The sequence below is a fragment of the Vibrio sp. R78045 genome (assembly GCF_042466085.1).
Taxonomy (GTDB): domain Bacteria; phylum Pseudomonadota; class Gammaproteobacteria; order Enterobacterales; family Vibrionaceae; genus Vibrio; species Vibrio cyclitrophicus.
In genome coordinates this window covers 1-56,725 of sequence record NZ_JAXHBS010000011.1, presented here as the reverse complement: position 1 = coordinate 56,725, position 56,725 = coordinate 1, and the positions used below count along the sequence as shown (strand labels likewise).

The 56,725-nt window shown below is 47.3% G+C and carries 61 protein-coding genes (1 of these 61 cut by a window edge); 54 read left to right on the top strand and 7 right to left on the bottom strand.

The window, feature by feature from the left end; translation table 11 throughout:
- The 4 genes in view from SJY39_RS09320 to SJY39_RS09305 are tightly spaced (each overlapping or abutting the next) and all read left to right on the top strand, a layout consistent with a single transcriptional unit that may run on beyond the window.
- Positions 1–376, top strand: partial view of an MBL fold metallo-hydrolase gene (locus SJY39_RS09320; RefSeq protein WP_102333833.1) — the final stretch only. The gene continues 806 nt to the left of window position 1, outside the view; 376 of the gene's 1,182 nt are visible here — the last part of the coding sequence; its start codon lies beyond the left edge, outside the window; the stop codon is at positions 374–376.
- Positions 369–2,162 (top strand): ThiF family adenylyltransferase, encoded by a 1,794-nt coding sequence (locus SJY39_RS09315; RefSeq protein ID WP_102333832.1) that lies wholly within the window; start codon positions 369–371, stop codon positions 2,160–2,162. The genes SJY39_RS09320 and SJY39_RS09315 overlap by 8 nt, the downstream gene beginning before the upstream one ends.
- Positions 2,152–2,613, top strand: coding sequence for a Mov34/MPN/PAD-1 family protein (locus tag SJY39_RS09310; RefSeq protein ID WP_157938699.1), 462 nt, complete (start codon positions 2,152–2,154; stop codon positions 2,611–2,613). The genes SJY39_RS09315 and SJY39_RS09310 overlap by 11 nt, the downstream gene beginning before the upstream one ends.
- Positions 2,603–3,133 carry a hypothetical protein gene (locus SJY39_RS09305; RefSeq protein ID WP_102333830.1) on the top strand — a complete coding sequence of 177 codons (531 nt, stop codon included), beginning with the start codon at positions 2,603–2,605 and terminating at the stop codon, positions 3,131–3,133. The genes SJY39_RS09310 and SJY39_RS09305 overlap by 11 nt, the downstream gene beginning before the upstream one ends.
- Before the next feature lie 267 nt (positions 3,134–3,400).
- On the opposite strand, the gene SJY39_RS09300 is transcribed toward SJY39_RS09305, so the two are convergent.
- Positions 3,401–5,668, bottom strand: a complete 2,268-nt coding sequence (locus SJY39_RS09300) for a DUF2971 domain-containing protein (RefSeq protein ID WP_102333829.1) — start codon at positions 5,666–5,668, stop codon at positions 3,401–3,403.
- Between the two features lie 545 nt (positions 5,669–6,213).
- Between SJY39_RS09300 and SJY39_RS09295 the strand changes: the two genes are divergently transcribed.
- Positions 6,214–6,393: a hypothetical protein gene (locus tag SJY39_RS09295; RefSeq protein WP_390241857.1), complete on the top strand. Its 180-nt coding sequence runs from the start codon at positions 6,214–6,216 to the stop codon at positions 6,391–6,393.
- A gap of 186 nt (positions 6,394–6,579) precedes the next feature.
- Here SJY39_RS09295 and SJY39_RS09290 read toward each other — a convergent pair whose 3' ends face one another.
- Together SJY39_RS09290 and SJY39_RS09285 are read right to left on the bottom strand one after the other, a co-directional pair.
- Positions 6,580–7,620, bottom strand: a complete 1,041-nt coding sequence (locus tag SJY39_RS09290) for an IS110 family transposase (protein WP_102333785.1) — start codon at positions 7,618–7,620, stop codon at positions 6,580–6,582.
- 297 nt (positions 7,621–7,917) lie between these two features.
- On the bottom strand, positions 7,918–8,955 hold the full coding sequence (locus SJY39_RS09285) for an IS110 family transposase (protein ID WP_102257639.1): 1,038 nt from the start codon (positions 8,953–8,955) through the stop codon (positions 7,918–7,920).
- A 290-nt stretch (positions 8,956–9,245) separates the two neighbouring features.
- Between SJY39_RS09285 and ltrA the strand changes: the two genes are divergently transcribed.
- From ltrA to SJY39_RS09175, 22 genes are all read left to right on the top strand, one after another.
- Positions 9,246–10,718: a group II intron reverse transcriptase/maturase gene (gene ltrA / locus SJY39_RS09280; RefSeq protein ID WP_102333119.1), complete on the top strand. Its 1,473-nt coding sequence runs from the start codon at positions 9,246–9,248 to the stop codon at positions 10,716–10,718.
- A 491-nt stretch (positions 10,719–11,209) separates the two neighbouring features.
- On the top strand, positions 11,210–11,653 hold the full coding sequence (locus SJY39_RS09275; RefSeq protein WP_017110273.1) for a DUF3577 domain-containing protein: 444 nt from the start codon (positions 11,210–11,212) through the stop codon (positions 11,651–11,653).
- Positions 11,654–11,776: 123 nt separating this feature from the next.
- Positions 11,777–12,301, top strand: a complete 525-nt coding sequence (locus tag SJY39_RS09270; RefSeq protein ID WP_235612580.1) for a hypothetical protein — start codon at positions 11,777–11,779, stop codon at positions 12,299–12,301.
- Between the two features lie 74 nt (positions 12,302–12,375).
- Positions 12,376–12,609, top strand: a complete 234-nt coding sequence (locus SJY39_RS09265) for a hypothetical protein (protein WP_102333120.1) — start codon at positions 12,376–12,378, stop codon at positions 12,607–12,609.
- 80 nt (positions 12,610–12,689) lie between these two features.
- Positions 12,690–13,031 (top strand): hypothetical protein, encoded by a 342-nt coding sequence (locus SJY39_RS09260; RefSeq protein ID WP_102333121.1) that lies wholly within the window; start codon positions 12,690–12,692, stop codon positions 13,029–13,031.
- A 98-nt stretch (positions 13,032–13,129) separates the two neighbouring features.
- Positions 13,130–13,366: a hypothetical protein gene (locus SJY39_RS09255; protein WP_102333122.1), complete on the top strand. Its 237-nt coding sequence runs from the start codon at positions 13,130–13,132 to the stop codon at positions 13,364–13,366.
- A gap of 114 nt (positions 13,367–13,480) precedes the next feature.
- The gene (locus SJY39_RS09250; RefSeq protein WP_102333123.1) at positions 13,481–14,833 is read left to right on the top strand and encodes a DNA sulfur modification protein DndB; all 1,353 of its coding nucleotides are present in this window, start codon (positions 13,481–13,483) and stop codon (positions 14,831–14,833) included.
- A complete protein-coding gene (locus SJY39_RS09245) occupies positions 14,830–15,135 on the top strand; it encodes a hypothetical protein (RefSeq protein WP_235612579.1) in 306 nt (101 codons plus the stop codon). The genes SJY39_RS09250 and SJY39_RS09245 overlap by 4 nt, the downstream gene beginning before the upstream one ends.
- 227 nt (positions 15,136–15,362) lie before the next feature.
- Positions 15,363–16,652, top strand: a complete 1,290-nt coding sequence (locus SJY39_RS09240; protein ID WP_102333124.1) for a hypothetical protein — start codon at positions 15,363–15,365, stop codon at positions 16,650–16,652.
- Complete coding sequence (locus SJY39_RS09235) at positions 16,649–18,169, top strand: type II secretion system protein GspD (RefSeq protein ID WP_102333125.1); 1,521 nt, start codon at positions 16,649–16,651, stop codon at positions 18,167–18,169. Before SJY39_RS09240 ends, SJY39_RS09235 begins: the two co-directional genes overlap by 4 nt.
- Positions 18,166–19,350 carry a hypothetical protein gene (locus SJY39_RS09230; RefSeq protein ID WP_102333126.1) on the top strand — a complete coding sequence of 395 codons (1,185 nt, stop codon included), beginning with the start codon at positions 18,166–18,168 and terminating at the stop codon, positions 19,348–19,350. The genes SJY39_RS09235 and SJY39_RS09230 overlap by 4 nt, the downstream gene beginning before the upstream one ends.
- A 1-nt stretch (position 19,351) precedes the next feature.
- Entirely contained in the window at positions 19,352–20,050 is a 699-nt protein-coding gene (locus SJY39_RS09225; RefSeq protein ID WP_102333127.1) for a hypothetical protein, read from the top strand.
- Positions 20,050–21,735, top strand: a complete 1,686-nt coding sequence (locus SJY39_RS09220) for a GspE/PulE family protein (protein ID WP_102333128.1) — start codon at positions 20,050–20,052, stop codon at positions 21,733–21,735. Before SJY39_RS09225 ends, SJY39_RS09220 begins: the two co-directional genes overlap by 1 nt.
- Positions 21,719–22,711, top strand: coding sequence for a type II secretion system F family protein (locus SJY39_RS09215; protein ID WP_170967450.1), 993 nt, complete (start codon positions 21,719–21,721; stop codon positions 22,709–22,711). The genes SJY39_RS09220 and SJY39_RS09215 overlap by 17 nt, the downstream gene beginning before the upstream one ends.
- Positions 22,712–22,722: 11 nt before the next feature.
- A complete protein-coding gene (locus SJY39_RS09210) occupies positions 22,723–23,217 on the top strand; it encodes a hypothetical protein (RefSeq protein WP_102479402.1) in 495 nt (164 codons plus the stop codon).
- 9 nt (positions 23,218–23,226) lie between these two features.
- Positions 23,227–23,727 (top strand): hypothetical protein, encoded by a 501-nt coding sequence (locus SJY39_RS09205; RefSeq protein WP_102332187.1) that lies wholly within the window; start codon positions 23,227–23,229, stop codon positions 23,725–23,727.
- A 31-nt stretch (positions 23,728–23,758) separates the two neighbouring features.
- The gene (locus tag SJY39_RS09200; RefSeq protein ID WP_102332186.1) at positions 23,759–24,004 is read left to right on the top strand and encodes a hypothetical protein; all 246 of its coding nucleotides are present in this window, start codon (positions 23,759–23,761) and stop codon (positions 24,002–24,004) included.
- Complete coding sequence (locus SJY39_RS09195) at positions 23,997–24,959, top strand: type II secretion system protein (RefSeq protein ID WP_102332185.1); 963 nt, start codon at positions 23,997–23,999, stop codon at positions 24,957–24,959. The genes SJY39_RS09200 and SJY39_RS09195 overlap by 8 nt, the downstream gene beginning before the upstream one ends.
- 20 nt (positions 24,960–24,979) lie before the next feature.
- Positions 24,980–25,417: a hypothetical protein gene (locus SJY39_RS09190; RefSeq protein WP_102332184.1), complete on the top strand. Its 438-nt coding sequence runs from the start codon at positions 24,980–24,982 to the stop codon at positions 25,415–25,417.
- A 173-nt stretch (positions 25,418–25,590) separates the two neighbouring features.
- Entirely contained in the window at positions 25,591–26,568 is a 978-nt protein-coding gene (locus tag SJY39_RS09185; protein WP_102332183.1) for a trypsin-like serine protease, read from the top strand.
- Positions 26,569–27,649: 1,081 nt separating this feature from the next.
- Positions 27,650–27,841, top strand: coding sequence for a hypothetical protein (locus SJY39_RS09180; protein WP_235618382.1), 192 nt, complete (start codon positions 27,650–27,652; stop codon positions 27,839–27,841).
- Complete coding sequence (locus SJY39_RS09175) at positions 27,838–28,203, top strand: hypothetical protein (RefSeq protein ID WP_235618381.1); 366 nt, start codon at positions 27,838–27,840, stop codon at positions 28,201–28,203. The genes SJY39_RS09180 and SJY39_RS09175 overlap by 4 nt, the downstream gene beginning before the upstream one ends.
- 403 nt (positions 28,204–28,606) lie before the next feature.
- Here SJY39_RS09175 and SJY39_RS09170 read toward each other — a convergent pair whose 3' ends face one another.
- Positions 28,607–29,188 carry a DUF2913 family protein gene (locus SJY39_RS09170; protein ID WP_102332182.1) on the bottom strand — a complete coding sequence of 194 codons (582 nt, stop codon included), beginning with the start codon at positions 29,186–29,188 and terminating at the stop codon, positions 28,607–28,609.
- Between the two features lie 155 nt (positions 29,189–29,343).
- On the opposite strand from SJY39_RS09170, the gene SJY39_RS09165 reads away from it, so the two are divergent.
- From SJY39_RS09165 to SJY39_RS09065, 21 genes are all read left to right on the top strand, one after another.
- Positions 29,344–30,009: a hypothetical protein gene (locus tag SJY39_RS09165; RefSeq protein WP_102332181.1), complete on the top strand. Its 666-nt coding sequence runs from the start codon at positions 29,344–29,346 to the stop codon at positions 30,007–30,009.
- A gap of 2 nt (positions 30,010–30,011) precedes the next feature.
- Positions 30,012–30,707: a TIGR03759 family integrating conjugative element protein gene (locus SJY39_RS09160; protein WP_102332180.1), complete on the top strand. Its 696-nt coding sequence runs from the start codon at positions 30,012–30,014 to the stop codon at positions 30,705–30,707.
- The gene (locus SJY39_RS09155; RefSeq protein WP_102332179.1) at positions 30,683–31,201 is read left to right on the top strand and encodes a hypothetical protein; all 519 of its coding nucleotides are present in this window, start codon (positions 30,683–30,685) and stop codon (positions 31,199–31,201) included. Before SJY39_RS09160 ends, SJY39_RS09155 begins: the two co-directional genes overlap by 25 nt.
- Positions 31,198–31,590 (top strand): integrating conjugative element protein, encoded by a 393-nt coding sequence (locus SJY39_RS09150; RefSeq protein WP_102332178.1) that lies wholly within the window; start codon positions 31,198–31,200, stop codon positions 31,588–31,590. The genes SJY39_RS09155 and SJY39_RS09150 overlap by 4 nt, the downstream gene beginning before the upstream one ends.
- Before the next feature lie 31 nt (positions 31,591–31,621).
- On the top strand, positions 31,622–31,810 hold the full coding sequence (locus SJY39_RS09145) for a hypothetical protein (RefSeq protein WP_102332177.1): 189 nt from the start codon (positions 31,622–31,624) through the stop codon (positions 31,808–31,810).
- Complete coding sequence (locus SJY39_RS09140; RefSeq protein ID WP_102332176.1) at positions 31,800–31,994, top strand: hypothetical protein; 195 nt, start codon at positions 31,800–31,802, stop codon at positions 31,992–31,994. Before SJY39_RS09145 ends, SJY39_RS09140 begins: the two co-directional genes overlap by 11 nt.
- A complete protein-coding gene (gene traD / locus SJY39_RS09135) occupies positions 31,991–34,135 on the top strand; it encodes a type IV conjugative transfer system coupling protein TraD (protein WP_136975177.1) in 2,145 nt (714 codons plus the stop codon). Before SJY39_RS09140 ends, traD begins: the two co-directional genes overlap by 4 nt.
- A gap of 1 nt (position 34,136) precedes the next feature.
- The gene (locus SJY39_RS09130; RefSeq protein ID WP_102332174.1) at positions 34,137–34,631 is read left to right on the top strand and encodes a hypothetical protein; all 495 of its coding nucleotides are present in this window, start codon (positions 34,137–34,139) and stop codon (positions 34,629–34,631) included.
- 18 nt (positions 34,632–34,649) lie between these two features.
- Positions 34,650–35,297, top strand: coding sequence for a DUF4400 domain-containing protein (locus SJY39_RS09125; protein WP_102332173.1), 648 nt, complete (start codon positions 34,650–34,652; stop codon positions 35,295–35,297).
- A gap of 133 nt (positions 35,298–35,430) precedes the next feature.
- Positions 35,431–35,733, top strand: a complete 303-nt coding sequence (locus SJY39_RS09120) for an RAQPRD family integrative conjugative element protein (protein WP_102300518.1) — start codon at positions 35,431–35,433, stop codon at positions 35,731–35,733.
- Positions 35,726–35,968, top strand: coding sequence for a TIGR03758 family integrating conjugative element protein (locus SJY39_RS09115; protein ID WP_017108825.1), 243 nt, complete (start codon positions 35,726–35,728; stop codon positions 35,966–35,968). Before SJY39_RS09120 ends, SJY39_RS09115 begins: the two co-directional genes overlap by 8 nt.
- Complete coding sequence (locus SJY39_RS09110) at positions 35,965–36,309, top strand: TIGR03745 family integrating conjugative element membrane protein (protein ID WP_102332172.1); 345 nt, start codon at positions 35,965–35,967, stop codon at positions 36,307–36,309. The genes SJY39_RS09115 and SJY39_RS09110 overlap by 4 nt, the downstream gene beginning before the upstream one ends.
- Complete coding sequence (locus SJY39_RS09105) at positions 36,309–36,641, top strand: DUF3487 family protein (protein ID WP_102332171.1); 333 nt, start codon at positions 36,309–36,311, stop codon at positions 36,639–36,641. Before SJY39_RS09110 ends, SJY39_RS09105 begins: the two co-directional genes overlap by 1 nt.
- 12 nt (positions 36,642–36,653) lie before the next feature.
- Positions 36,654–37,310 (top strand): PFL_4703 family integrating conjugative element protein, encoded by a 657-nt coding sequence (locus SJY39_RS09100; RefSeq protein WP_102332170.1) that lies wholly within the window; start codon positions 36,654–36,656, stop codon positions 37,308–37,310.
- Complete coding sequence (locus tag SJY39_RS09095) at positions 37,307–38,167, top strand: TIGR03749 family integrating conjugative element protein (RefSeq protein ID WP_102332169.1); 861 nt, start codon at positions 37,307–37,309, stop codon at positions 38,165–38,167. Before SJY39_RS09100 ends, SJY39_RS09095 begins: the two co-directional genes overlap by 4 nt.
- Positions 38,168–38,169: 2 nt before the next feature.
- Positions 38,170–39,636 carry a TIGR03752 family integrating conjugative element protein gene (locus SJY39_RS09090; protein WP_136975176.1) on the top strand — a complete coding sequence of 489 codons (1,467 nt, stop codon included), beginning with the start codon at positions 38,170–38,172 and terminating at the stop codon, positions 39,634–39,636.
- Entirely contained in the window at positions 39,623–40,051 is a 429-nt protein-coding gene (locus SJY39_RS09085) for a TIGR03751 family conjugal transfer lipoprotein (protein WP_136975175.1), read from the top strand. Before SJY39_RS09090 ends, SJY39_RS09085 begins: the two co-directional genes overlap by 14 nt.
- On the top strand, positions 40,051–42,777 hold the full coding sequence (locus SJY39_RS09080) for a conjugative transfer ATPase (RefSeq protein ID WP_372042955.1): 2,727 nt from the start codon (positions 40,051–40,053) through the stop codon (positions 42,775–42,777). Before SJY39_RS09085 ends, SJY39_RS09080 begins: the two co-directional genes overlap by 1 nt.
- 1 nt (position 42,778) lies before the next feature.
- Positions 42,779–43,750, top strand: a complete 972-nt coding sequence (locus tag SJY39_RS09075; protein WP_102332555.1) for a TIGR03756 family integrating conjugative element protein — start codon at positions 42,779–42,781, stop codon at positions 43,748–43,750.
- Positions 43,750–45,048: an integrating conjugative element protein gene (locus SJY39_RS09070; protein ID WP_102332556.1), complete on the top strand. Its 1,299-nt coding sequence runs from the start codon at positions 43,750–43,752 to the stop codon at positions 45,046–45,048. The genes SJY39_RS09075 and SJY39_RS09070 overlap by 1 nt, the downstream gene beginning before the upstream one ends.
- A complete protein-coding gene (locus tag SJY39_RS09065; protein WP_102332557.1) occupies positions 45,049–45,333 on the top strand; it encodes a hypothetical protein in 285 nt (94 codons plus the stop codon). It begins immediately after the preceding gene.
- Here the strand turns inward: SJY39_RS09065 and SJY39_RS09060 are convergent.
- Positions 45,246–45,473, bottom strand: coding sequence for a hypothetical protein (locus SJY39_RS09060; RefSeq protein WP_372116158.1), 228 nt, complete (start codon positions 45,471–45,473; stop codon positions 45,246–45,248). The genes SJY39_RS09065 and SJY39_RS09060 overlap by 88 nt on opposite strands.
- Here SJY39_RS09060 and SJY39_RS09055 point away from each other — a divergent pair.
- Positions 45,363–46,922, top strand: a complete 1,560-nt coding sequence (locus SJY39_RS09055) for a conjugal transfer protein TraG N-terminal domain-containing protein (RefSeq protein ID WP_390241858.1) — start codon at positions 45,363–45,365, stop codon at positions 46,920–46,922. The two genes, SJY39_RS09060 and SJY39_RS09055, sit on opposite strands and share 111 nt — an antisense overlap.
- Positions 46,923–46,944: 22 nt before the next feature.
- Here SJY39_RS09055 and SJY39_RS09050 read toward each other — a convergent pair whose 3' ends face one another.
- Positions 46,945–47,181: a hypothetical protein gene (locus SJY39_RS09050; RefSeq protein WP_102332559.1), complete on the bottom strand. Its 237-nt coding sequence runs from the start codon at positions 47,179–47,181 to the stop codon at positions 46,945–46,947.
- Positions 47,182–47,375: 194 nt separating this feature from the next.
- On the opposite strand from SJY39_RS09050, the gene SJY39_RS09045 reads away from it, so the two are divergent.
- Positions 47,376–47,963: a hypothetical protein gene (locus tag SJY39_RS09045; RefSeq protein ID WP_102332560.1), complete on the top strand. Its 588-nt coding sequence runs from the start codon at positions 47,376–47,378 to the stop codon at positions 47,961–47,963.
- A gap of 292 nt (positions 47,964–48,255) precedes the next feature.
- Here SJY39_RS09045 and SJY39_RS09040 read toward each other — a convergent pair whose 3' ends face one another.
- Entirely contained in the window at positions 48,256–48,735 is a 480-nt protein-coding gene (locus tag SJY39_RS09040; protein ID WP_102332561.1) for a hypothetical protein, read from the bottom strand.
- Between the two features lie 394 nt (positions 48,736–49,129).
- On the opposite strand from SJY39_RS09040, the gene SJY39_RS09035 reads away from it, so the two are divergent.
- From SJY39_RS09035 to SJY39_RS09020, 4 genes are all read left to right on the top strand, one after another.
- A complete protein-coding gene (locus tag SJY39_RS09035; RefSeq protein WP_102332562.1) occupies positions 49,130–53,689 on the top strand; it encodes an AAA family ATPase in 4,560 nt (1,519 codons plus the stop codon).
- Positions 53,690–53,765: 76 nt separating this feature from the next.
- The gene (locus SJY39_RS09030; protein ID WP_102332563.1) at positions 53,766–54,284 is read left to right on the top strand and encodes a hypothetical protein; all 519 of its coding nucleotides are present in this window, start codon (positions 53,766–53,768) and stop codon (positions 54,282–54,284) included.
- A 122-nt stretch (positions 54,285–54,406) separates the two neighbouring features.
- Entirely contained in the window at positions 54,407–55,315 is a 909-nt protein-coding gene (locus tag SJY39_RS09025; protein WP_102332564.1) for a hypothetical protein, read from the top strand.
- Between the two features lie 92 nt (positions 55,316–55,407).
- Positions 55,408–56,454 (top strand): hypothetical protein, encoded by a 1,047-nt coding sequence (locus SJY39_RS09020; protein WP_102332565.1) that lies wholly within the window; start codon positions 55,408–55,410, stop codon positions 56,452–56,454.
- Positions 56,455–56,725 lie beyond the last annotated feature (271 nt).

Genomic DNA, 56,725 nt, shown 5'->3' with positions numbered 1-56,725 from the left:
GGCTCCACATCACTGCTCATGGCACAGTCTGTCAGAAGACAGTGAATCAAAAGACACTGACCCTCAGCCAAGTAAAAAAGCTATCAATGCACTTGGTAATGCTTTATCAGATTCATTTATTGTTTCAAGTAGCCGTCAATTTGGAGAGAAAACCCCTCCTTCCCCTCTCGCAAGAGAAGAATATGAAAACATTTTGGATAATGTCGAAGGTCAATTCTTATGCGTCGCCGATGAGGAAGACGACTCTGGCAAACCTACATCGCTCCTCATCACATTTGAGAATGGCAAAGCTATTAAATCGGTCCCTCCTGTAGTTTTTTCGACCATGAGTAACCCAAAGACGGTGAAAAAGGAAGGCAAAAATACTTATGCGTAAACCGATCGGTGCTGCGCTGTTGTCGCTTGGGTCTGTACTGTTCAAGCGCTACAACGCACGGTTGCTGACCTCAAAGAAGGCAAAGGAGTGGAAACTTCCTTTGCCTCAAGAACACAGGGCATGGGTAATAAAAACGGATATAACTCTTGACGGTGAGCAACTCTCACTTGTTGTGCTAGCAAAAGAGACGTTCCCTTATGTGCCTCCGAAAATCTATGTTCGACCTCATACTTCCATTCTGAAGCACCCTCATATCGAAGATGGTGGGCGATTATGTGTTTGGAGTAGTCAGGTAGCCTTTAATCCACATGACCATTCGTACATTCATACCCTAGTTAACGATGCTCATAAAATGGTTTCAAAAACAATCAAAGGTCAATTAGACGATGACTTTGAAAATGGATTCCTAAGTTACTGGACAAATGCAAACCCGCATACCATAAAAGTATCTAGTTTGAATAACTTACAGAGGACCCCATCTAGACAAATATATGTAGCTTATACCAAACAGAAAGGAGTTGTTTTTGCCGACAGTTCCCTAGAACTTAACTCATGGCTGGAAAGGGCTGGCGTCAAACCAAAGTACCGTAATATAACAACTAGCATTCTAATTAGTCTTGATAAACCTTGGAAACCATGCGAATACCCTAAAACATTGGGTGAAATCGAAGATATTCTAATAAAACAGGGATGGGCGTCTGATCCTTTAAATAAGTGTATAGCGGACTTATTATCAGTACCGAAACCTTTTCCGATATTTTTAGTGAGAGTTGAAACCACTAACGGTATAGCCTGCGTGGGGATGAGTCTTGAGACTAACGCTCTAGGTACAGGAAACCGAGGTAAAACATACAGGAAACCCATTTTAGGTAATGGTTATAGGCCTGGCAAGGTTTCTAATAAGGTTCTCTTAGGACGTAGTCGAAATATAAAACTGAATGGTGTCAATGTTGATCGTAAGGATATTAGTTGGATGCTGGGTAGAGATAGGAACAAAGCCTTAAAGGATTTAGGTGAAATCAAGATAGCAGTCCTTGGACTAGGTTCTGTTGGTTCAGGATTACTCCCTCTATTGGTTAGGTCCGGGTTTAAAAAATTTGTACTGGTAGATGGGGATATTCTGGAACCAGCAAACATCGGTCGTCATTGGTTAGGAGAGCAACATGTTGGCCAAAATAAAGCAAAAGCTTGTGAAGATGAACTTAATCGCATGTTTCCTTGGGTTGAAGTAGATTTATGCAGCCAGAGTGAATGGTTTAAAGATGAAGCAACTATTGAGGAAATAAAGGATTGTGATGTGATAGTGAGTGCTACTGGTGAGTGGGCTTCTGATTGTGCTATGAGAGATTTAACTGAAAAAGAAGATATAATCAGCCCTGTAGTTTTTTGCTTCACGGAAGCTCATGCTACCGCAACTCATTGCTTTGTAAACATGGATGGTAGCTTTGATTATTTTGATTTATTCGATAGTACCGGGATATTAAAGAGACCAGTAACGACTTACCAAGAGAGTACTGTTGAAGCGCTACCGTCTTGTGGAGGGTTTTATCAACCTTACGGGGCAATTGAATTGAGTTATGGACATGGAATGATCTGTGAAACGATCTGTAATATTGTCCACAGTGGAGAAGTAGATAGTAATTTGAAGCATACTGTTTGGGTTGGTCGAAAGTCTTTAGTAGAAAGTACCGGAGGTACTTGGAACAGCGATTGGGTTATGGCACATGGAGATCCAGAGCAAGGATCAAAAATTATCCGAGTCGAGGAGTTGGCAAATGGAGTTTAGTTCTCACCAACTAAGGGGGTTAAAAGTCGTCCTAACAGAACAAGCTGCTAAAGCACTGTGCGGCTATTTCCAAAAGAGGAGTGATAGTGAATCTGGTGGAATGCTTTTTGGTACCTTTAAGGACGGCTTAGTTGAGATTAAATCTATATCTGAGCCTAACTTTTTTGATCGGAGAGCTAAAACTCGATTTATCCTACACAAAGGCAAAGCAAACAAGACAATTGAAAGATTTCATAAAAAAGGGCTGCATTACCTTGGAGATTGGCATACTCATTCTGAAGAGTCACCAAGCCCATCAAGAGAAGATATCAATACAATAAGGAGCACGTTTAAAGAGTCTTCTCATCAATTAAGATTCTTTATAATAATGATCCTTAGCAACAAATCTCTAGACAATAGTTACTTATCACTTACAAACGGACATAGGGAATTTTTGTTTAATGCCACCTAGTAATGAGAACGAAGCACAACTGAGTGTCGATGTCGAACAAGGAGTGAAGGAAGAAGGGTATTCCGTAGTCTGGGTAAGTCTATATTTGTTGGGGCTTCTTAGTGTTCCTTTTTCTTACTTTATTGCCTGCTCATACGCGGCATTACCAACTTGGCTCAGCAAGCATCAGTTGTTAGTTGAGTGTGTGCTTTTTGGCCTAATCGGTGGGTGTTTATATTGCTTGAGGGCCGTCTATCTGAATAGATGTGTTCGGAAAAGTTGGGATACAATTTGGTTGAGTTGGTATGTATTACGTCCCTTAGTCTCCTTAATTATGGGAGGAATGACATACTTCATGATCAACGTAGGCTTAATAGCTATTGGTGGAAAAGCCATTAGCTCACCCGAACACCTATTTTATATTCTCGCTTTTTTTTCAGGTTTGAACGTAGATGGATTTTTAAAGAAATTCGAAGGACAAATTTCGAAGACTACTGGCGTAAGGGAAAGTAAACAGAGCTCTTCAAGTAGCAATGGGTAACTTAATAACCACCTACTTTTAGCAGGTGGTTGTTAGTTTATGTACATTAAGTGAGTATTAATTCAAGTTAATGGTATTGCGTGGATCTTTAGTAGGTTTTTTAATCTAACCAATAATTGTCCAGAGTCTTCATAGACCTGAATTTTGACTCGTGGCACTTTCTAACTCGAAAGTACCCCATTTTGTGCTACGGCTCGAACTGTTATTTCAGATAATTTTCCAGTTTTAATATATGCCAGAAGCAAGACCAGACCTCGCAGCTCACCATTAGATTTTTGAAATGTCGATATCTCTATACTCTAATGCGAAACAGTTATCTCGTGAGATAAATGCTTCTCTCAAAATTACTATTGGCACATGGCTTTCTCTGTTGGAATTTATAGTATTAGTTATATTTGCGATAAGTTTTCTCTTATCGTCAGGGAAATCGCACCCTAGCGTAATACTACAAATCCGAGCGTTAATTTTTGTACGGTCAGTATTCGGGTACTCGAAGCTCTCAAAGTGGATTTTTTCTTTAACATTAGTGAATATTCTAACTTCATTTTCGTAAGACCAGTCGTTATTTTTAGTTAGAAGGTACTGATTAAAAACATATGAATCTTTTTCTAAGTTCCTTTTTGATTCATCTATATAGCTCACTTTTTCTACGCCAACTCCGCAAGGGAGTTCCCCACCAAACCAATACTCGACCATTATGCCTTGGTGCTCTTGGGCATAGTGAGACCACATCAACATAGAATTGTTGTTGTTCGAGAGCGAGCAAATGCGATAGTTGGTATCTATGAGGTTATTCGAATCAAGGTTACTTAATGTTGGTAGTTCGATGGGGTCATTTAACTGTTTTTTTGACGCTAAATAGAAGTACTGGTTTGAAAGTGCATCAATACTATTGACATTAAAAGGGGAATACTTAAAAAGTCGGCCTGATTTTGCTGTAAAGGTGTGCCATTTGAACTGGTTGATCAAGTCAGCGTTGTACCAGTGTCGCAAATCATTATATTCTTCTTCTGCTATTTCAACGTCGGGTAGTCTTTCTGCACAGCTAATGTAATTACCAATGATAATGTGATTGTAGTCTTTTGATGAGTGCATTAGCCCTATCGCAAGCTTGTAGTATTCAAATGCATGACTAAATTCTTTTCTGCGCTCATGACACACGCCAATACAATTGTACGATGACATGGTTGGCTGGTTACAAGCATGAAACTTCGTGACATGTTCTATGACGAAATCAAATTCATTGCACTCTATGCCTAAGTTATATAAACGCAGGAAATCGTCACTACTCATATCTCCGTTAGATAGTTTGACTTTCATCTCTGCTAGCTGTGTATCGTAGTATGCCTCGTTCCACTTAGTTTTTAATGACTTTAACTCACAACTCAAATGCTCATAGGTTTGGTGTTTGATTAGGTTGGGGGAGTCAAATGCCTTAATCACTTCTTGATATATTCCCCAACTATCAATCGTATCGTTGAAATGTGTCTTTTCTAGGAACAGTCGCTCTAGCTCATCGATTTTGTGTTTGCATCTAAAAGCTTGATATAGAATTTTAGATTCATCACGCAACGTATCTGCTTTGTCATTAATAAACGCCAAAACTTGCTTGTTCACTGGTTGCTTTAGGTGTGACAACGCTAGCAAGTAATATAGGCGTCCATTTATATCGTGTCGGTAATGCAAATCGTCTGTTGAGGCTTCTTCATGGTAAGTAACGACGTCTTTATATTCTCCAGCCTGAAAAGCTTTTTGTATTAGTACTTGCCTCAGAGGGTTAGCTTTGCCTTTCTCTGATTCCTTAACATAAGCTTGATAAATTGCTTTGTTGTCATCACCCAAGAACTTATCGACCTGCCAGCAACTAAGCTTGTTTATCGCAAACTCTTTACTGATTAAGCTGCGATTGAAATACGCTTCAATGATTTCAACGTTTACTGTCTCCATTGATTCTATGAGGGCTAAGCAATCCTCAACTTCATCAAGATAGAAGAGCGCAAAAACAAGCATATTTCTCCTGCAAGTAACTTTGCTGTCTTGAATTAAAGATTTAATAAACTGCCAGTCTTGAAGAGTAAAGTCTGAGATGTGATTGCTGCGGTAGAACAGGTTATCAATTGTGCGACCTAGTTTCTCAAATTCATTGCTTTCATAATCGAGTTTTAAAGATGTGATGCATGAATTCGTATCATCATCCGTTATAAAAAGTCCCCAATGAGCGTGAGCGTTATGTGGATTTAGTTTTATGGCATGTCGATAGAAGCATGCTGGAATATGTTGTTCATTGAATGAGCTGTAAATCTTATTGGCGGTATCCCCAAGGTAGCAGTAGGCGGACGATTCGTCACCGTGTCGTGAAGTTACTTCGGCAATAACATCATCTAAGCATTCTTGCTTTAGATATTGGATAAAGTAATAAAAACCTAGATACCATTCATTCTCATCGGACAGCCAGCAGCCATTTAGAAAAGTTAGCTTCGAAAATTCTTGATCTTTAATCCAACTGATTATCTTTTTATCATCAATGTTGCTCATGTTATCCATTCTTTAAACCGCTTATTTTATCAAGATTATGAAGAACTAATGGGCTCAGGTCTTGCATTTTTTAAAATTTACAAAGTCACTAACACTTCTGGCCAAATCCGTGTTGGGAGGTACAATACTAATAGATTGCCAACTAATGAAGAATTCGTTATTGCTCAACAATCGGTAGAGCTTCTGTAATCTGAACTGAAGTCTAAGCAAGAAAAAGACAATCAAAAGCGAGCCTAAGTGGCTCGCTTTTTTGTTTTATATGGGTTGGTTAAACCATCACGAACGATACTTTCTTCATCTAGTAGACCTTCGAGTCAACGAGGCTAGAGCTAACTCATTTTTGTCCGTGCGACCTGAGGTCGTATGAAGCGTTGTTCACCGCTTTATGAGTGAACCGTCTGTATCACCAGATGAACCTACGAGCCTGAATAAAGCAGCGGCTCGGACAATGTAACGAAACTTGGCCGTTGGGCTGAGTGGGAAAAGAATCGTGAGAGGAAGTTCCTCCTGAAAACCACAATTCGGGTAAGTGCTAGGTAGTCAGTATGATGAACGTATGTGAATCCATCCAAGGTGCGTTATATGATGAAGCAGCGGAAGTGGTTAATACGCTGTGGCCAAAAGGCAATGAGAGTTGGAAAGAGGTTGGACAGTACTTTTTCGTGGTCGCCGTACTCTCCGCACTTATATGGACTCCTCGTTTTAATCAATGCCTTTTAAAATAGAACGATAGTTGCGCACTTATATACGGGCTCTTATTGGAGAGCTACTCCTGCCCTTTGATGTGTTCGCTCCAATGGTCCGAGTCTATAGCGCAGTATCTAAGTACTTTTGTGCGGATCTGAATTCCATTGGTTGTATTATCGCTTTATTTTATGCAAGTCATTGAATTAAAATTTGATTGACACTACTTATGCTTGAATCGCCAATGGGTGATACTCACTATCACTTTTTATGAGTGCAACGGCGGTTCTAACCGTCTTATTTGCCAGAGCAATAGCAGCTATTTTCTTACCACGTCGCTCTATCATAGATTTTAACCACCGTTCTTTTTCTGTTGTTGGTGCTCGAAGTGTAACTTTGTACACTATAGACATTGCTCCTTGATACAAGAGGCTTCTCAAACGCTTATCTGCGCAACTTTTAGAAATATGCCCTATACGCTCTTTACCGCCAGTAGAGTGTTGTTTAGGCGTTAATCCTATACAAGCAGACGCATCTCGACTTCGAACAAATTCTTTACCATTACCTAAACGTACCATTAGACCTAATGCTACGATTGGCCCAACTCCTTCTAGTTTACTAAGCTTTTTACAGATTTTATTTTGACTGACATGCTCTGTAATTAAACCGTCGTAGTATTCTATTTGTTCTGTATACATAGCTAATAAATCAGATTGAGATGCGAGTACTTGGCGTAAACAATCTGGTAACCCATTTTCTGCATCTTCTAATATTTCTGGGATCCGTTTTGCTAAAGGAGTTATTCCTTTGGGCAAAACGATGCCAAATTCCATTAAGAACCCACGCATTTGATTACTAAGTGCTGTTCGTTGGGCTATCTGTAATGCCCGAGCACGATCCAAACACTGTAGTCCTTGCTCTTCTTCAGACATCTGACTGCAACTAGATATATGAGGAAGTAGAGCGGCAACTCCTATCGCATAAGCATCATTCTTATCCGTTTTCTGTTTGAGTTGTAGACCTTTAACTGCACGAGGTGGGATGACTTTAACTTCATAATTATTTTTCTTCGCTAAGCGAGCCCAGTAATGAGCACCACCACAAGCCTCCATGACCACTAAAGAAAACTTCTTCTTTCCAGTTAGCAGTCTGATCAAACTAGTACGGCTGATAGCTTTGTTCATGAGAACTTCACCATTGATTCTCATATAGCAAACTTGAAATGAGTTTTTCGCTAGGTCGATGGCAAGTATTAGATTCTCTTCCATATCTGAGCTCCACTATTTTTACAGGTGTATTTATAACGTAGTCCCCGAGGGGAGAGGAGTCCATACATCTATAGTGGGCATCTTATGTGGACTCCCCATTGTCAACAGTAATCGTCAGTAAATCAGAAATAAATGCGCACTTATGTACGAGCTCAACAAGAGTAGCTAACTCAGGCTCTACGATATTTACGCGAGTTAGTAGCAAATCTAAGCTACGAGTTCAAGACTCTCAGATGCCCGCTGCTTTGACTAACTGATTTTCATCCAATTTATGCATTTTACTGTTAAGACAATTTACTAAGATACTAACGGTTCAGCTTTATATTCCGTACCTTGAGTTAAAATAGCAAATGCTGTTCTGACATTTTTATTTGCCAACGCTACCGCAGCACACTTCTTACCTCTACGTTCAATTAAATTTTTTAGCCACTCTTCTTTTTTTGTTTTCGGTGGGCGATTGGCAACCTTGCTTACGATCGACATCGCACCAGTAATCAATTGGCTTCGAAACAGAGTATTTTTAAAACCTCTTCCTATCGAACCGATTTTAGCTCTCCCCCCACTTGAATGTTGTATTGGTGTGAGCCCTATGCAGGCTGCGGCTGCTTTCCCTTTACTAAAAGCTCCAATGTCAGCACACCCGAGCGCGATATATAAGTTAACAGCATTAAGGATACCGATGCCTTCAATTTTAAGTAACTTCTTACATTCAGGATGATAATTCAAAGATTCTTCAAGGCAGTTGTCGTAAATATCAATCGCTTCAACCAGCGATAAATATTGATCCCAGGCAGTAGATATTGCCTGACGAAACGAAGGTGAAAAACCATTATCTGCGTCTTCTAGGGTTTCATCAATTGTTGCTCTTAACCCCCCATTTCTGTTGGAGACTTGAATATTTAATTCAGATAACAAAGCAATCAATTGGTTTTTAGAAGCGGTTTTTTGTCTTATGCTTAGTTCTCGTAAGCGGACAATCGATTGTAGTTGCTGCTGTTCGGCTGTTTTACCTTGAATAAAGTTCACATCAGGTAACAGTGATGCTTGTACTATCGCCAAAGCATCATTTTTGTCAGTTTTCTGATTTTGTCTGACCACAGCAACTAATCTCGATGAGATTAAACGAGCATCATGCCCATGAGAAGAAGCGAGTTGCTTCCAATAATTCGAAGTACCACAAGCTTCAAACACGATTGTGGCAGGCCTTGAATTTACTAACCAACAAGTAAACGCCTTCGGTGTCATCTCTGTATTTGAGTGCACTTTTCTGTTTGTATAAATACAAACTTGGATCACTTTTTTAGCTAAATCAACGCCAACAATCGTCTTGTTCATTTGAATCTCCAAATTATTTTGAACCCTACTATTGTAGGACTTAGGGTTGGGGAGTCCAATTATCTAAGCTGACATTTTACGTAACATACGGAACAGGGTAAGCCTGTATCACTCCCTTTGGGAAAGCCTTTGTGGCCGATAGTGATGCAGGTATAGGAGGTCGGAAAAAGCGAAAGCTACATTGTAATGATGCAGATACAGGCTTATGTCTGATCACGAAAGTGAGCCCACTTCCGACAGGTCTCCCATTGCGAGAGAATTTGAAGAACTTTATTCAAGGAGAAAAGCAAATGGTGATCTCGAAAGAGATTAGTGCATCTTCTGACGGCACTCAATGGCAGTCCATCGACTGGAAATCCGTTGAAGCACACGTATTGAAGCTTCAAATGCGTATCGCAAAAGCAACTAGAGAACAGAAATACAGTAAGGTGAAGTCCTTACAGTGGCTCTTGACTCATTCTCGCTCAGCCAAGCTTCTTGCGGTTAAGCGAGTCTCTCAGAATAAAGGCAGTAAAACGTCTGGAATAGACGGTGTCACCTGGAACACAGATGTACGCCGTATGAAAGCAGTCAATCAACTGAGCCGCAAGGCTTACTCTGCAAAACCACTCAAACGTATCTACATTCCCAAAAAGAACGGTAAGCTCAGGCCATTGGGTATTCCATGCATGATTGATAGAGCGCAACAAGCCCTCCACCTTCTAGCATTAGAACCAGTGTCCGAAACGCTTGCCGACCTCAATAGCTATGGGTTTAGGCCAAATCGCAGCACGGCTGACGCCGTCAGTCAGTGCTTCAAATGTTTGGCTCTAAAGCGATCAGCTAAGTGGGTTCTTGAGGGAGATATTAAGGCTTGCTTCGACAAAATCGGGCATCAATGGCTTATGGACAATATCACGGTAGATAAACGTATGTTAGAGCAATGGTTAAAGTCTGGCTATGTGGATAAGGGTCTGTTCTATGATACCGATGAGGGTACACCTCAAGGTGGAATAATCTCTCCAACCTTGATGCTAATGACTCTCGCGGGAATAGAGCAACAAATAAAATCTACAGCCCTGAAAAAGGGTGCTAGGGCCAACTTTATCGGTTACGCGGATGATTTCGTGGTTACTTGCTCTTCAAAGGAAGTGCTAGTGAACGACATCAAACCACTGATTGCTGACTTTTTGGCAGAAAGAGGGTTAGCCCTCTCCGAAGAGAAAACGAAGATCACTCATATTGATGATGGCTTTGACTTTCTAGGCTTCAATCACAGGAAGTACAAAGGGAAATTGCTCATCAAGCCGAGCAAATCCAACACGTTGTTATTTTTGAGAAATCTACGAGAACTCATCAAAAAGCACGCAACCATCCCTGTTAACGATCTTATCAAGTTGATAAATCCGAAACTCAGGGGATGGGCGAATTACTATCGCCACTGTGTTGCTAAACAAATATTCGGGTATGTCGGCCACAAACTATTCCAAGCGCTATGGCACTGGGCAGTTAGACGTCATCCAACCAAGTCCAAAGACTGGGTTGTTCATAAGTACTTCCTCAATCGTAAAGGCCAGTGGCAATTTCACGGTTGGCAGAAAATCATGAACATGGACTGTCACTTCAATCTGTTCCAAATAGCAAAAGTGCCGATCGAACGACACGTGAAAATTAGGAGTGCTGCGACCCCTTTTGACCCTCAATACCAAGAATACTTGGTGAAGAGAAAACCCAAAAGGCTAGCTCGTAACTCTTGGAAAGAGCCTGTCCTGACTGCGTTATAAGTTGCTGGGTATCAACGATGCCTTAGTGGAGGCTTGAGCCGTATGCAGTGAAAGTTGCACGTACGGTTCTTAGAGGGGCGGCACTTGGTAACAAGTGTCGTCTACTCGACAAAACCTTGTTAGAAATTAATAAAACCATTGCGCGGTAAAGCGATTGCCTGCCGACATCAGGCACTAATAATGATGAAAAATAAATCAAATAAGATGTGATATAAATCACTTTACAAGCCCATTTGGACTGTTATCCTCAAGATGTTAAACGTTGAATACTGACGAATAGTATTAAACACACGGGGTTAACCCCCCTTAAATGGCTTTCTGAAATGTGTCGTGGCTTCTTTTTAAAGAAGTGAAAGCGTACTTAACTGCCCTTAGCCTATATTGATAGAGCTTTGGCGCTATACACCGACTTTTTATCACCCCCACGGGAAAATTATTTCCCATGGTGGGATGTAATTTTTTCTCGTGCAGCCTGTCTCGGAGAAAACATTATGTCTGATAACAATCAAAACACTTATTTCGACCTTCACACTCATGGATTTGGTTTTCTAAACCGCGTGAGAAAAGTGACACCGAAAAAAGGTGACCCGTTCTACGCAACCACCATCACGTGTTTACGTGGTGATGATAACGAAAGAACGTACATTGACTGCAAAGTCGTAGGGAAAGAGGCGATTGAGCTTTTTGAAGCGCATGGTCTTGATAACTATGACTTTAGCCCACAAGGTGGCGATAAAGGCTCACTGAGTTTTACTATCAGTGATATCTCGCTCGACACCTTTACTTATCAAAGCAACCACAGTACGAAAGCGGGTCAGTTTGGCGCAACCATTAAGGGGCGTCTACTCAAAGTGAAGTATCTGAAGGTGAATGACGTTGTACTTGTACAATCGCCAGCACCGACTGGTTCTGATGAAAATCAGCAAGCGGCTTGATGTTTGACTGCCCCAATACACTGTTGTGTGTTGGGGCTTTTTATTACTTTCATTGATGACCCACAGGGGATACGTTCCCCTATGGCGACGTTTCTCCTTTTTGCCAATATTAGGAGAGCGACAATGAACAATACAATGATGATTCAAGAGACGCATAACGCGTTGGTACTAGAGTACGTACTCGACACGAATGGTTTCACAAGTGAAGAACCCTGTCCTTGCTGCGGTCAAGCTGCTGTAAGACGTGAATTTGATGAGTTACTGGGTGGTTGCATTAACCGAGTTTACTCATTGGATTGTACTCACTGTAGCCATCATGAATGTGACCAAGAGTTTTGCTCTAAGTGCGAAGCCAACATGGAGGAAAATAAGCGCGGTTATTCCAAAGCTTGCTACTACGCTGATGTATTCGATGTTATCGAACAAAAAATCCGTGATGGTAATGCTAAAGCGATAACAGGCGTTCATTGGACTGAATTGAAACAGGCATTGCACAGCGAACCCGAAGTGGTGAGCTGGCTATGTACGTTTTATCTTCTTGACGCTGATGAGCCGCAAGCGGTAGTTCATTGGTGGAAAAAGACCATGCTGGACGCGCGTTTTGATGTACGCCTAGAGGCGCGTATTGAACAAGCGAAATTGAATTAACTATTAACCCAACCCACAGGGGACTCGTTCCCCTATGGCGGCGGCTCTCCTTATTTATTTTTGAGGAGAGCAAGATGGACAAAATCAATCTTTTACAGACCAAAGCCAGTGCGCTTTTTTCTGTGGCGAGGGGCAGTGACATTTCACCATCAGAGCTGGCAAACGCTGGTTTTATGATGCGTGAAGGTCGCTTTTACCCCGTCGAAGACATTGAAGTGATCCAACAACGCCTTAGCCATGATTTCATGGTGTGGGATGAATCTACCCCGTTTGTGAACACGCTGAGATTTCAGCGTCGCTCGCATTAGGGGCAACCCATAAACCCATAGAGGGGAATGCCTCCTCTATGGGGTCATTCCTTCTTTTTTTTATATTAGGAAGAAATGATATGACTCAACTTATGGTGACGGTAACACTGGCCGGTGGGCAGAAAATCGATTGTGACGTCTCTAAACATCACTATCGTAATAATAAGCAAATCGCGCTCCAGTTATGCACAGCCGATACAAAACGAAATGAAGCTTCGGATTCGTTTCCAGGAGAGCCTATGGGCACTCCAACGGTGTGTTTACCAAATAATCACTTCAACGAGAATGAAACGGCCATCAAAGATTGCGACGAGTACGCTGGATTTTTAGGCGCGCTTGAGCAAGCAGGAGTGGTTCGACGTACCACGAGAACCATTCATGGCCCGTATGTTTCGTATAACGTCGTGGAAGTGTTGATCTAACCGTAATGTAACCCATCCGACAGGAACCTCTATTCCTGTCGGGGATTGGGGTTTTCTGTCTTTTTTGTTATTCTTATTTTATGAATACGGAGAAAGATATGTGCGAAAAGCAAAAACGCATCGAAGAGCTCGAAATAGAGAATGTTAACCTCTATCGAACGCTCTCAGAGGCGTACAAGTTTAACGCGGAAGAGCGAAAACTTAATGCAGAAGAGCGCAAGCTCAATGTTGAGCAACGAAACATCGACAGCCAACTTATCTGGCGTCCGTGGCAAGTTGCGTTAATTCCGATATTACTTGGCGTACTTGCATTAGTCGCTGCTATCGCTAGATAAACCTCAATTCGACTTAACCTTAAAGCCTCTATCTTAGATAGGGGCTTTTCTTTACCCACCAGGGAGCACGCTCCTTGGTTTGGGCGTGGCTCTTTTTGATAAAGGAGACAAACCATGTCTGACAAATGGGTCTACACACTACCTGCCGCAAGAGGCATTCAAGCTGGACGCTGTTTTTATAACGTCGCCATGCCAATGCGAGTTTTAACGAAACTGCTTCGTATTGATGACGGAGAGGCATTAGAGCGTTCGCAGCGCTTGGTGAATCCAGGACGAGCACGCAAAGTGGCGCAATACATGCTCAATAATCGAGACAGCTATATCATTCCTTGCTTAACCGGGGTGATTGAGACGAACCCAACCAGTCCCGAGTCTGTGCAATTTAACATGCTGGGCAATGAAACGTTTATTGGTCAGCTCAGCATTCCAATGGATGCACAACTTAAACTGTTTGATGGTCAGCACCGAGCCAGTGGCATTCGCCTGGCAATTCAAGAAGCGTCTGAACTTGGTCAAGACAATGTGCCGTTATTGCTGTTTGTTGATATGACATTAGCAGAGCGCAAAATGGCCTTTACTGACATCAACCAAAATGTGTCTAAACCCGCGCAGAGTCTATCGGATGCGTATAACTCAAGGGAAGTCTTGCCTCAGTTGGCGGTTGAACTGGCTAATGAGCTCAGCTGCTTTAAAGGTCTTGTGGACTTTGAACGTAATACCATCACGGCAAAAAGTGCGTATTTGTTCCCACTCAAAACCATTAAAGACGCGACGGCAACGTTGCTGAGTTTGAATGCAAAAACGGAAACCGTCAGCGAGGCCAACCGAGAGGTGGCGCGTGTGTTTTGGCAATCACTTAGTGAGGCACTAAAGTGGGGAGGGCTGTGGATGGAGAATGATGAGCCGGCAACGGTTCGTCTAGAGACCATCAAAACTCACACGGTGATGCTCAAAGCGTATGCACTAGCTGGGCAATGCATGTTATGCCAATTGGGTGATGTGAACGAACTGCCTTATGAGCGGTTAGCTGCCCTAGATTTTTCTAGGGATTCCTCTGACTTCATGCATCGATGCATACAGCTAGAAACAGGACGAATGCTTTCTGACTCAACGGCAATACGTTTAACAGCCAATAAGTTATTGATGCAATGTGACCTTCCTTTAACACCGGAGCACCGCCAACTGGAACGTCAGTTCTTTGGTTGGAGCATTGATCTCGCGCTGAAAGATTTGGTGAACTCAGGCTTATCTAATGTCGAACCTGAGCTTGCACGGATTATCGGTGACAAGTTTGTGATCGCGATGAAAGCGCTCGGTGTCGAGTTTGGGGAAAGTTCGATGCAGGATTATCAGCATTTCTTTGAAATGATTGATGGGGACGACAATCCATCACGCTTTAACCACTTAGGGGTGATGAAATCGGAAGTGAAAAAGATCTTTTTTGCTGCCGAAGGAGAGAAGTCATGAATGTACTTTCCGGGGAAGTGAGCACAATACTCGAAGTTGTCTATGTGTATGACGATGAAGGCACCATGGCACTGGCCAAAATAACGGAAAGTCAACCAGCGCAAGATGCCGCGATCGATGTGGTTGAAGCGGTGGTGAAGTGGACAAAGGAGTTCGGCTTCTCGATGTATTCTCACGGTGAGAGCTGCGCGCACCTTCAAGAGCTAGAGCAGTTAAAGCTGCAGGTGAAAAATCATGAGGTTGATGTCCATCAAACCGACTGGTTTCGTAGCGTGTTGGGCTTTACCTTTTCAGCTAAATAATCTGATTTACTTAACGTCTTCTAATGACAAACGCCAGCGATAAGCTGGCGTTTTTGTTTCTACCGTAAGATCAAATCTTTACTTTCTGCCTTGGGTGGTAATTCAAGAAAACCAATAATAGTATCACAAATAAAAAAATTAATACTCGAGAAATAATTATTTCTATCGAGTATTTCCTCTTGCCTTTTTGTTAGCGTGTCGGGGTCTTTTATTGTCAGGAGAATGATATGCAAACGCGCTGGCTCATGTTGTCTTTTGCAGGCTTGTTGGCCGGGTGTCAAACCCCGCCTGAGCCTGTACAAGCGCCGCCACCCCCATTAAATATTCGCACTGCCCCCGAGTTATCGGGCAGCAGCGTGCAGACCTCACGTTATGTCATTGAACGCTCGGCAGGCGAGCAAATGACCGACATCTTAGGCGTGCCGATTGAAGCTCGCTTACCTGTAATGAGCAAGATGAGCATCAAAGACGGCGTCGAGTTCTTATTATCTGGCAGTGGCGTATCGCTGCGCACCCCGACGTCTTACGCTGAAACGCAGCTCTATGCGCAGCCGTTGCCTTTGGGTCATACCGATATGGGGCACATGAGCCTTCGACAAGCCTTGCAAGTCATCGGTGGTCAAGCGTTCTCGCTTGAGGAAGATGTGGTTCGTCGCAATGTGGGTTTTCGCCTCAAGTACGGGTATGAGTGGCAAGCGCCGAAACCCGTGAGTGGGTTTTCAGAAGGTAAGTCTCCTTTGGTGGGGTCTGTGAAAGCGAGCAAAGTGGCGGCGACATCGTCTCTTTCTTCTTCCCCAAAAGACGCGCAGCCAAGCGTTGTCATGACGCCGCAATTGAAAAAGTCATTAGCCTCTAAAAACGCTTCATCAGAGGTGTGGTCGAGCTTTGAGGACGATAATGATGCGTTTTTCGCCAGTGATATGCAGGGGAAACCCTCGTCAAGTTCAAAAGCAAAACCGACATCGTCTAAGTCGTCTGTGAAGAAAAAAGCGCTCACCACTTACCGCGTCCATGCTGGAGAAAGCTTTCGCAGCGCATTAACCCGCTGGGCTTACAAACATGGCGACCAACCTTTGGCGTTTGCTCAAGATAAGGCATTTTTGACTGCTTTGGATGGAGTGGCCACGCAAGATTTTGTTCGAACGGGCTCACTGTCGGGTGCTGTGAAAGCACTGTCGGCCTCTAATCCGTCTCTCAATACGTTAACGCTGTACTCAAACATACTTTCGAAGCTGATGGCTTTTCATCCGTGGAAAGGCGAGCGCGTGACGACCTTAATGGTCTCAGGTGACACATTGAAAGCGGCGACTAAGCAGGTCACCGGGCATTATGGCTGGCGCTGGGATGAAAAATCGTCTTGGCCTGTGGCTGACTTTACCTTCACGCCTTATCCATTGGTCACCAAAGAAGGTGACATCAGCATGGCCATGACCACGTTGCTTGGTCCCTATCCACTCAAAGCGCAGCGCCTAGATGCGACTAAAACTATTTACATCAAAGAGGTGACGCCATTATGAACCTATTTCGTCTCTCGGGTTTTCAATCCTTCTGTCTCATTGGCGTGCTCTTAACGCTCTCAGGGTGTGAAACCCTTGGGCTCAATGAATACGACAAGCGCAATGATGAGTCCGCCTCGGTACTCAGTGACATCGAGCGCCACCGACATCGTGAGTCTCTCAAAGTCGAACGCATTGAGCAGCCCCCGGCCAGCCTGATACCGATAGAGCGCCGCACCGATACTGACTATCTGAGTAAGACCGTGCGTGTCAGCACGCCCGCGTCGGGCTTGCCACTGAGCATGGTGCTCAGCGATGTGTTGTCACCCCTTGATAAACAAGCGTGGTTTGGGGCGAGCGTGAGCCCGAATACGCGCGTGCGTATTCAACATGACGGCTCACTGTCGGCATTGCTCAATGATATTGAGCGTCAGCTTAATGTCGGCTTTACCCCTAAAGGGGACACGTTGAACGTCGAACGCTTTGTGTCTCGCACGTTTGAACTTGAATTGCCGCCAGGGATGCTCAGCGACCAGATTGGCAGCGGTGAAAGCAGTGAAGGCGGAGACGATGAGGAAGCCTCTGCGAAAGTGGACGGGCAATACGTCACCTTATCGAGCAGTAATGTGGATGTGTTCGGGGAAGTGGCGCTGGGCGTAGAAGCTTTGCTTCAACTCGATCCGGATTTAACCGGAGAGGGGGATGCGCAAGAATCCTTAGTAGGCTCTGTGCAAGCCGTGTCGTCTTTATCTCGCTTAATTGTACGTACCACGCCAGGGCGCATGCGTGAAGTGGTGGCGTTTGTCGAGCAGTCGAAACAATCGCTGACGCGCCAAGTGGCCTTGGAAGTGCAAGTGCTCGAATTTCGTTCCAACCTTGGCCATGACCGAGGGATTGACTGGAATATTATTCGCGATATTGGTGGCGACAGCAGCTTGAGCTTTTTCATTCCTGGCACCAGTTTGGTTTCTGGCTCATCGAGTCCTGGGTTTGCGTTTACGGGCGGGGGCAAATGGTCCGGCTCAACGGCCTTGATAAATGCGTTGAACCAGCAAGGGCAGGTGTCGACCGAAACGCCTATTACGATATTGGTGCAAAACCATCAGACCAACCACATCACACAAGAGCGCATCATCGAGTTTGTTGAAAACATCAGCTCAGACAGTGACGAGGGCGTTATCACCACTGATACCGAGCGTGGTAAGCGCAGTGAGGGGGTGGATTTCATCGTCGTTCCGAACATTCAGCGCGACCACGTTTATCTTCGAACTTCGGGCATGTTAACCAAAATTGAATCGCTGGAGACGCAAGAGGTGGGCGGTGAAACCTTGGTCTTCCCACAAATGCGTGAAGCCAAAATCAACTTTGCCAACAAGCTCAAATACGGACAAACGATTGTGGTGGCCTCTGTGTCACAAATCGACACCACGACAGAAGAAAGTACCTTCCTAGGTATCCCCTTTTTAGGCGGTAACAGTGCGGTGAAACAGCGCGTCGATACGCTGGTGCTCCTCACTCCACGGAGGGCGGACGGATGATGGAATTACTGTCTCTTCCCCATCACGGTCACGCGACTAAGACGATTCGTCGCCTGAAAAGCCGCAGCCAGCAGCCTTATCAGTACGTGTCGCAACGTGGTGACTGGGTCTGTCTGTATGGCAGTGATTGTGAAGGCGTGGCGCGCAGTGAATGGTGGCTCGATGTGCTAACCGCGCGCGGCTTGCTCGATGAGCAAGAGGCTGGTGAGCACGGTGTCACCATTATCGAGAATATCGGAGACCTGTGGCACGCGACCCTGATTGACGCGGGTGTGGTGCGCCAAATCTGGACTGACACGCACTATCACTTGTGCGCAGCAAACGCAGGCGCCTCACATATTTTCTTGGTTGAATCTTTGCAAGCTGAGTCCGTGAGTGAAAACCATGAGCGCATAGTGCCGCCAAGCGACCAAGAGCTGAGCTTACTGGAGCTGTACCGGTTAACGCCACCCGCTCAACCCTTAAACAATCGCAGAGTGATAATTGGAGTGAGCGTGTTGCTCGCCGCAGTGATCGCTTTAACGCTTTATGTTCAGCGCTCTGACTCTAACGAGCCTGCGACTTCTCAAGTGAGTCATGAGAGCGTCTCGCCTGAGTTAAAAGCGCTCCCGCCATGGGGAATGTATCGCTTGGTACTGCATGAAACGGTCAGCGCGCAGACGGTCATGGAAGGGGCGCTATTGAGCGCGACTCACCTTGCCCTGCTACCTCCTGGTTGGAAAACCAAAGGCTTGACTCAACAAGGCGCAGAGCTGACGGCCACTATTGAGCGTGAGCCTAATGGCCTTATTGGTGTGTGGCAACAATGGCTGCGTCAACATGACTCATTTTCTTTGTTTTTGAGCAACGATGGGGACCAACACACGCTGCGTTTACCCCTCGCGTCTGGGATGCCTTACTGGCAGTCACACGTGATGCCGATGCAGCCGACAGACCAGCGCTTACAAGACGCGCTCGTGACCATGGGTTTTATCGCGCAGCAAAGCAGTGATAAGTCATCAAGCACTTGGCAAAGTAAAACATGGGAGGTGACGCATCAAGGGGTGAGCGCATCAGAGCTTGATACCCTGGCGGCGCTGTTTGCGGTCATGCCGGTCTCGATGAAAGCGCTCACGCTAAAACCGGTGAGCCCACATCGTTGGTCACTCTCTTTTTCCATCACTTTATATGGAGGTCTCTAATATGACCATTCCCCCAATTAAAATTGGTCTTATCGCCTTGATGGGCGTAGCGGCCGTAGGTATGAGCTACACCACGTTATTTCCTGACGTTAAGTCTGAGTACGCAGGTGCCTCCGTGCAGCAGGAAGAACAAGGCAATCATAGCGATGCCGAGTCTGGTCGTGAAGTGCCAGTATCATCCTCTTTATCAACGCTTTCTGCAGAGGCGCCGATGGCTCTGGAGCAGTCTGTAGAGGCCGTCAGTGAGGGTTTAGCTCAGCAAATGGCCAAACTCAATCTTGAGCCAGAGTCGGTCGTCCCCCTACCACCTCTTAGCGATGATATTGAGACGTACCTTAATAAGCTGTCTGAGCTAACCAGGGCGACGCTTGATGCCGATGTACGTGAGCAAAATTTACGCTCGCAACCGGACAGTCTGGAAACCGAGTTGAGCCTCATCGGCGCCCCCGTCAGCGTGACCCCGGTGGTGAGTACGTCTTCAAGAGCGTCAAAGGAGGTGCAAACCGCCGGCTTGATGTTGGGCAGCCTTGTGCAAATCGACAACGGAGCGTGGCAAGCCCGCATTAACGTGCATGGCCGTTGGCATAAAGTGCAAAAAGGCACCGTGGTCGGAACCTTGTCGATTGTCAGCGTGAGTGAGCAAGGCGTTCGTTTGCGTGATAACGGCGCGCATCGCTTTCTACGTATGGAGGGGTTTTGATGAATGAATCCAGACATGACCTGTCTTTATTGCACGACCAAACCTTACTTGAGCTGTGCATCGAAGATGGCCACACCATTGTGGATGAGGAGGGGGTGATTTGGGTGGACTGTTATGACAGCCCAAAATACGCCGATATTCGCCGCTACGTGCAAGAGACGGAATCGCTCAGTGGCGGGCGCTTTTTTGCGCGCGCCCCGATGGTGAAGTTAACCGATGAGACGCGCGTACAAACATTACTCGATATGGCGCGCACTCTACTCAATCAAGAGACGCAAGCCGCGCTGGAGTCGGCCTATGGCGATAAACTGACGCAGCTTTGCCAGGCCGCGGTGGAGGTCAAAGCCTCTGATATTCACCTTGAAGTGCATCGCAACAGTACGTCTATTTTGCTGCGCGTGGATGGGCGCCGTGAAAGGCTCAAAATCTTTGCCGGCGGGGAGAGCGCTGAGCGACTTGACCGCGCGGTGGGGCAATCTTTGGCGGCGTATATCTTCAGTCTGGGTAACTCCAATTATTCACCCAGACTGCCACTTAATGACCGCTTTGAACTGCCTTGCTCTATCACAAAGTTGGATGAGGAGGGAAAAAGTCACCGCGTCACTATTATGGTGGAGTGGCGCGTCGCGATGATGCCGCTCAGTCACGGCATTAAATTGGTACTGCGTTGTTTGACGCCCCTTGGGGAGCCTCTCACGCTTGATAATATGGATTTGTTGCCTGCTCAACGTGATTTGCTGGAAAGTAAAATGCAGCGCCGCTCAGGCATTATTGTGCTCACCGGCCCCATGGGCTCAGGCAAAACCTCGTTAGTGTACGCCTTGTTTGACACGGTTGACCGCGTGGCGCGTTGCTGCCATACGCTCGAAGACCCGATTGAGTTTGAACAAACGGGCATCACGAAAACCTTGGTTGAGCCCAAGCGTGAGTTGGTCGATGGCTCGGGGCAATACCTGGACTACACCTTCTATGCCCTAGAGCAGCTTCGCCAAGACATCGACATCACCTCGTTTGGTGAGCTTCGAAGTCATGACACCACCAAAGAGTTTACGCGCAAAGGCGAAACGGGTGGTTTGGCTCTCTCAACCTTGCACGCCAATAGTGCGCTTGGCGTGCCGGCTATTTTTATTGAGCAGCTCGGCATCCCGTCTTCCATTGTTTCGGCGCCAGGATTGATGCAGCTCTTTACCCATCAAAAGCTGGTGCGAAAGTTGTGTCCGCACTGCGCCTTAACCCTGGATGAAGCGAAAGCGGTCTATGACCATCACGATGAGCAAGCCGCTTATCAAACCAAGTTGACTCAAGTTTCAACGCTGTTACTCGAGGCGCATCATCAAGTGCGCGTAAAGCATCCTGCTGGCTGCGAGCATTGCCGTCAAACGGGTGAAAGTGGCCGTTTGTTGGTGTTGGAGCTTATCGCCATCGAAGATGCGGACCGCGAGTTCATCAAAGCGCAGGACTATTTAGGATGGAGTCGTTATCTACAGGCGCAAGGCTGGCCCGATATTCGTCGTCATACGCTGCATCGCATCGCACTTGGTCAAGTGGACATTGCGTCCGCCTCTGAGCAAGTGGATGGCTTGATGCCGGTGTCCTCTCAATCTTTATATCAACAAATCGGTCAAGAGATGGATGAGCAGGCGAACGCAGACCAAACGGAGGTCAATCATGTCGGTGTCTCTTGAACAGTGGTTGTTTGACAAAAAAGACCAAACCGCCCTCCTTGAGCAGTGGCGTACCTGCGCGCAGTACGGCATGACCACCAAGGATTTTTGCCAAAAGCTGGCAAGCAGTGGCTCGGGGAGCACGCAAAAAATTGGTCAAGCGGGTCTAAAGGCGCCTGGGGAAGGCAAACGCTTTACCGATGTGCTCAGTGGCTGGCTCTCGCCCGTCGTGGTGTCAACCCTCGCCATTGCTGAGCAAAACGGTCAGCTCAAAAGCGGCTTAAACATTGCCATTAAAGAGCTCGAAGGCGGTCAAGGCGTGATGAAGTCTCTATTACTCATGATGGCCTTTCCACTGCTGACTTTGCTGGGATTGGGCGTCTTGGGCGTGTACATCAGTGGTGAAATCATTACGACTGCTGGTCTTGAACACTCGATGGCCAGTCAGGTTCGAGAGACGGTTTCAGGGCCGGGACTGGTGGCGCTGAGCCTCTTCATTGGCTCGTTTGTTATTCAAGCGCTACTCATGCCGATATGGACAGGGCAAGGGCGCGATATGGCCGATAACATCTGGCCATTTTGCGACTATCGCATGGCGGTGGCGGGCAACCTTTTGTCCACGCTCGCCAATCTGTCACAAGCGGGCATGAGCCTCAAAGCTGCCATGACGGAGGTGGACGCTTATTCGTCTCGCTATTTGAAGTCTCACCTCAATCAAATGCAGCGCCAGCTTGAAACCGAAACCAACCCAGGGCGCGCGCTCGATACTGGGCTTTTGCTCCGTGACGCGCAGGTCAACCTGAACGTGATGGGAGATATCGCACCGCTTTCGACTTTGCTTGAAAAAAGCGCCGAACAACACCACCGCCATTTATCGAAAAAAATGGCCACGCTGAAACTCATTGTCCCAAAAGTCATTTTAGTTTGGGGTATCTTGCTGCTCGCCGCCCTGGTAGGCAGCGCCATGGCATCCCTTTTTATCTCGATACAACTCTAAGGAAACACAACATGAAACGCATTCGTTCAAACCCAAACCAACAACGTGGTATCAGCCTGATTGATTTCATCATGTACCTCATCTTGGCCGTTTTTCTCTTTCTTGGCATCGTCAAACTCTACAACATGGCGACCGCTTGGTCGGCGCAAGCCAATACCGTCTCGGCAGTGACGCAAATCAAAGCCGGCGCGGAGAAAGTCAAAAGCGTCAATCACAGTGGTACTGGCATGAGCAAAGTGTGCAGTGCCACCCGCAATGCGGTGTCCTCCACGATTTGTGGTGATACGCGTGATGGCGTTGGCACCAATGAATATGGCGGGAATTACACCTTGACGGTCGATAGCGCGAACATGCAGCGCGTGAAGGTGGGCATCACCAACATCGATACGCAATACATCGATGACTTGGCCGATACGCTCGCTAAATTGAGTGCCGGTAACTGTAACAGCGCCGCCAGCTGCGCGACCTTAGCCGTCTCTGGCAACGTCATCACTGTGACACTGTAAGGAAATGATATGAATCTTACCTCCCTCACACTAGCCAGTACGCTGCGCACCTTGGCCATGTTAGGCGTCGTCACTGGCCTATTGCTGGCGTACAACGGTGCGCGAGAAAAAGCGTTGTTTAAGCAAACAACCTCAGCGGTCATGCAAGCGATGGATGAGCAGATACGCAGCGAAACCGAGCGCACTGGCTGTCTGCACATACCGATTGACGACAACATCAATACATTGGTCAGTGAGGGATGGTTGGAGGCGAGCATCCGGGATAACAGTCCTTGGACGCTCGATATTGCCTATCAGGCGAGCCGCAACAGCGGCCGCGTGATAGGTAAGCACCTCACGTTGACGGCGCACTCCAGTCAGGAGGCAACTCGCCTTAACGAACTGGCTCAAACCGTGATAGGCAGTTGGCAATTTCAGGGTCGAACCTTAAAGATACTTGAAGTCGTTAAAGGACCAACCGATGTATCGCGCATGGAGTTTGATCCCGCCACCGCGTGTTTTGCTTGGTAAACATAGGCTTGTCGAATAAAGGAATTTCACAATGAGAAATAGAATGAAAACGCTCTTATTTAAAACGGGACCAATGATCAACCAAAAGACCAAAATGGGACTGTATTTTTTGTTAGGTTGGGGGATCGGTCTACTGACCGGTGTGAGTGTAGGCATAAATCAGAAATTGTTCATCAATCTCATTACGGAACAGCCACCCGTTGTAATGTCTCCATCCTATATTGATGCAGTACTAGTAGTACCTGCCATTACGACGGAGAACTTCGCTGATGAATAGTGCCTTCAAACAGCGCGGCGTGGGGCTCGTCGAGTTCATCCTTACGCTCGTACTCAGTCTGATTATTTTCATGGCAGCATTACCATTTTATAACGACTATCAAACTGACAAGAAAGCGAAAGCTTACAGTGAGCACATTAGAGTGCTGATAGAGCGCATTCATCAATATCAATACTACAAGATCACCGAAGAAGGGGTCGATTCGACCAGTCAAGCGAGTTGGCCTGCAACGTTGGATAACCTCATGAACGATTACCCCGAGCAATACTGGGGCAGTTGCACGATTGATCGAGAACTCAATGGTGAATGTAAGTTGCCCGATTACGTGCCGTGGAGCCATTCGCGTCTGAGTACTTACTTTTACACCGACCTTACGCACATACCGGCATTTAACGAGCATTTAGTCATTCGTATTCCACTTCATGAATTAGACAAGGATGCAAAAGAGTGGACGCGGTGGTCAAACGTGTTGATTGACATTCCAGGAGCAAAGCGAGCGGGTAATGATATCGACATTACTCTACGTCAAGCGACGTTGGCACTGATGTACGAAAACATTGTCATGCGCGATGGGAGCGCCACATTAACAGAGGATTGGGATGTGGGCGGAGCGCACGGTATTACCAATGTCAAGGATGTCACGCTTAGAGCCAGTGATGGGTCGCAAATTCCGGTGAGTCAATACCTTGTTAGCGTGAGTCGAGCCCAGCACGGCGATTGGATAGACAAACCACAATGCATTGCAGGCCAAACCCCACAGTACAAACTATCTATTTCAAAAGTAGAGATAGATACCCGTTATTACACCTTACTTGGTGGAACCAAACCTTACCTCATCAACGAAACCGCCACTCGTTGGCAAGTGGGAATGTCCACTATTGTAAAAATCAACAGCAGTAAGCAACAAGCAAAAGTGACGACCGGTGAGGCGTTATTGATTGCCAGTTGTCGTTAACCCTAAGAAAGGAAAATACCATGAAGTCATTATTTAAACGCATACTTTTTGGGCTGGCTGCCCTTGTTTTTATCTTACCTCCCGCGACGGCCAAAGTGACCCTGGAGGATGTTTATAAAGCGGATGAAGCGCAGCGAGCCCAAGACTTAGCAGAGTTTGAACAATACAAACGGGATTACAGTTATCCATTAGAACCAAATGAAAGCTCAACCCCATCAGGTCAAGTGGTTGAATTTTCAACTGGTGGGGAAACAACGTCCGTGATCACCAAAACACTCAAACCAACGAATGGGTGGGTGTGCTCTTTGAGTAAAGTCAGTGGATATTATGGCCGTGGTTTAAAAGGAACGGATGCGCATGTCTATCAATCGGGAGGGTATTGGCGTTTAAAATCTGGACGAGCCAGTTGTGGGGGGTGCGCCGTCTCAGCCAAAGCCGTTTGCTGGGAAGTTGACTAAATCCCACATATAAAAGTAGGGTAGTATGATGTCATATTGCCTTGCTTTCATATAACAACCGATCATATCAATGACCTTATTAGGTGAAAAGATCATAGTTAATATCGTGATATTTCAGATAATTAAGTGTTGAAAATGGTATAATTATCTTCCATTAAAAAGGAGTATTAATCATGAAGAAAATAGTTGTGGGTCTCTCCATTTCTTTAGTCTCAAGTTCGGTGTTTGCGATTGAAAATGGTACGACTGTCGATTGGCAAAATGACTTTGATGATATGGTTAAAAACAATTGCACAGGCCTAGTGATAGGTGGCAATCAAGTTTTAACGGCTGCACATTGTACTGATTTAACTAGCATAACCTTTGCCAATGGTGACGTGGTCAACGCAAGTGGACGGGTTGATCATCCTAGCTACCTTTGGTCTGGTTCTGGATCTCAATATGATGTCTCTGTTTGGACTCTTCCTGAGGCCGCGAATACAAAAAATATTCACTACTTTGCTGATTTAAATGTACAAAATGTCAACCTTGGTGATGATATTCGGGTTTATGGATTTGGTGGGAATTATCCTCTTTCTTATGCGGTCGTATCTATAGACAGGTTATCATCTTCTTGGCACACAGCACATCAAGGTAACGTTGTAGTTGGAAATACTATACAGGGAGATAGTGGTGGTGCTTGGTTTCATAATAATGAAGTTATTGGAGTTCACAGAGGTTCAGGTGGTAGTCTTACTTCTGGCACAGACCTTCACTACGCTAAAGACTTCCTTTTAGAGCAGATCAATGGTTGGCATTACCCAACCGTGCTCAAAGGAACGGGCACTCAGACTGTAAAAGTTCAGTCTTTACACCAAAATAGCGTGGTCGATTCTGCGACAAGCTCTGGTGATGTCACGATAACTGGCGGTACATGTCAAACCTTGCCTGCGATTGATGCTTTCGATACCTGTACGTATGAGCTCGATGTGAGCGGCTCTGGTCAACTGCATCTAACCACCAATGAAGTGATTGATATCAACCCTGTGACACCGACTCCCGTACCACCTCCAACAACGACACCAAGTTCTGGCGGCAGCGGTGGCTCTCTCGGCGTTTTCTCTCTACTTGGATTAGCTGTCTTCGGGCGTTTAAGAAAGAGACAGGTCTGATATGGATTACAAAATTAACGACTCTGTTATATTGGAAATGCTCGATGGTAATGATTGGCGCGTGATACGCACCACGTACCGTCAAGCCATACGGCTATTAAGAAAAACGCATCATCGAGGGTATTTGTTGTACCACGAGGGGGCGCGGTGGGATGCAAAAGCCTGACGATTTCACTTTGTTCAATTGTCGGCTTCATCTTGCCCCAACAAGCGGGGCTTATTGCCGTCAAAATGAACCTTATTGGATAATCTTGTGATACTTTTTGTCAACACACTTTTACTTTTCATTTTCCTACAGAGATTATTGACCTTCTCTCATGCCCCTTCCGGAAAGATAAATTTGATTAGGGGGTTCAAAGGTGTCGTCATTTTAATGGTCGTCACGGTCTGGTTGATGCCGCTTCATCTCCCCTTATTCCTCCATGGCGGTGTTCTTCTTTTCACTGCGTGGATAGGTTTGGGGTACAGTGTAAGGATCGCTTTGAATGAACTCACCTTACTCAAGCTAACCCCGTCCTTAAAGAAAAACCAATACCATGTTCACCTTTCAACGGCGATCTATCCTTTTACAAGAGATACATACCAAGAGCTCGAACTGTTGATTGAACTGCTCCCAAAATACAGTGGTCAATCATTAGTACTGACGTCACCTTTACTGAGTAAGCACGGCTCATTCTTTAACATTGAACAATTAAAGCCACTCCCTGTGAGTATCGAGGCTTCTTATCATTCTTATTGGCGTTCACCGCTAGCGTTTCTGGTATTGTGTTATTACAAACACATCAAGTGTGAAACTATTCTTATGCATTCCGATTTATCAAGGCAATGTCGAATACATTTAACGTTGCCTAGAGTCGATGGTGTCTAAAGAGGTGATATCAATATGAAAAACTTGGCTGGTCATGACATTTCCCTGTTTCTTTTTCGGTTTGTTCTTCATCGTAGAGGGATCAATTTTGTCATGAATGAGTCGATTGCGGAGGATTTATACCCGGAGACCGAGCTAAAACTCAAACCTATCGTACACGCCTGCTCTGAAACTCTCTTGCGCTATAAAGACCAATGTTGCGGGGAAACCATCATGGACGGTAATCTATTGGTGGATGGTGACTTTGAAGTGATGCTATCGCCAGGGCTGGGCCGACATTTCATTCTGGAAGAGAAAAAGAACCTTTTCTCTGATGCTCATGAGATTGCTAAGTTGCTGATGGATGTGATGGACAGGCGAACGATTGAGATTGACTCTGGGGAGTATCTAGGTCCCCAGCCATGATCAGCTCTATCGGTCGTACGGGAATGAACCTTCAAGGGCTTGAATCGTTGGGGAACCGACAACAAAACACCTTTATCACTCAACTTCCTCAACTCTCCAAGGATGTCCTTCCCGATGGAGTCAATGCTAGAGTCAGCTATGATCATCGTGGACATTGCCTGATGTTTTTACACGATAACTTCGGCGTGATAGGAAAGGTCGTACTGGTTGATGGATTCATGCCTAATATCATGGCTGAATTGTCTAAAGAGCGCTCAGAGTATGTTGATATCAAAAAGACACTAATGGAACAAATCCTTACCGCGATTGAAGTTGAGTTAATCATTCAAGTTTCGTCGTCGAGCTCTACCTTGCGTTATTAAACAATATCGAGCGGTCAGGAAAGGAAGTGCGAAGTATTTTCTTTTCTGACTGCTGTGCAGGTAGGGCGCAGCCCGTAGGACGGCATAGAGTCCTGTTAAAAATGGTCAGGAGCTGCATGATCAGATAGATTCGTTTATTATGTGCACCATCCACTGTTAATAACCTCACCTTTATGCCCACGACCAAACCTAGCCTAGTCAAAGCCAATTTCAAACGATTCATGCGTAAACCCAAATTGCGTATTGAAAAAGCACAATCCCTTGAGGATTTACTTAACTGCGCGGCTTTTGGAGTTCGCTGTAAAATGAACAAGCTTTCGATTAAGGTAAAAGACGGACATTTGGTCCCGCACCAATACACCCAAGGCAAAACTAAGCCCTAGTCGGTCTCAACCCACAACGCTTACCCCTTTCGATGCAACAAAAGATGAATCACTTCATGTTCATCTACATGGTCCACTTCCACGCGATAAATACCGTTAGTTTGCACCGCTTCAATGAGTGCTTTTAATCGATGAGTTTTCAGCGTCATCGCTAGCGGGTTGATTTGGTTATTGTCTTCATCAAACCCATTCTCAATGCCTTTCTCTTTCATATAGAGCGTATCCCTTTCAAGGTCTTTTTCTATGTCTTCCAGCATCGAGGGGAATTGATGCTGTTCAAATAGACCACTCAACATGATGTAGAGTTCATCCGCTTGTGAAAATTTAGCCTGGTACTCAAGGTTCAGACGGTTCACATCCCATAACTTTTGCTCAAGGTTGCCGATGGGACTGCGGCCAATGCTGAGCATGGTTTTGATTTCAGGTTTACACGTTGAGAATTGAGGGTGTTTGACTTTTGGTTTGATGAACTTCACGAGTCGTTCGTTTCTTCTTTTCACAGTCCAGAACCCGCCTTGCTCACTCATGGTGCAATAGAGGGCGAGCAGCGCGTGGGTCGCGAGTGCATCAAGGGCTTGATAGTGTTTCAGATTTCGGCTCATCTGCTGTCTGCATTTGGGGTAATTTAAGGAAAATCAATTATTATAGCATAAGTAAAAAATAAAAATACGCGTTAAAAATATTTATTTTTAATCAAGATTTTCCTTGGGTGTTTTTGCTACGGTCGTCCCATCACTGATAACCGTAGGAGCGAGGTGTGAAATTCACTCTCAAAACGTTACTTAGAGGGCTATTGTTTAGCCTGTGGAGCCTAATATTAAGCGCCGCTTGCCTGTTCGCCTATCAGCAGGTTTTCTCACCGGTTCAACAGGAGAGCTTTGACTCGCGATTGGACGCACTGCATCAAAGTTTGGTGTTGGCGATAAATGAAAGCCGCGACAAGGAGCGTCAAGCGCGCCTTGAAGCGCTTGACGCATTGCAATTCACGCTTGATGGCTTAACCCAGCGACTCGATGCGCAGCAAGGTGACATCACCGAACTCATGAACACTCAATCCAATCAAGGCGCTCGTTTGGATGAGTTGGGCTTAGACAGCAAAAAGCTGGAAGTATTGGAAACAAAACTTCAACGCCTCTCTCGTCAATCCACCACAAATCGCGCACCCGCGCGTGTCAAACCTGTCGTTAAGCCCACCGTAAAGACGCCAACCATCACGGCGCCTTTTGTTTTATTTGATGTGCAAACGCGGGGTCATACCCAACTGGCGATTGTCGGTAAGCCCGGCGCCAGTACGCTCTCGGAATTATCCGCCCTTCAAGCTGGTCAACATTATCTCGGCTGGAAAATCACCGCCGTTAATGACCACCACATCGAGACGCTTTACAAAGGCCAACGTACAACGTTAACGGTCGGGGAGGGATAGAGATGAAGATTTCCATTTTATGGGCAATGGGCGTTTTACTTTCTATTTCTGGTGTAGGGGCAACAGAGCTTACGCGCAATCAGGCATCACAAACCGCCATTGAACACAACCAATCCCGCTCGCTGAGCGTCTCGCAAGACGCAAAATATTGGCAACTGAGTCAGGCAGACTGGGCGCGCTATGAGCAGTTAATGCAAAGCCCACTCACCTATGACATGCAAGAGGCGAGTCCCCTAGAGGTCTTAGCACAGTTTGCGCGCAGTGGTACTGAACGTGCCCGCTTAGCAGAGCGTTTGGTCGCATTTGATAAGAAGCGCACCGATGGCTTGTTAGCGTTGGATGTGGCGTATCGCGCCGCGTGGGCGCGGCTCTATCCTAACTTGAAGCCGATAGGGCCACGATTGCCAGAGCGCGTCGCCCTGTTTGTTCGCGCCAAGTGCGACACCTGCGTCGATGCACTTAAGCAATGGCGCTCTCATGGTGTGGCCGTGGACGTATACATGCTCGGGGGAAATAACGCAGAGCTGCAAGCATGGGCCTCAGTGGCTGGAGTGCGCCATAGCGATGTCGAAAAACAGTGGATAACGTTAAATCACGACACGCGCGCTTTGTGGGTGACCCTGGCTAAAGGCAAAACTGTGCCCGTGGCCATTTCAGAGCAAGGGGAAGGCCAATGGTCGGTCGTGGCGTTGCCTTAATCATAAGCTTGTGGTGTTTTGGCGCTCAGGCGGCCATTCCGCCGTTGTATCAGAAGGTCGCCGCTCAGCACGGTATTCCTGCGAGCGTGCTGTACTCCTTGGCGCTCGGCGAAAGCAAAACCCAACTGCAAAGCGGCGCAATTCGCCCTTGGCCTTGGACGCTCAATGTCAAAGGTCAATCCTATTTCTACGCGACATACCCTGAAGCTTGCCAGGCGCTGCATGGCTTTTTGAAATACACACAGATGGTGGATATTGGCCTCACGCAGCAAAACTGGCGCTGGCAAAAAGACCACTTTAACCGCCCGTGTGAGGTCTTCGACCCTACGGTGAATCTCAATCACGCCGCTGTCTTACTCAACGAAGGCATGCGTAAACACGGCAGTTGGGTAAAAGCGGCCGGATATTTTCACAGGCCAGGCGGGGGCGAGCCTGCTCGGCGCTATGAAGCCACCTTTGCCCGTCACTTACAACAATGGAGTCCCTCGTCATGAATCGCCGATTAACACTTATCACTCTACTCTTACTGCTCAGCAGTCATGCCTTGTCGGCCGCGGATTTATTGCAAGGGATGGTGCCGGTGAGTACGCCGCAGTTAACCCCTGGCAAGGTGGAACGACGCACGCTCAATCAAACTGTGAGCACGCCTTTGTTTATCGTTGGGGATGATGCTTTATCCCATCGCTGGCTCAATGCTAAGCGGGATTATCTGGCGAGTATTGGCGCGCAAGGCCTCGTGGTTAACGTAGAAACGAAAGCCGGCTGGCAGCGGTTTAAGCGCTATGACTTAACGCTCTACCCCGTAACAGGCCGGGATTTTGCCGCCGCCTTTGGTCTTCGCCACTATCCGGTACTTATCGAGCGCGGTGAGCTCAAACAATAATAATTCACGACTTTTAATGAGGACAGCGCCTATGCCGACCCACGCTTTATCTTATGCAGACATTCAACGCGCGATAAAAACCACCCATCAAGTGCTAGAGAGTAAGGCACTAGCGCCGGTGATTCTGGCGCTCGCCCAGCAAAGCCAAGTGCACAACGTGAGCCCAGAGCACGCTTTGATGATGCTATTAAAATCTCAAGGAGAAGGTGATGAGCATTAACAGTGACAACCCTTTTGCACAGCGCTGCTTACCTCCAAAGCGCCTTGAACTTCCGTCAGCTAAAAAGAGAAGTAATAAAGATAAAGTGACGCATCAAGTGAAGCGCCGCATTGAAATCCTCGAAGAGCGCTGCGCCTGGCAGCGTGAGTGGGGGATGACGCTAGACGATGAGACCTTACAATGAGTGGTTACGCCGAAGGCCTGCTTCGTCCTGCCGATGAACTGCTGAGCGCAGCTATGTTTAGCATGGCCGCTATCGTGGTGGTCATCGCCCCACAAGTGTTTATGCTGGCCCCTGTTTTCGCGCACCCGCTCGGTTTTTGCCTTGGCTTGTGCGCGCTGATTCGCCTTAAGCAAGGGCTTTCCGTGCTCGGGTACCGCAAGCGATTGCTTCGCATGCCGTATTGGGCGATGAACTCCAATGACATGCCGGTGTATCAAAACAAACTCTTTCTCGGGAAAGGTTTTTTAGTCCTGCCTCGCCATGCCCAGCGCCTTTATGATACACGTCAAATCTGGGCAGAGCGCTACGTCACGCCGTCTAAACTCTACCGTTTTGCGCGCGCCATGGAAGCCAAGTACGAGGAAAAATGGATAGAGCGATTTTGGTCTGGGAAACGTGTGATAGCCAGAACTGGTAAAGGCTGGGGCATCATCAATGCCTTTCTTAGTGCCATGAACCCGGTAAAACCGCTACCACCGGTGGGGGGCGATTCTCGAATGCACGGCATCGGCCTTGATGAAGAGGTTGACTGTTTACTGCCAAGCAGCGCGAGAGCGGGGCACACCTTAGTGCTGGGTACAACCGGGGTCGGTAAAACGCGCCTCGCTGAGCTTTTGGTGACGCAAGATATCCGTCGTGGCGATGTGGTGTTGATGTTTGACCCCAAAGGGGACGCCGATATGCTGCTTCGCATGTACATCGAATGCCTACGAGCGGGGCGCCTCGATGAGTTTTATATCTTGCACTTAGGGTATTCAGACCAAAGTGGACGTTACTCACCGGTAGGGCGCTTTGGCCGCATTACGGAAGTCGCGACCCGCGTTTCCGGCCAGCTCGACGGCGGCGGCAACAGCGCCGCGTTCAAACAATTTGCCTGGCGATTTGTCAACATCATTGCCAGAGCCTTGGATGCGCTCGGCAAAAAGCCCGATATGGCCGCTATCCAGCGCTACGTGACCGCCATTGATGAGCTCTATGTCGATTACTGCGTGAAAAAGCTGCCTTCTTACCATCCAAAAGCGGCAGAGCTTGTCACTGCGCTGGAAAGTAACGTCAACGAAAAAAACACACCGCGTCACCTGCAGGGGCGAAGCGCACGTGTGGTCGCCCTTGAAATGTATTTTGGCGCGCACCCCGCTGCAGACGATGTATTGGCCGGACTTCGAAGTGCGATTCAATACGACAAAACCTATTTTGATAAAATTGTGGCCTCCTTACTGCCCTTGCTCGAAAAGCTCGGCACCGGTAAGACCGCTGAAATCATTTCACCGGTGCATACGCCCGCCGATGAGCGGCCCATCATCGATTGGCGCGAGGTCATCATGCAAGGGGGCGTGGTGTACGTGGGGTTGGATGCACTTTCTGATACCACGGTGGCTGCCGCATTCGGTAACTCTATGTTTGCCGACCTGTGTTCGCTGGCGGGGGAGATTTATAAGTTTGGTAACGCGCCAGGCTTTGCCAAGATCAAGCCGCGCAACATCATGATACACGCGGATGAATTTAATGAGCTGATTGGTGATGAGTTCATTCCTATCCTCAACAAAGCGCGCGGGGCTAAATTTGTCGTCACCGCCTACACGCAAACCGAATCCGATATAGAAGCACGTCTAGGCTCGCCCGCAAAAGCGGCGCAAACCAAAGGTAACTTCAACAGCTTGATATGCCTTAGGGTTCGCGAGCAAAAGACTGCGCAAATTCTCACCTCACGCATGGCGACCGTCACCATCAAAGACATTGTGCCCGATACGGGCGCCAGTGATGCGCCCGGCAGTCAGACCGGTTTTCACTCAAACAATAAAGACACCCTGCAAAACAAAGAGGTGCTGTTGGTCAGCGATAACGACATCACCAACCTACCCATTGGCCAAGCCTACGCTGAGCTCGAAGGCGCCAAAATTTGGAAGCTTCGCTTTCCATTACCAGGCAATGAAGGCGACCTTGAATTGCCAGAAAACATCCAAGCCTTAGTCGATGGGATGCTCCAAAAAAGCCAATCGGTTAAAAGTACGCACGATTGGCTGCACGACACTGAGCAGTTCAACGCTTGGATGAATAATGCCTACCTTGGGCTCGATGAAGAACAATCACAGGAGTCATGAAATGAAAGTCAATCCGATGAATAGAGAAGCCTATCAACACACTAACCCTATCGCCAAGGAGACGTTTCAAGCCTTTTCTTGGCAATTTATGAGCCTCATCACCAAGGCGCTGGACGCGCTTGGTAAAAAGCCCGAAGTGACGACAATCCTACGTTACATCACCGCCATTGATGAGTTGTATGTCGATTACAGCATGAAAAAGCTGCCTTCTTATCACCCACAAGCGCCAAAATGGGTGGCGGCTTTAGAAAGTCACATCACTGAAGCGAATACCCCACATTACCTGCAAGGGCGCAGTGCTCGCATGATCGCCCTTGAAATGTATTTTTCTTCACACCCCGTTGCGGATGACGTATTAGCTGGGCTTCGTAGTGTCACTCAATACAATCCAACCTACCTCGCTAAAGTCGCCGCGGCTTTGCTGCCTTCACTCGTAAGGCTCAAGGCAAATAAGGCTACTGCGCCTTTTAATGATGTCTCTGTGGCTATCCGATAAGGTCGATGAGGAGGCCTTGTGGCAGAAAAAACACCAAACCCACCCGTAAAGCGCGAGGAGCCGACGCCTTGGTATGGCCTGCCTTTTGTGGCTTTGGGGCATCTTTTTTGGATATGGGTGCTATTGATCTTGATCGAGTGGTTCGCGCCACTTTGGGGACAAATGACGGGGCAACACGCCAAAACCGTGTTAGTTGAGCACATCACTTTGCTGCAAAGCGATCAGCCGCATCTGGCGGCGAAGGTGATGGGATTGGTGAATGCGCTGAGTCAACGCATCGAGACACTGCTTAGCATTGAGTTTGATGGGGCATTGGCTTTTGCGAACGTGTATTGGCACGGCGTGGTGTATGTCACCCTTGCGCTGTTTGTTCGCGTCGCGCTGCTTTTTTTAAGTTGGCCTTTGTTCTTGCTGGCGAGCTTTCTTGGGGCCTTCGATGGACTGGTCTCTCGTCAGCGGCGCACCGCCTTTGTGGGGCGTGAAACCGAAACCACGCATTACTACGCGCGCCGAGCCGTCTCTATGACCATGATGGCCGCCGGTTATTTATGGCTGCTCATTCCTGGGGTTTGGCCCTTACCTCCGACCTTGGTGTTGTTGCCTGCTGCAGGCATGACAGGGTTACTGGTTCGCACCAGTGTGGCGAGTTATAAGAAATACTTATAACCAAAAAAATAAAACCGATCATGATACCACAAATTAAAAAATAAATACTCGATAGAAATAATTATTTCTATCGAGTATTTTCTATTGCCTTTTTGCTAGCGTGTTGACGTCTTTCTAATTAGGAGTCAACACCGTGAAATGGCCACTTTTATTCTGTCTGAGCGTGCTCAGTCCTAACCTGTATGCCGACGTCGATACCGAGCAGCGAGAGCTGGCGTTAGTCTCTTCTCAGCTCAACACCCTCGACTACCTCATCACGCGCGCTGAGCGCGAAGCCGATTATCGCGCCGCCCGTCAGTTTGATTACGATGCGCTGCGCCTTGATATCCGCACCCTTCAAGCGGGCATCGATGCCTATTTACGCCCTGAGCGCAGCGCACCAAAGCCTGTCACCCCACTGGGCGGCGATTACCTCTCGCAGGCGCCTCATGAATGACCCCCTTTTAGCCTTCGAGCATGGCGCCGGTTTTGAGGCCAATACATTGGCTTTGGTGTTAGCTGGGCTCACCAGCGCCTTGCTGATGCTCTGGATGCTGTGGGTGTTCTGGAGCGGCTTTCGCGGCATGAAAAACAAAAAAGTGACCAAAGAGGTGTTTCGCCGTTTGGTCTTTCGCGCCGTGTTTATCTTTCTCATCCTTCAATGGTTTTTATATTACGGAGTCGCAACATGATCCAACTTCGAGCGTTTTTTCTTTTTTTTGCCGCCTGGCTGCATAGCCTGAGCGCGATGGCGGACATCCCCACCAACAATACCCCGTCTCAGGGCGGCAGTGACAACATCTTAGAGCTCATTTACGCCTATGCCTACGACATCTTGCTCTACGGTGGTGGCATTTTTATTGCCTTTTGCTTTGTCTATTTCCTTGGCCACCTTTGGGATGTATTCAGCAAAATCAAAGAGAAACAAGCCACCAAAAAAGACCTGCTCAGTGACGGCGTGATTGGCGCCGTGCTCCTGCTGCTGTCGGTGTGGGGACTCAACTACGGCCTTGATATTTTGGAGGGCGTGTAATGCACAGCGCTTCAACCTTAAACGTCATGCCGCCGTTTTATAAAGGTCTGTCGATGGGCGAGATGGGGCTGCTGGTTCTTGTGTGCATGACCCTTACCGGATTGCTGGGATTGGCGCTGTACGCGGCGTTTGGCGCACCGCTCATTTTGTTTACCGCTTTACTGCTCGGGGCGCTCGGCGCTTTTGCACTGCCCAAAAGCCTCATGCGAAAGCTCAGCCGAATCAAAACGCACCATTGCCAACATTACGCCAGCAAACGCTTTGAGCGCTGGTTTCACCCAGAGCGCTATCACGTTGATGCGCGCCGCTTTGCCTGCAAACGCCTCGGCTGATAAGGAGAAAACATGAGTCAACCACCGAAAAGTCGATTTCGCGCCTCATTGGCCGGGCGAGACAGTCACATCCGCTCGCTGCGCGGCGCGCTCGCCATGATGAGCGCTCTGGCCCTGGTCACCACTTGGGGCTGGTATCAAGCCGGTCAAGACATCACGGTGCATACACCGCCCGATTTAAGCTCAGGCTCATCACGCCCGTGGTGGGAGGTGCCTAAGCCCAATGTGTATGACTTTGCCGTCAATTTATTTGGACTGATTAACCGCTGGCCCAGTGATGGCAATCAGCAATACAGCGAGAACCTGCATCGTTACACCGATTACCTGACGCCCAGCTGCAAAAAGGTCTTAACGCAAGACTTTCAAAACAAACGTCGCACAGGCGAGTTGTCGGGGCGAGAGCGCAGTCTAGCGCCTATTCCCGGTTACGGCTTTTCAGATTGGCGCGTCACCACGCACAGCCGTGACAGCTGGACAGTACAAGCCGATTTAGAACTCAAAGAGTACGTGGATGGCACCTTAGTCAAACATAACTTCATTCGCTGGCCACTGCGCATTGTGCGTTACGACATTGACGCTGAGCGCAACCCTTGGAAGCTCGCCATTGATTGTTTTGATGGCCCAGCAAGAGAAATTCAATTCAATGAAACGCAGGAGAAAGAGCAATGATGCGAACGCTGATGAAAAGACATGGGGAACTGTGGTTGATACTGCTGCTGAGTCTGATGACTCATACCAATGCTCATGCCGGTACGCCTCGCGCCATGGAGTGGCAGGGCGTCCCGCTGCAAGTGGTGCTCACGCCAGGGCAAGAGACCATCTTGACCTTGGGCAGCGACGTGCGCGTCGCGCAACCGGCGCACTTAACACCTTACCTGTCCGTAGCCTCGCTGGCAGGGCGAATTTACCTCACAGCCACCGAGCCTTTTGATTCAACTCGCCTTCAAGTGATGCGCCTGAGTGATGGACTGCGCTTAATGCTCGATGTCAGCGCCAAAGCGGGCGTGCTCACCCCGCCGCAGATTGACATTGTTTTACCGGGTGGCAAGGAAGAGGGTAATAACTTGAGTAGCGCTGCAAACGAGTCACATCGTTCAAAATTGAAGATGGCGCCGCAAGCCTTGTTGGTGCGCTATGCCATGCAAAATCTCTACAGCCCATCGCACGCCATTGAGGCTTTGCCTGGTGTGGTGCGAGCGCCAATGGGACTGCCTCGCGATATCAGCCTGAGCGCGTTCAGTCAGTGGCAAGTAAGCGCCAGACCCATTGCGGCTTGGCAACTGGGCGAGCAGGTGGTGACGGCCGTCAGTGTAACCAATCAAGCAACTCAAGGTGAAACCCTCGATCCAAGACTCGTGACTCTCAGCCCTCGCTGCTTTGCACTGCGCTGTGCGGTAAGCTTTTCCCATCCTGAAATCGGGAACGCAGGCTCACCCACCGCCCAAGCGACGGCCTTTATTGTCACGCCAGGGCCACTGGCAGGATATCTATTACCCAGCCATTTACCTAACCATGAAGGGGAGTAGCGATGTTAAATAAAGGAAACCCCGTCATACGACTGGCGGCGCTTATCGGCGCGACCGGCTTTATCGCGGTGTTAGTCATTGCGGTCTTAAAGCCGTCAGACATTGAAGCCAACGTTGAGCCCGCCGAAGGCACCACTCCGGTCAGCGTAACGACGTCACAAACCCAAGCCCAAGTGCTGCAGGCGTTTGATGACAGCCCAACCGACACCATTCGAACGCTCAATGCCGCGTACTCAAAAAGTGAAGCCGAAAAGAAAGCCCTCTCGGACGCGTTAAAGCAAACGCAGCTTCAGGTTGAAAATCAGCAAGCCCAAAACAATGAACAAGTGAAAGCCCTTGAAACCCAATTAAGTCAGCTTGCCCAAAGGCTCAATTCGTCTTTAAACACGATTGAAGAGAAAGTCAGCCAAAGCCGAGATCACCTCAAGGTGCGTCAAGCGCCAGTGCGTGAGGTGATAGACGTCTCTTATGACGACCTTGGCATTGATTCAGGACGACAGGGACTGGCCGTGGGCACGGCGCCGGGCGGCTATCACCCATCCATTGAGACTCAGGGCGAAGCTCAAGACAACTGGGTTTGGACCGAGCCGCTGGATGCGACTCAAGACAAGGAAGGCAACTGGGTAACGCCTGCCACCCAAGTGGTCAAAAACGCCTTGAGCTCGGCGGACGATGCGTTTACCAGCCAGACGGGCCGATTTGATGCCAATCAACAAGACGGAATGCCAGTGTACACCCTACACCGTGGCACGATGCTGGCCGATGCGGTCAGCATGACCGCGCTGATGGGGCGCATTCCCTTGAACGGCCAGGTCACCGACCCTTATCCGTTTTCGATGATTCTAGGGCGTAAGAACCTGATGGCCAGTGGGTTTACCCTGCCGGATGTCCAAGGGGCTATCGTGACGGGCACGGTCACCGGCGACTGGAGTTTGTCTTGTGTGCGCGGCGTAGTCGAATCCATCGATTTTATTCGCGCCGATGGCTCGATACTCTCTTACCCAGAAGAGCTTGAAACGGTGGATTCGGGTTTCGATGGCTCATCAATTAAAACCACTGACTTAGGTTTTTTGGCCGACCCCAACGGCAACCCATGCCTAACCGGGGAGCGCATCTCGAATGCACCTGAATACCTCACCACCAAAGGATTGCTTGACGCGGCCTCGGCAGCGGCCAATGCGGTGGCGATTTCACAACAGACCATTTCGGTCGATGGCTCAACCAGTACCTCAGCCTTGACTGGCAATGCGGCGAAAAACGCCGCCGCTGAGTCTGCTGCAGCGTTCACGGGCACCGTTTCAGAGTTTATTGAGGCGCGCATGGGCTCAAGCTTTGATGTGGTGTACACCCCACCTGGCACCAAAGCCAGCATTCACCTTCGAAAACCCGTGACACTGCGCGCCCCAGCCATACCCGTTCGCGTGCGTTACGACACTCAAACCCAAGGAGCGACGTATGAATTACCGTAACCTTATCAGCGCGATGAGCCTGCTCGGATTACTGGGCTGCTCAACGTCGCAAGACGACACCTTACCCAACCCTCAAACCAACTCCGAGCAAGTGTGGCAAAACCAAATGTCAGGCGGTGGTCAAAGTGTTGGACAAGGCGGTGATGCGCTGAGCCAAACGCAAGGCGAGCTGCGTATGCCGCTTGATATGACGACATTGGCGCAGCGCCAAAGCGACTACACTCGTGACAGCTGGCGCGAAGCGACCAACGTTTTTCCAAGGCTGCCCAATCCCGATGTGGTGCTCTATGTGCTGCCGCACCAATCGGGCGCACTGCCGGTGCCTGGATACAGCACCGTCTTTCCCTTGTATGAGCGCGTGCATTACGCCGCGCCCCAAGACAGTCCGGCTAATCTGCCCAAGGAGCGTTGGTAATGTTGAAAAAAATGCGTCATGCCGTCACCCACTTTTTTACCGAAGGCAAAGAGTTGGAAGCCCCAGCCATCGATTACAGCGTACCGCCGTCGTTTGCGGCCAAACTGCCTTGGATTGAAATCAGCGATAAAGGTCTGGTGCAACTGGAAGACGGTCGTTCGATGGGTCTGTTTTTTGACATTACGCCGCTGGTCACGGAAGACAAAACACAAGCGCAGCTTGAGCGGGTGGTCTCAAGTGTCGCGCACACCCTCACCGCCTTGATTGACGAAGACAACCCGTGGGTGGTGCAGTTGTTTGCCCGTGATGTCGACCGATTTGAGGATGCCCATGAGAAGTTACTCAACAGTGCGCGCGTTGATGATGCATTCACCCGCGCGGTGCTCGATGAAGACCGCCGCCATTTCGAACTGATAGGGCGAGAGCAAGGTATCTTTGCGGTGGACGGTCGTCCGTGGCGCGCCCGCGAGCGTCAAGTTCGTCTCGCTATTTATCGCTGGCTCCCCGAAGACGCCAGTGAAACACTGCAAAAAACCAACCTTCGCACCTTAAAAAGTCTAAGGCGCCGACTGTTATCTCCGAGTACATTCAAAGATTTAGGCATCGGCATCAAGGCCAGCTCAGGCGAAAGCATTCACGCTTGGCTGAGTCCCTTTTTTAATCCCTCTGGCATTGCGGGCGAAACCCTGCGTTACCGCCCGCCCCGCAGCTTTATTGACCAAGATTTCTCCGAGCGACTGCTAAGAAGTGGGGTGCGCTCAGACGTTGAAAACGGCTTATGGTGGTTTGAGGGGGAGAAGCCCATCGCCACACGCGTGATGGAGCTCGACACTTGGGATAATGAGACCTTTTTAGCGGGCGCCGTGTTTGGGGAGGTCATCGGGGATGAAGCCATCGACAAAGGCGAAAAGCGCCCACAACACGTCCTGTTCGATGAGTTGCCCACCGGCACCATGATGGCCATGACCTTAGTCGCGCAAAGTAAGGCGCAGGCCAGAGCGCGCCTTCGCACCGTTCGAGAAGCGGCGGTGGGGGAAGAAACGGAATTAGAAGTCATTCGAGATACCTGCGACAGCTTTACCACCCTAGTTGAAAAGCATCCACTGTGGCGCGGTCAACTGGCGTTCTACGTGCAAGGGGAGAGCGTCAGTGAAATAGAAGGCCGCACAGAGTCGCTGCGCGCAATATTCAACAATCGCGATCTGTCGCTGCGCTTTGTCAAAAACAGCGACCAAGAGTCCCCACTGGACAGTTACCTTCGCTGGCTGCCGATGAACTACCATCCTGAGCACGACGACAAACTGTGGTACTGCGGCTGGGTGTGGCTGGAAGACATGCTCTCGCTCTCTCCTTTGTTTGGCCGCGCAACCGGCACCGGTAGTGAAGCTTTCCAATTTTTCAACCGAGGCGGAGAGCTCTTCGGCGTCGATCCGCTGAGAGACCAACTCTCTAATGCGCACCTCAATCTATTTGGGCCCTCTGGCTCAGGCAAATCCGCGACCTTAGTGGGCATGTGTTTACGCCTGCTGGCGATTCATCGCCCAAGGCTGTTCATCATCGAAGCTGGCAACAGTTTTGGGTTGCTGGGACAGTACTGTGAACGTTTGGGGCTATCGGTCAACCGCGTTCAGGTGAGCGCTCATTCTAAAGGCCTTATGGCGCCGTTTGCCGATGCCAAACACTTGGTCGGCCAAGCCGTGCCTCACGTCAGTGACGAGAAAGCGTTGGACATTGAACATCTTAATGACAGCGATTCGCCAGACGATGAAGCGCGGGACATCTTAGGCGAGCTGGAAATCATGGCACGGCTGATGATCACCGGGGGTGAGCAGCGCGAGATGGACGATTATCGCCGCGCCGACTCGTCGATGGTGCGTGATGCAATTAAAGAAGCCGCAGAGCATTGCCATCCCACGGGCGAGCAAGTGCGCCCAGAGCACATCAAAGACGCGCTAGAGCGTTTTAGTCAAGATCCTAATAGACCTGAGCCCCGCCAAGCACGCGCACGCCTAATGAGCGAAGCGATGGCCTTTTTCTGCGATGGTCTAGAAGGGCAAATCTTCAACCAAGAAGCCGAGCACTGGCCCGAAGCGGATGTGACCATCATTGACCTAGGCCTCTACGCAAAAACCGGGTATGAAGCGCAAATGGCCGCCGCGTACATCTCTTTGATTAACCGCATCAACGGGATTGCTGAGCGTGACCAATACTCAGGGCGTGACATTGTCACCCTGACCGATGAAGCGCACCTGATTGTCACCAATGAGCTACTCGCGCCTTACGCCGTCAAAATCGTCAAGATGTGGCGAAAACTCAGTGCGTGGTTTTGGTTGGCGACGCAAGATTTGGCCGATTTTCCGGCCATTGCCCGCAAGATGCTCAACAACGCTGAGTGGTGGGTGATGCTCAACATGCCAGAGGACGAACTCAGTCACCTTGAATCGTTTAAAAAACTCTCCGAGGCCGAGAAAAATCTCATTCGCTCGATGCAATCGGAAAAGCACAAGTACAAAGAAGGCGTCATCACCGGGATGGACAACACACTAATGCAGCGCTTTTGCATTGTCCCGCCTGCGCTCTACCTGGCACTGGGTGAAACCGATGGTCCAGCGAAAAGAAAACGCCAAACCCTCATGGACTTGCACGGCATCAGTGAGCTCGATGCGGCGCTGATCAAGGCCAAAGACATCGAACAAGCCCGGCTTGACTATCTGGGAGAGGAATAAGATGAGCCTCACCTTACTCATACACAAATCACTCAAGCGAGGGCTAGGTTTGAGCATTCTAGGCTCATGTCTGTGCGCGACCTCTGCCATAAGTCAGGAGGTCACCACCGCCGAGGTCATCGCCAGCGCAGCCTGCCCGGAGTGCCTGGATTACGAAGTGATTGGGGCGTGCGTGTGGATGACCTGCACCCCGGCGGGATGCTCCACCGACACTTCGATTAAGGTCAAACACCGCTTGCCCGACTTTGTGGTGATGAGCTACCCCGAAACCGGTGAGGCGCCCTGGCAAACCACCGCTTGGATGGCGCCAGACAATGCCTATTCAGAGAACGGTGGCCACAGCGCGCGTCGCAGCGTGCAAGGCCTAGATAACACCTCGATGCGTTTTTACAACAGCGACGTCATCGGCCACCCAGGCGGGCAGACGATTTTCTCACTGCTCGCAAGTTTTGGCTACTCACTCTCAAGTCAAGCGACGCCGCTCATGCCGCATTATTTATCAAGCCTTGACCCGCTCGGTTGGCGCTACAACTTGCCGGACATGCTGTCCACTCAAACGTGGAACCCTCTAACCGATGCGCTTGGTAACTTTGGGGACATCTATCCGCGTGGCGGCTTTGTCTTGCAGCGTCATTCGTTTAAAGCCGCAGCACTCACCGCCTTTCGCGCGCTGCATGTGGTGACCCGAATCGGCGAAGGCCGTGTGTATCAACCCTTCGTCCCAACGCCGTACCCAGGCTTTTGGCCGCCGGGGCCCGTTAAACCCAATAACGAGGACACCGCTTGGCAAATGCTCTCACCCATCGCCCAAACCGATGCGTATGTCTGGCCACAGTTTGATGACAGCTTAACGCCTTACGACCCTTACGCACCGCACATCGCCTCAGACGACCAGTACGTCTGGGCTGCGTGGCGCCTATACAAAGGCTGCCAGCGTCGTGGTAGCACGCTGATTGCCCACTTTGGAGAATAATGATGACCCATACTTGGCCGCTCAAAGCGGCGTTACTGCTCCCCCTATTGATGAGCGCCAGCGCACACAGTTCGATAGGAACGAACGTGAACCTTAAAGCCGACAACGACAGCGTTCTTCACTACACCTTAGGCGGCGGGCCAGTCATTGCATTGCCCGCCAGACAAGAGCGCATCAGCCCCACCGCCCTTGGCGTCGGTTGGGACATGAACCTGCAGTGCGGGATGTTAGACCCATCGGTCACTGTTGAAAATCAGCTCAACGGCGTGACAGAAGGGTTTCAGGACATGATGGGCGACATGCTCACCAATGCCACCTCAGCAGTGCTGAGCCTGCCAGGCTACTACCTGCAGAAAAAAGACCCTGGGCTTTACGATTTGATGACCAACGGCGTACTGCAAGGCAAGTTCGATTTTGACGACGCCAGCAGCTCGTGTGAGGCCATGGTCGACACCATGGGTGAGATGAACACCGATAAGGCTTACGCAACGCTTGCCCGCGCCCAGGCATGGACCAATGCCGTAAAAAGTGGCGACGCCGTCAGAGCCAAACAAGAAGTGCAAGACGACATGGGCGACTCTGGGGTGACTTGGGTGGGCGGCGCCAAATACGGCGGTCGCAACCAACCGGCCATCAACGCCACCACGGATGCGACGCGCGCCGGCTTCACCTTATTGTCTGATGAATCGCAAAAAGAGAGCCACCAAGGCCTTTATCGCTATTGGGACAGTGAAGAGACAATGAGTGAGTGGGTGTCTCAAGTGATTGGTAGCCAGTCGGTGCAGACCGGCATGGACAAAAGCCGAACCGAAGCTACACCAGGGATTGGTCTATCTCAAGAAGTCACAGAGGTGAGCACCGCGCTGGAAAGTGAACTTCGAGGCGCCGTCGCAGAGAACAAAGAGACCGAACACTTCCCTAAAACACTGATTGAAGCGCTGACCGAGCGAGAAGTGGACAACAACACCGTATCACGCATTGCCAGTGAGCTCGCGCTTTCTCAAGCGATTGAAAAAGCCCTGTACGCGCGCCGCGCGCTGCTCACCGGTAAATACGAAGTCAATATTGCTCAGCACGCCACGGCTCAAAAAGACATCGACAACTCAATTGCTCGCCTTGAGCGTGAGATTGACATGCTGCGCTACGAAGCCGAGGTCAGACAACAAATAGGCACCCGCACCGCCCAAGCGGTGGTGGATGACTACCGCTACCAAAGACCACAAGTTATCCCGCAAACCCCTAAATCCGACTCGGTCTTTTTAGACAAAGACCGATATAACAACAATGGAGAAGAATAAATGAACATATCAACAGCCCGACCTCAAAATCGGTGGCGCCGAAGCCGTCACGTCATCACGCTCCTTTTGTGCTTGCTCGTCGCCAGCGCACTGGCTTTTTCACTGGACGGGGACACGCTATCAAGCAGCGCATACGCCTGGTACATGGTCACTCTACGAGCGGCCGTTTACGGCCTCGCGCTGTGGCGCGCTAAGCGCTATGCCTTTGGTATCGCGCTGGTTCTTATGCTCAACGAACTCATCTTACTCACCCAATACGTCAATTTAGGAGCCTTCTCATGGTAGTCAACGATCCACTGTCCGTCTTGCTGACGCTGACCAGCTGGCAAATCTCCGGCAAAATATTCATGATATTGAATCAAACCGGACTGATTGTCTTTATGTTGGCCGTCATTGTGTTCCAAGTGTGGTTTGATGTGGCTCAAGAAGGCGAAGACGAGGGCAACAAAGGCCTGCTCAGCATGAACCGCACCGAGGTCAAACTGATGTTGGCCGGATTAGTGTGCTTTTTTGCGGTCATCCCCATGTACCCGGTGAACGTCAACACGCTCGTCATGGACCAAAACGCCAGCGAATCGTGCGGCGTAGGTATCAGCAGCGGGGCGACTAACAGCGACCAAAGCTCGTTAAATGGGGAATTGGTTCATGCCCCGATATGGTGGGTGCTCTGGCACAGTATTTCGCAAGGATTGACCAATGCGGCGGTCTCCTCGGTGCCGTGTCACTACGACGTCGAACGCAGCATGTTGAAACTCTCTCAAATCGACATTAAGAGTGAACAGCTCAGACAAGAAACTCAAGACTTCTACGAGCAGTGTTATACGCGAGCGCGTCTGATGATGAAGGCGGCCGCGCGTAAAGAGCGAGTCACTCAAAACGACTTTGATAATGCCAATTGGATTGGAGGCTCTTATTTCCTTGGTTATAATCTGGCCGCGCCAGAAACCACCTATAATGGCTTACAAGCTGAAAAGATTGTGTTCAACTTCCCTTACAACGCAGAGCGAGACGATCCGGTGCAACAGAAGTATCGCCGAACAGCGGTTGATACCAGCGCCGCGTATCCTATGTGTGACGAATGGTGGGACAGTACTCAAGGCGGTCGCAGTGATGGCCAACGCGCCGGCTTGTTGTGGCGCTTGTTCAATCACATTGAAGACACCAACCCTGAATTGATTCATGACGTGTTGGACTATGATGGCTTTTTCTCAAAAATCATGGGCTCTGAAGTCACACCGGCCGATAAGGCGAACATGCTGGTTCAGCGCGTGTTGAGTGTTGAAAATCAATCGACCAGTGGACGCATTGTTCGTGGCTATGGCCAGGTGCTTGATAAGTCCCTCGATCACCAAGTCAGAGAAGTATGGAATAGCGCGGCTGGCTGGGCAGGATTACAAATTGGGCATATCTTCACCGGTCCCGCTTACTTCATTGTGCGAGAAGCGATGCCGATGCTGCAGTCTTTGCTGCTCATTGTGGTGGTGATTGCGAGTCCGATTGTCTTAACGGTCAGCAACTATTCGATGATGACGCTGATGTCGTTGTCACTCTCTTATACAGGGTTGTTGTTCTTGACGTTTTGGTGGGAGTTGTGTCGAAGTCTGGACAGTAAGCTGTTGGAGGCGGTGTATTCCATGCATGACAACTTTAATCCGATAACCGGTACGATCAACAGCATGGATGATTCGATATTAGCGTTTGTGATGATCACGTTTTACGTGGTGGTGCCCGCGATATGGTTTGGGGTATTAGGTTACGCGAGTTATCGCGTGAATGGGGTGTCGATGGATAGTGCACTGGAAAACGTAAATAAAACAACTCAGAGAGGTTTTGATTACGCTAGAAGCGCTGTTGCTAATTCAATGAAAAAGTAATCAAAAAATAACTATGGCAATCTTAGCGATTGTCATAGTTATGAACCCAATATTCATCGTAATGCTCTTTTTCTGTATTAGCCCAAACATTTAAAGTTTTATCAGCTGAAAGTTCTGTAACTAAAGCTTCATTCACCTCTTCAAATGACATAGTTGTACTACTAAGAAGTGCATTACGCTCAACTTCCACTTCAGCATGCAGACGATCACCTTTCTCATCTCGGTATGCCTGACGCCATTTTTTCAAGAATGCTAACATTACAGCCTCTTTTGACTCAATACGGTTAAATTACCATCAGACTACGCCTTTATGCAGACGGTTGCAAATCGAATATTAAGCTTGACTGATTTTCACACAGGTTACGCCCAATTTTTGTGGATAACTGTTTTAATGTGTTATAAAAACATAATGTTAAGTTGGAATTCGACGAAAAAGCGGAAGGCAAGTCAACCATGGCAAAGACCATTCACTATGACATTCAGCAAGTTAAAGTTAGAAGCGATAAAGAAAGCGCTCGCCTGACCAGTCAGTGGGGTCAGGTTCGACAAATCTGTCGTGACAAACCACTCGGGGAAGTCGCGAGAGCAAGATTAGCGTTTAACCTTGTCGATTACATCACAAGTGAAGATCTGCCTTTTCGCTTACTTATCACCCGAGCACCACAAGCCATGGCCACCATCGCTGAAGAAACCCGAGTGTATAAAGAACATCGCGTCATTAATGGTAAACAAAGCGGGATGATTTACGCCAAAAGCGAACAAATGTTGCCAAGAGAAATCCGCTATACGAATGAGTTTGTGGCAACCCGCTACGTAGATGGGATAAAAACACCACTATCAAGCACTTCTCTCGTTGATTGCCTCAAGGCTAGAGAAGTCATAACACCACTCGATGGCATTTTGTTTTTAGGCTGTAAGCGCATCGCCAGTGACATAGCGCGTCTTAAAAAAGTCGAACCAACTATGAACATTAATATGAAACGCATCGAAGTATCAGACAGCTTCACAGGCACAACAAGAAAGATGGCGAGTTACGGATAAATATCGAGGGGTCTATTATTGCCTTATTCGTCGTGTTTCGTGAGTCTCAAAAATAGTTGTATTGCATTCTGCAGGTAGGCATACAACAAACATAATATTCTTATAGGCGGCTTCTCAAATCCTTGTACGTCCTATAGCTGTGCTCAATGCGCTCACTTTAACCCACAGCCCGAAAAGCCGCACAAGTCATTGTGCAAAATCCAATAAACACTTCGCAAGCACCAATATCATTGATATCACGACATTGCTGAGACGCTCGCAAATACTGCACAGCTGACTGATAATTCAAAGGTTAACGGTCGATAATTTCAACTCGGGTACTTTGCCGTAAGATCAGAAAAATGTCGGGTAAGCGGTGCCCAAGCTTTTGCAAGTGCATAACCATCTTAGACTTATGATGCTCGTCTTTCGCCATGTCATGGCCAAAATGCACGATTTTGCAAAGCCGGGTTTGTTCTGTGTGATTAAAGTTTAACGTCAACTTAAGTAACGCCCGCTCTATCTGACGATAATTATAGGGCTTTGTTGACAGGGTTCTCGCTATGACACTCAACCCTAAATGCATGGCCATCATTCTATCAAGCTCACGTTGTATATCAGAACTGTCATCGATGCGGTCCTGATCATAGAAAGGGATTAAGTAGAGATAAAAGTGAGCAGGTTTGACATCGACTATCAAACGCTGGCGAACCGCCAACGACGAGGCGTTAGGATGGCGCTCTAGAATACGCTCAATACGGCGCCTTAACCGGATATCATTGTGTTGACTCATCACGCCTCAAATCAGGGAGTTACGATAAAACTATCTTGCCACACCCCATCTTGCGCTTGACCATTTTTTTATGATATGCGTCGTATAATGACAAGCACAAATGATAAAAACCTATTGATAATAAAGACATTTACCATAATAAAAATCACTCTTCCTTATACGTGACATGCCAGCTTTCGCAATAAGATCAGGAGGGGAAAGCAAGGGAGCATAACCACAAAATGACTTGGTGGTCGTAAGATTTAGAGTATTGAATCTAAATTATTTCTGCCCCTTTCCCGTTTAGAGTTGTTGCTCGTAACAATTCTGCTGTTTCTTATTTGACTAAATTTTCCTAATGATTGTATTGTGCATCTATATGTCTATTAAGTTGGTTACTATCCAGAGTAAATAAATGAGCAAAGCAGGAATTCAGTCAAATCGCGGGGATGGTTACCAGACATTGGTAGCTTTTGATTGGGCTTTAACAGTTCTTTCAGACTCAGACTATCAGTGGCTTGAAATTGACTCTGTAATCTGGTCGGTGGACGACGTTGTTATTGGTAAAGCCGACGGCACCAAAATATGCTGTCAGTGTAAAAAGAACCAGTCACAACATAAAGCTTGGTCTTTTTCTGATCTCGAAGATGAACTGCGAAAAGCAGTCAATGTGTTGATAAACGATCCCCAAACACTAGTTCGCTTTTATTCGCGTAGCGCCTTTGGTGATCTCGCTACACTGAAAGAATTCAGTTCCAACTATCCTGATGAAGCAACCTACCGAGCAGACTTAGGTAAAGCCAATCGAGAAACAGATTCCAAACTAGTTAGTCTGCTCTCCGAGCAAGGCTCAAATCTTTCTACTTATGATTTTTTGCAACGCACGAAATTTGAAATAAGCCCTGAACTGGATCGAATGGATATACTGCTGCAAGAAAGATTACGTAATATTGTAAGTAACTATTCAGCAGCGTACAGCTCTTTATGGACTCGTCTTGGTCAACTCAGTATGCGAGAGAACAGCGGTGGTCAGAATACAGCGACACAGCATAGATTGACAAAAGGCGATCTGAAATTCTTATTGAGTGATGCGGGATCATTACTTACTCCCCCCATGGATATCAGGGAGATCCGTACGTCATTCAATAACACTTCAGCCATTGGTCGCTCATGGCGTAGAGATATTGGTAACGAACATATTGCAAACTCTGCTGCTAAGAAACTTATAGAAGGCATTAAAGCAAAGTATCGTTCAATTTTGCTTACTGGAGCGCCAGGTTCAGGTAAGACTTGTGTGATGCTAGCTGTACAGGAGGAGCTAGAACAAGTAGCCCAAAATTGTACTAACTTACTACCGTTATTTATTCAATCGCGAGAATTTGCTGACATTGACACAGAGCAAGAACGTCAGGCACAAGGATTGCCTGCACAGTGGGTAGAAAGGGCGGCTCGCTTGGCAGAAGATGCACATGTGGTTGTAATGATAGACTCGTTGGATGTACTTTCTATTGCTAGAGAGCACAGTGTATTGACGTATTTTCTCGCCCAAATAGATCGTTTACTTTTGGTTCCCAACATTACCGTTGTCACTGCCTGCCGAGAGTTTGATAGTAATTATGATAGACGCATTGCCCAACGAAGTTGGGAAGAGAAGATTATTTGCGAACCATTAGACTGGCATAGTGAAATTGAACCAATCCTCGTCAAAATCGGTATAGACGCATCGAACACCGATTCAACAACTCGCGAACTGATACGAAACCCTCGTGAGCTAGCTTTATTTGTTGAATTGGCGCAACAAGAAGGCAGCTTCAATGTTGTAACCAGCCAAGCTTTAGCTCAGCGATACCTAGCAACTACTATAGAAGCTAACAGGTTTCTTGGAGACACTGCTATGCAAGCCATAGAATCCATCGCCTCCAATATGCTGAAATCACGCAGCCTTGTTGTGCCACATCAGCGATTTGTAGCGTCCCAAGAAGTTCAAAGAATACTCCTTAGTACTGGCGTATTACATAAAACACAGGATGGGAACTTGACATTTGGCCACCAAACTTTGTTAGATGTCTTAGTAATTAGCGGAGCTATCAGGCAATCAGTAACTCTAAACGAATTCATTCAAAATTTATCACCAGTACCTTTTGTTCGCCCCAGCATTAGAAGCTTTGTTGAACAATTAGCAGTAGGTGAACGACGCAAGTTTAGAGCGCAATTACGTACTGTTTTAACAGGTAATAGTGCTTTCCATATCCGACGGCTCGTAGCAGAAACATTTGCAGAGCAAGTTCCTCAAGATGATGACTGGATGCTACTACGCGATCTGCGTAACCAACATCGAGAGGTGTTTCTGGTTATCTATAATAGGGCTCGACGAGTGGAGTGGCACCACCTCTGGATGAAGCATTTAGTACCTATACTAAAAGACACCTGCAATATTGAAGGGCTCACAGCTCATGTACACCGTATATCGTTATGGAAAAATGAAGATCCAGCAGGGGTTTCCACATACTGGACAGAAATGTTGTCACTGGAATTGGAAAATAAAATCCAGTTAGTCGATTCAATGGCACACGAATTAGCGCAAATACGTGCAGATAATTTGAACTTTTATGTACCTTTACTCCTCCAGTTACTCAATTTACCAAGGCATGACCACAGTTTTCTTGGCCATTCGCTTGCTCTCTTCTTAAAAAGCGGCCTAGTGGACGATACCGTTTTATGGAGCTATATCGCAGGCGAGGTAAGCGAGGAAGATGCACTTTCCTATGGCTTTAGCAACAAATTGAATTGTCAACCATATGAGTTTGGTGATCGCAATGATAAATTTCTAGCAGAAAGAATGCGGAACTCCACTATTTTGCTCGATTTGGCTGTTGCTTCAATTGAACAATGGAGCCAAACCAAAAGCTCACATCGTGGATATCATTGTAGTTTCTTGAACAAAACGTCTTATGAAGATACGCATACACAGAGCAACCATAGACATATAGATGGTGAGCGCTTCTTGATGGATTCTATTGAAGCCGCTATTAAACATCACGCTAACTCACAAACATCATGGTGGCAAAACAACCTTGAACGCCTTTGCTTCAACACCGAAGACTCATTACGATACTTTTCTATCCTTGCGTTGACCGAAAAGCCGATCTCAAATATAGATGTAATTGGGCGTATGCTGTGTGAGCAAGCAATATTAGCATCTGATTTATCATATGAACTGGGGGAATTGATATACAAAGCGTATATATTTCTAGCCCCGTCAATACAAGTTTCAATACAAGAAAACATTCTAACTATCGACCAAGAAGACGCTACTGACCCACAAACAAGATCTTGGATGATAAAAAAGCAAGCCCTGTTAATCACCGCTATTCCGTGCCATTTACGTTCAACGAATTCACAAGCCGTATTGAATGAATGTGAAAAACTAGTATGGCCGTTGATTCGACAACCATATATCTACTCGCGAGGAGGAATTGTCAGCGCTCCGTTCTCTTTTGAGGTATTTCTGAATTTAAGTAATAACGGAGTGCTATGCCTGCTTGAACACTACAATGGGTATGATAGAGATTCATTTACTGACTTTCTGGAGGGGGGAGAAAGAGAGGTTGGCAGGCAGCTAAGTGAAGCAGCCTCTCGTCAATCTTCACGTTTCATGGCTTTTCTGACAGATAACTGGGAGCAGATCCCTGAACGTTTTCGAGATGATCTCTTGGAGGGAGTTACTACATATCTAGCGCATCGATACGGAAGCCTACAGCCTAGTAATAATTGGTTATATATAGAGGAACCCGACGCAGAAAAGTTAGCCCTGAATATTCTCGAGAATTTGGAACAACATCAAGATCACTGGCACCACAACCGCGCAGCATCCAAAGCGATAGAAAACTGTGCACATATCATCAAAAAAACTCAAGATGCAGCTCGGTTAATATATTTAGCAATGAGTTTTGCGTCATTAATGGAAGAAAGCACAATCTCGGGCGACTCGCTTGATCTACTTACTTCTGGCATCAATATGAGACGAGGAAACACAGCAGAAGCACTGATAATTTTAGCCAACCAGCTTGAGGCGAGTGGTGTACAGTGGCCTGACTCACTACCAGCTGCATTACGCCTATATGCTGGTGACAAGCACCCTGCAATTCGTGCAGTTATGCTTAGGCGGATGCCTTACTTACAGGCTCGTTTTCCTGAACTTGGCTGGGAACTATTTGATCTTGCGTTAAAAGAAAGTGCAGACGGACTTTGGGCTATAGCTGAACCATGCTTATATTACGCATACCATCAAAAGTTCAAAATCATTGCACCTAGATTAGCTCAGATTTATCGTGAAGGTTGCGGCAAAGATTATAAGGCTTGGGGGCGTATTTCTGCGCTAGCAGCTTTTTTGAAACACATAGACTTTTCTACTTTTATTGAGGAACTCAACGCGGTAGAAACAGCGGAAGCATGGAGTGGTGCAGCGAGTGTATGGACACACCACAACAATATTCAAAGACACAAAGAGCATTGTTTTTCGGGACTGGAAGCTGGATTAAGTGCAGGAAATCCGCATGCTATTATCATCGCGCATGAGTTTCATAACCTCTTCCGTGAATCTACACCATTGTTTACTGTACCAACTGAGCTAATTCAGCGTTATTTCAGCCTGCTTGAATCAGAAACAGATTCTAAACGAAATGATATCTTTGGTTTTGATACATGGTTGAACGCGATTTCTGTTCACGAGCCAATGTATGCATTGGAAGCTGTTGAAATTTACTTAGATTTCGTACGTCGAACTAAAGCCTATGTTCATGATTATAAGAATAGCCTAACGCAACTACTGACCCGTTTATTCGCACAGGCTGAAGAGCTGGAAGAGTCTGACAGTGGAGCTATGTTGCAGCGTGTGGTCATACTGCAAGATACACTGTTAGCTATTGGGATTAGTGGAGTGAATGATTGGCTCAAGGCTGCTGAACGGCCATAAATAAAAAGGTTTACCTAAATTTGCATAATCCGAGCAACACAAGTTAGAGCGTTAGCCAACAAGGAAATAATTGCCAATGTTAGATGAATTGAATTTTCTTTGGGCTCGATATTCGACTGAACCATATCTTGAAATTAAAAGTACTGAACTGCGTTTGGCTTCGCGGCGTTTTCAAGCAAAATATTTTGTGACTCCTCCAGTTCAACCAACAGGTGAAGTGCGCATGTTATCGAACATTGAAATTCATTATGGATGGCAGTGTCAGGTCAATGCTGATTGGGTACGAGAGCTAGATTTCACTTTAAAACCACTATCACTGCGTCAACTACAGCTTGAAGCTTTGAGAGAAACTCTTTGTGGCGCAGATTTTCCTTACTTATGGTGGTTCCATAAGTCAAAGAACCCCAAAATTAGAACTGTGTATGAAGATAACCTTGGAGTGAGCTTTATAAAGCTAGATGGTGTATGGCAAGTTGTTTATAGCTGTAAAAAACTAGGCTCACTTGTAGGATCTCAGGGGAGTACGAATTATGAATCTATCCCTGCCAACGCATATTTTGTAGTGGTTGAAAATGAGTCAGTAGTTCACTGCTAGTAAGTTGGCTAACAAACGCCAACCTGTGGCATTTTTGCTTCGGGCTGGCTTCTGTGATTACGGTGGTCTGCTTGAGTTCGTTGCAGTTGGCAGCAAGTTAAGCGGGCGTTGAAAGGTAAGATATGAAGATTGGTGAACAAGATATAAATAAGGTGTTCGTAGTCGAGTGCTTACGTGAAAATGACTTGAGTACAGGTACGAAGATCAAGGAACATATCTTAACTCAAGAACCAAATGCGGATGTAAGATATTTAAACTGTATCGCCAAGTCATACTTTTTACAGCATCTCAACGAAATACTAAATGCTGCGACTAGCGATGATGGGTTTCTACTGTTTATTGAAGTGCACGGCTCTGTCGCAGGAATTGAACTTGGAGGGGAGCTTGTCCCATGGGCGGAACTAACGACAATGCTGCAAGCCATAAACGAAAGATTGCATATGGGGCTAGTGGTAGTTTTTTCATGTTGCTTTGGTGTTCACTTTTACAGACAGACGTCGATTTTGGGACGAAGTCCTTATTATGTAATGTTTGGAGTTGATAACAGCATTTATGCTGATCGCTTGCTTAAAATGAATCAAGCGCTAGTGGATGGTTTCTATTGCAATGATAGCCTTATGGAGGTTGAAACTCGTGCGAATACTCAATTAAACATACATGATATAAATTTAACTCATTTGGAAGCTGGTGCGCTCTTGGTAGGTGCATTTACTAATTACTTTACCAAGCAGTTAGCAATTGACCCCCTATTAAATAGATTTGAAGAAACCTACCAAGTGTATCGACGACTTACGCCCGAAAACGCAATGACTCATTCTCAGTATAAGAAGCACTATTTTGACTTTATCTTTAAGCGCGAAACATTGATGAATGGCTTCAATGATATTCGGGACAAATTTCTTATGACTGATCTTGATGGAACGTTGTATGAAAGGTTTCACGTGGACTTCGATGAGGTTTATAGCAGGCTAAATGTAGAAGCTAGAATAAAACAGGTCTATGGCGAAATTTTCGCCATACAAAGCATTTAAGAGTGATTCGCAACCCTTGGCGCTTTCGCTTCGCTCAAGTATAGCCAAGCGCTGCTCACACCTTAACACGGCTAGAAATCAATGGAGTTTAAATGACAGCTATAAATATTCAGGCAAAAACGATAGGCCTACTTAATGATTTTATCAATCATTACGAAAGTAATGACTTTTATAAAAATCATGAAGAGAACTTCTCTGAACTATCAAGTTTAGTTACAAACAAGTCGAAAAAGTTATCTCCCCCGTTGAATGTTTTGTCGGTGAGGCTCTACAACATTGCGGAACATACTTCTTTCTGTATCGGTTTATATGACTACAAATTTTATTTGTTAGCTAAATCAGTCATAGCAGCTATAAATGAAAATAACCCATTGTCACTTGCAAATAATACTAGGTCACTTGTCGAACAGCTTGCTGCGATTTCTTACTTGATGGATGCAATTGAGAAAATGATTTCAAATCTAAAGGATCAGGGTGGACTAAAGAAGATTGATGAAATATTCAAAAGAGCTGAAAAAGCAATTAACCGAGTTTATCTAGGTGAAGGAAAAGTGAAGGAAAACTCCGAGCATAAAGCTGTACATATAAATGACTCATTAGGGGTGCTTGAGAAAGAAGTGTCGAATATAAACGATTTGTATTCGGTTCTTTGTGAGTATGTGCATCCAAATTTTGGTAACAATAAATTAGTATCAAGCGGTAAGTTAGGTAAGGGTAAATTTGAAAGTGTAGACATTAATTCAGAATCAGTTACCGAAATTCTAGAATGCAGCGCTTTAGTGTTCGAACTTCTTGATACGAAAAAAATATACCATCCATCTGTTTCCATGCGAACGTACAATCTTGTTGAATATTTCTTTGTAAAAGGAGCTAAGATAACCACTGTTTTTTCTCAAAGTTCCTCTAAAACAACGGGAGATGGAAAATCTCAAGAAACTGCTTTGTTTTTCAGTAAGGCTAGAAATGCACCTGAAGCTATTACCTTGGCGAAAGCCTATTTTGATAAACACAACATTAAAGTTAATGGGCGTCATAATGGAGGGATAAGTAACGGGTATATATATGATGTTTTTGAAACATCCGATGGAGCTTTTTGGGTTAAAGTCCCTGTCTATCAGAGTCTAATTGCTGATTTCTAATCAATCTGTTTAAGAGCGATTCGCAACGCATGGCATTTTTGCTATGCGTTGCGTTTAGTGTTTAAAGTGGCATGCGTGGGCTTCGGTATTGCGTTGCTCACCTTAACAGGGAGTGAGATCTTCTGGCCTGCCATATGGGTATTTTCGATACCAAAAGTAATCCTTAATTTACTAATTTAGTAAAGCCTATAACACATTTATGTCCAGAGGCTTCATAGACCTGAATTTTGACTCGTGGCACTTTCTAACTCGAAAGTGCCCCAAAGTGTGC

What these genes read in the sequence shown, in the direction of transcription:
- SJY39_RS09275 (WP_017110273.1), top strand. Translation starts at nt 11,210, where the DNA reads ATGTCTGATAACAATCAAAACACTTATTTCGACCTTCACACTCATGGA.
- SJY39_RS09200 (WP_102332186.1), top strand. Translation starts at nt 23,759, where the DNA reads ATGAGAAATAGAATGAAAACGCTCTTATTTAAAACGGGACCAATGATC.
- SJY39_RS09110 (WP_102332172.1), top strand. Translation starts at nt 35,965, where the DNA reads ATGATCCAACTTCGAGCGTTTTTTCTTTTTTTTGCCGCCTGGCTGCAT.
- SJY39_RS09105 (WP_102332171.1), top strand. Translation starts at nt 36,309, where the DNA reads ATGCACAGCGCTTCAACCTTAAACGTCATGCCGCCGTTTTATAAAGGT.
- SJY39_RS09040 (WP_102332561.1), bottom strand. Translation starts at nt 48,735, where the DNA reads ATGAGTCAACACAATGATATCCGGTTAAGGCGCCGTATTGAGCGTATT.
- SJY39_RS09145 (WP_102332177.1), top strand. Translation starts at nt 31,622, where the DNA reads ATGCCGACCCACGCTTTATCTTATGCAGACATTCAACGCGCGATAAAA.
- SJY39_RS09270 (WP_235612580.1), top strand. Translation starts at nt 11,777, where the DNA reads ATGAACAATACAATGATGATTCAAGAGACGCATAACGCGTTGGTACTA.
- SJY39_RS09285 (WP_102257639.1), bottom strand. Translation starts at nt 8,955, where the DNA reads ATGAACAAGACGATTGTTGGCGTTGATTTAGCTAAAAAAGTGATCCAA.
- SJY39_RS09295 (WP_390241857.1), top strand. Translation starts at nt 6,214, where the DNA reads ATGATGAACGTATGTGAATCCATCCAAGGTGCGTTATATGATGAAGCA.
- SJY39_RS09210 (WP_102479402.1), top strand. Translation starts at nt 22,723, where the DNA reads ATGAAACGCATTCGTTCAAACCCAAACCAACAACGTGGTATCAGCCTG.
- SJY39_RS09250 (WP_102333123.1), top strand. Translation starts at nt 13,481, where the DNA reads ATGTCTGACAAATGGGTCTACACACTACCTGCCGCAAGAGGCATTCAA.
- SJY39_RS09185 (WP_102332183.1), top strand. Translation starts at nt 25,591, where the DNA reads ATGAAGAAAATAGTTGTGGGTCTCTCCATTTCTTTAGTCTCAAGTTCG.
- SJY39_RS09305 (WP_102333830.1), top strand. Translation starts at nt 2,603, where the DNA reads ATGCCACCTAGTAATGAGAACGAAGCACAACTGAGTGTCGATGTCGAA.
- SJY39_RS09095 (WP_102332169.1), top strand. Translation starts at nt 37,307, where the DNA reads ATGATGCGAACGCTGATGAAAAGACATGGGGAACTGTGGTTGATACTG.
- SJY39_RS09155 (WP_102332179.1), top strand. Translation starts at nt 30,683, where the DNA reads ATGGTCGGTCGTGGCGTTGCCTTAATCATAAGCTTGTGGTGTTTTGGC.
- SJY39_RS09265 (WP_102333120.1), top strand. Translation starts at nt 12,376, where the DNA reads ATGGACAAAATCAATCTTTTACAGACCAAAGCCAGTGCGCTTTTTTCT.
- SJY39_RS09160 (WP_102332180.1), top strand. Translation starts at nt 30,012, where the DNA reads ATGAAGATTTCCATTTTATGGGCAATGGGCGTTTTACTTTCTATTTCT.
- SJY39_RS09240 (WP_102333124.1), top strand. Translation starts at nt 15,363, where the DNA reads ATGCAAACGCGCTGGCTCATGTTGTCTTTTGCAGGCTTGTTGGCCGGG.
- traD (WP_136975177.1), top strand. Translation starts at nt 31,991, where the DNA reads ATGAGTGGTTACGCCGAAGGCCTGCTTCGTCCTGCCGATGAACTGCTG.
- SJY39_RS09310 (WP_157938699.1), top strand. Translation starts at nt 2,152, where the DNA reads ATGGAGTTTAGTTCTCACCAACTAAGGGGGTTAAAAGTCGTCCTAACA.
- SJY39_RS09130 (WP_102332174.1), top strand. Translation starts at nt 34,137, where the DNA reads ATGAAAGTCAATCCGATGAATAGAGAAGCCTATCAACACACTAACCCT.
- SJY39_RS09180 (WP_235618382.1), top strand. Translation starts at nt 27,650, where the DNA reads ATGGACGGTAATCTATTGGTGGATGGTGACTTTGAAGTGATGCTATCG.
- SJY39_RS09150 (WP_102332178.1), top strand. Translation starts at nt 31,198, where the DNA reads ATGAATCGCCGATTAACACTTATCACTCTACTCTTACTGCTCAGCAGT.
- SJY39_RS09205 (WP_102332187.1), top strand. Translation starts at nt 23,227, where the DNA reads ATGAATCTTACCTCCCTCACACTAGCCAGTACGCTGCGCACCTTGGCC.
- SJY39_RS09075 (WP_102332555.1), top strand. Translation starts at nt 42,779, where the DNA reads ATGAGCCTCACCTTACTCATACACAAATCACTCAAGCGAGGGCTAGGT.
- SJY39_RS09045 (WP_102332560.1), top strand. Translation starts at nt 47,376, where the DNA reads ATGGCAAAGACCATTCACTATGACATTCAGCAAGTTAAAGTTAGAAGC.
- SJY39_RS09035 (WP_102332562.1), top strand. Translation starts at nt 49,130, where the DNA reads ATGAGCAAAGCAGGAATTCAGTCAAATCGCGGGGATGGTTACCAGACA.
- SJY39_RS09215 (WP_170967450.1), top strand. Translation starts at nt 21,719, where the DNA reads ATGTCGGTGTCTCTTGAACAGTGGTTGTTTGACAAAAAAGACCAAACC.
- SJY39_RS09195 (WP_102332185.1), top strand. Translation starts at nt 23,997, where the DNA reads ATGAATAGTGCCTTCAAACAGCGCGGCGTGGGGCTCGTCGAGTTCATC.
- SJY39_RS09170 (WP_102332182.1), bottom strand. Translation starts at nt 29,188, where the DNA reads ATGAGCCGAAATCTGAAACACTATCAAGCCCTTGATGCACTCGCGACC.
- SJY39_RS09300 (WP_102333829.1), bottom strand. Translation starts at nt 5,668, where the DNA reads ATGAGCAACATTGATGATAAAAAGATAATCAGTTGGATTAAAGATCAA.
- SJY39_RS09255 (WP_102333122.1), top strand. Translation starts at nt 13,130, where the DNA reads ATGTGCGAAAAGCAAAAACGCATCGAAGAGCTCGAAATAGAGAATGTT.
- SJY39_RS09235 (WP_102333125.1), top strand. Translation starts at nt 16,649, where the DNA reads ATGAACCTATTTCGTCTCTCGGGTTTTCAATCCTTCTGTCTCATTGGC.
- SJY39_RS09225 (WP_102333127.1), top strand. Translation starts at nt 19,352, where the DNA reads ATGACCATTCCCCCAATTAAAATTGGTCTTATCGCCTTGATGGGCGTA.
- SJY39_RS09190 (WP_102332184.1), top strand. Translation starts at nt 24,980, where the DNA reads ATGAAGTCATTATTTAAACGCATACTTTTTGGGCTGGCTGCCCTTGTT.
- SJY39_RS09100 (WP_102332170.1), top strand. Translation starts at nt 36,654, where the DNA reads ATGAGTCAACCACCGAAAAGTCGATTTCGCGCCTCATTGGCCGGGCGA.
- SJY39_RS09085 (WP_136975175.1), top strand. Translation starts at nt 39,623, where the DNA reads ATGAATTACCGTAACCTTATCAGCGCGATGAGCCTGCTCGGATTACTG.
- SJY39_RS09220 (WP_102333128.1), top strand. Translation starts at nt 20,050, where the DNA reads ATGAATGAATCCAGACATGACCTGTCTTTATTGCACGACCAAACCTTA.
- SJY39_RS09080 (WP_372042955.1), top strand. Translation starts at nt 40,051, where the DNA reads ATGTTGAAAAAAATGCGTCATGCCGTCACCCACTTTTTTACCGAAGGC.
- SJY39_RS09050 (WP_102332559.1), bottom strand. Translation starts at nt 47,181, where the DNA reads ATGTTAGCATTCTTGAAAAAATGGCGTCAGGCATACCGAGATGAGAAA.
- SJY39_RS09245 (WP_235612579.1), top strand. Translation starts at nt 14,830, where the DNA reads ATGAATGTACTTTCCGGGGAAGTGAGCACAATACTCGAAGTTGTCTAT.
- SJY39_RS09020 (WP_102332565.1), top strand. Translation starts at nt 55,408, where the DNA reads ATGACAGCTATAAATATTCAGGCAAAAACGATAGGCCTACTTAATGAT.
- SJY39_RS09090 (WP_136975176.1), top strand. Translation starts at nt 38,170, where the DNA reads ATGTTAAATAAAGGAAACCCCGTCATACGACTGGCGGCGCTTATCGGC.
- SJY39_RS09175 (WP_235618381.1), top strand. Translation starts at nt 27,838, where the DNA reads ATGATCAGCTCTATCGGTCGTACGGGAATGAACCTTCAAGGGCTTGAA.
- SJY39_RS09065 (WP_102332557.1), top strand. Translation starts at nt 45,049, where the DNA reads ATGAACATATCAACAGCCCGACCTCAAAATCGGTGGCGCCGAAGCCGT.
- SJY39_RS09115 (WP_017108825.1), top strand. Translation starts at nt 35,726, where the DNA reads ATGAATGACCCCCTTTTAGCCTTCGAGCATGGCGCCGGTTTTGAGGCC.
- SJY39_RS09260 (WP_102333121.1), top strand. Translation starts at nt 12,690, where the DNA reads ATGACTCAACTTATGGTGACGGTAACACTGGCCGGTGGGCAGAAAATC.
- ltrA (WP_102333119.1), top strand. Translation starts at nt 9,246, where the DNA reads ATGGTGATCTCGAAAGAGATTAGTGCATCTTCTGACGGCACTCAATGG.
- SJY39_RS09230 (WP_102333126.1), top strand. Translation starts at nt 18,166, where the DNA reads ATGATGGAATTACTGTCTCTTCCCCATCACGGTCACGCGACTAAGACG.
- SJY39_RS09070 (WP_102332556.1), top strand. Translation starts at nt 43,750, where the DNA reads ATGATGACCCATACTTGGCCGCTCAAAGCGGCGTTACTGCTCCCCCTA.
- SJY39_RS09140 (WP_102332176.1), top strand. Translation starts at nt 31,800, where the DNA reads ATGAGCATTAACAGTGACAACCCTTTTGCACAGCGCTGCTTACCTCCA.
- SJY39_RS09025 (WP_102332564.1), top strand. Translation starts at nt 54,407, where the DNA reads ATGAAGATTGGTGAACAAGATATAAATAAGGTGTTCGTAGTCGAGTGC.
- SJY39_RS09030 (WP_102332563.1), top strand. Translation starts at nt 53,766, where the DNA reads ATGTTAGATGAATTGAATTTTCTTTGGGCTCGATATTCGACTGAACCA.
- SJY39_RS09315 (WP_102333832.1), top strand. Translation starts at nt 369, where the DNA reads ATGCGTAAACCGATCGGTGCTGCGCTGTTGTCGCTTGGGTCTGTACTG.
- SJY39_RS09290 (WP_102333785.1), bottom strand. Translation starts at nt 7,620, where the DNA reads ATGGAAGAGAATCTAATACTTGCCATCGACCTAGCGAAAAACTCATTT.